Annotated in this window: 51 protein-coding genes, 2 tRNA genes and 3 pseudogenes (1 of these 56 cut by a window edge); 17 read left to right on the plus strand and 39 right to left on the minus strand. The window is 71.6% G+C overall.

Annotated features, from left to right (window positions below; all coding sequences use genetic code 11):
* Positions 1-29 precede the first annotated feature (29 nt).
* Together ABZZ20_RS17510 and ABZZ20_RS17515 are read right to left on the minus strand one after the other, a co-directional pair.
* Complete coding sequence (locus ABZZ20_RS17510; protein ID WP_356870308.1) at positions 30-590, minus strand: ALF repeat-containing protein; 561 nt, start codon at positions 588-590, stop codon at positions 30-32.
* A 236-nt stretch (positions 591-826) separates the two neighbouring features.
* Positions 827-2,611, minus strand: coding sequence for an EAL domain-containing protein (locus ABZZ20_RS17515; protein ID WP_356870310.1), 1,785 nt, complete (start codon positions 2,609-2,611; stop codon positions 827-829).
* A 429-nt stretch (positions 2,612-3,040) separates the two neighbouring features.
* Here ABZZ20_RS17515 and ABZZ20_RS17520 point away from each other — a divergent pair, with 429 nt between their 5' ends.
* Positions 3,041-4,276 (plus strand): M6 family metalloprotease domain-containing protein, encoded by a 1,236-nt coding sequence (locus tag ABZZ20_RS17520; RefSeq protein ID WP_356870312.1) that lies wholly within the window; start codon positions 3,041-3,043, stop codon positions 4,274-4,276.
* A 99-nt stretch (positions 4,277-4,375) separates the two neighbouring features.
* Here the strand turns inward: ABZZ20_RS17520 and ABZZ20_RS17525 are convergent.
* The 7 genes and pseudogenes from ABZZ20_RS17525 to ABZZ20_RS17555 form a co-directional block, all read right to left on the minus strand.
* Positions 4,376-4,449, minus strand: a tRNA-Lys gene (locus tag ABZZ20_RS17525).
* Positions 4,440-5,019, minus strand: a pseudogene (locus ABZZ20_RS17530) (bifunctional DNA primase/polymerase). Before ABZZ20_RS17530 ends, ABZZ20_RS17525 begins: the two are co-directional and overlap by 10 nt.
* A gap of 250 nt (positions 5,020-5,269) precedes the next feature.
* On the minus strand, positions 5,270-5,620 hold the full coding sequence (locus ABZZ20_RS17535) for a hypothetical protein (protein ID WP_356870314.1): 351 nt from the start codon (positions 5,618-5,620) through the stop codon (positions 5,270-5,272).
* A 164-nt stretch (positions 5,621-5,784) separates the two neighbouring features.
* Positions 5,785-7,119 (minus strand): AAA domain-containing protein, encoded by a 1,335-nt coding sequence (locus tag ABZZ20_RS17540; protein ID WP_356870316.1) that lies wholly within the window; start codon positions 7,117-7,119, stop codon positions 5,785-5,787.
* Complete coding sequence (locus ABZZ20_RS17545) at positions 7,116-8,684, minus strand: hypothetical protein (protein WP_356870318.1); 1,569 nt, start codon at positions 8,682-8,684, stop codon at positions 7,116-7,118. Before ABZZ20_RS17545 ends, ABZZ20_RS17540 begins: the two co-directional genes overlap by 4 nt.
* A complete protein-coding gene (locus ABZZ20_RS17550; RefSeq protein WP_356870320.1) occupies positions 8,672-9,805 on the minus strand; it encodes a hypothetical protein in 1,134 nt (377 codons plus the stop codon). Before ABZZ20_RS17550 ends, ABZZ20_RS17545 begins: the two co-directional genes overlap by 13 nt.
* Complete coding sequence (locus ABZZ20_RS17555; protein ID WP_356870322.1) at positions 9,744-10,580, minus strand: phosphatase PAP2 family protein; 837 nt, start codon at positions 10,578-10,580, stop codon at positions 9,744-9,746. Before ABZZ20_RS17555 ends, ABZZ20_RS17550 begins: the two co-directional genes overlap by 62 nt.
* 117 nt (positions 10,581-10,697) lie before the next feature.
* Here ABZZ20_RS17555 and ABZZ20_RS17560 point away from each other — a divergent pair, with 117 nt between their 5' ends.
* Positions 10,698-11,294: a histidine phosphatase family protein gene (locus tag ABZZ20_RS17560; RefSeq protein ID WP_356870324.1), complete on the plus strand. Its 597-nt coding sequence runs from the start codon at positions 10,698-10,700 to the stop codon at positions 11,292-11,294.
* 208 nt (positions 11,295-11,502) lie between these two features.
* On the opposite strand, the gene ABZZ20_RS17565 is transcribed toward ABZZ20_RS17560, so the two are convergent.
* A complete protein-coding gene (locus ABZZ20_RS17565) occupies positions 11,503-12,798 on the minus strand; it encodes a tetratricopeptide repeat protein (protein WP_356870326.1) in 1,296 nt (431 codons plus the stop codon).
* A gap of 292 nt (positions 12,799-13,090) precedes the next feature.
* Here ABZZ20_RS17565 and ABZZ20_RS17570 point away from each other — a divergent pair, with 292 nt between their 5' ends.
* The 3 genes from ABZZ20_RS17570 (at position 13,091) to ABZZ20_RS17580 (ending at position 14,750) form a co-directional block, all read left to right on the plus strand.
* Positions 13,091-13,522: a hypothetical protein gene (locus ABZZ20_RS17570; RefSeq protein WP_356870328.1), complete on the plus strand. Its 432-nt coding sequence runs from the start codon at positions 13,091-13,093 to the stop codon at positions 13,520-13,522.
* 17 nt (positions 13,523-13,539) lie between these two features.
* A complete protein-coding gene (locus tag ABZZ20_RS17575) occupies positions 13,540-14,415 on the plus strand; it encodes a fused MFS/spermidine synthase (RefSeq protein ID WP_356870330.1) in 876 nt (291 codons plus the stop codon).
* A 131-nt stretch (positions 14,416-14,546) separates the two neighbouring features.
* Complete coding sequence (locus ABZZ20_RS17580; RefSeq protein WP_356870332.1) at positions 14,547-14,750, plus strand: cold-shock protein; 204 nt, start codon at positions 14,547-14,549, stop codon at positions 14,748-14,750.
* Between the two features lie 167 nt (positions 14,751-14,917).
* Here ABZZ20_RS17580 and ABZZ20_RS17585 read toward each other — a convergent pair whose 3' ends face one another.
* Positions 14,918-15,451 carry a hypothetical protein gene (locus tag ABZZ20_RS17585; RefSeq protein ID WP_356870334.1) on the minus strand — a complete coding sequence of 178 codons (534 nt, stop codon included), beginning with the start codon at positions 15,449-15,451 and terminating at the stop codon, positions 14,918-14,920.
* A gap of 79 nt (positions 15,452-15,530) precedes the next feature.
* Between ABZZ20_RS17585 and ABZZ20_RS17590 the strand changes: the two genes are divergently transcribed.
* From ABZZ20_RS17590 to ABZZ20_RS17605, 4 genes are all read left to right on the plus strand, one after another.
* A complete protein-coding gene (locus ABZZ20_RS17590; protein WP_356870336.1) occupies positions 15,531-16,217 on the plus strand; it encodes a response regulator transcription factor in 687 nt (228 codons plus the stop codon).
* A gap of 7 nt (positions 16,218-16,224) precedes the next feature.
* Positions 16,225-17,604, plus strand: coding sequence for a HAMP domain-containing sensor histidine kinase (locus tag ABZZ20_RS17595; RefSeq protein ID WP_356870338.1), 1,380 nt, complete (start codon positions 16,225-16,227; stop codon positions 17,602-17,604).
* Between the two features lie 144 nt (positions 17,605-17,748).
* On the plus strand, positions 17,749-18,423 hold the full coding sequence (locus ABZZ20_RS17600) for an NAD(P)-binding domain-containing protein (RefSeq protein WP_356870340.1): 675 nt from the start codon (positions 17,749-17,751) through the stop codon (positions 18,421-18,423).
* A gap of 193 nt (positions 18,424-18,616) precedes the next feature.
* A complete protein-coding gene (locus ABZZ20_RS17605; protein WP_356870342.1) occupies positions 18,617-18,919 on the plus strand; it encodes a hypothetical protein in 303 nt (100 codons plus the stop codon).
* Between the two features lie 467 nt (positions 18,920-19,386).
* On the opposite strand, the gene ABZZ20_RS17610 is transcribed toward ABZZ20_RS17605, so the two are convergent.
* Entirely contained in the window at positions 19,387-19,890 is a 504-nt protein-coding gene (locus tag ABZZ20_RS17610) for a MarR family transcriptional regulator (protein ID WP_356870344.1), read from the minus strand.
* 116 nt (positions 19,891-20,006) lie between these two features.
* On the opposite strand from ABZZ20_RS17610, the gene ABZZ20_RS17615 reads away from it, so the two are divergent.
* Positions 20,007-20,900: an NAD(P)H-binding protein gene (locus tag ABZZ20_RS17615; RefSeq protein WP_356870346.1), complete on the plus strand. Its 894-nt coding sequence runs from the start codon at positions 20,007-20,009 to the stop codon at positions 20,898-20,900.
* 146 nt (positions 20,901-21,046) lie between these two features.
* On the opposite strand, the pseudogene ABZZ20_RS17620 reads toward ABZZ20_RS17615, so the two are convergent.
* The 4 genes and pseudogenes from ABZZ20_RS17620 to ABZZ20_RS17635 all read right to left on the minus strand — a co-directional run bounded on the left by ABZZ20_RS17620 (position 21,047) and on the right by ABZZ20_RS17635 (position 25,546).
* Positions 21,047-22,416, minus strand: a pseudogene (locus ABZZ20_RS17620) (GH1 family beta-glucosidase).
* A complete protein-coding gene (locus tag ABZZ20_RS17625) occupies positions 22,413-23,237 on the minus strand; it encodes a carbohydrate ABC transporter permease (protein WP_356870348.1) in 825 nt (274 codons plus the stop codon). Before ABZZ20_RS17625 ends, ABZZ20_RS17620 begins: the two are co-directional and overlap by 4 nt.
* Complete coding sequence (locus tag ABZZ20_RS17630) at positions 23,234-24,241, minus strand: sugar ABC transporter permease (RefSeq protein ID WP_356870350.1); 1,008 nt, start codon at positions 24,239-24,241, stop codon at positions 23,234-23,236. The genes ABZZ20_RS17625 and ABZZ20_RS17630 overlap by 4 nt, the downstream gene beginning before the upstream one ends.
* Positions 24,225-25,546, minus strand: a pseudogene (locus ABZZ20_RS17635) (ABC transporter substrate-binding protein). Before ABZZ20_RS17635 ends, ABZZ20_RS17630 begins: the two are co-directional and overlap by 17 nt.
* A gap of 102 nt (positions 25,547-25,648) precedes the next feature.
* Here ABZZ20_RS17635 and ABZZ20_RS17640 point away from each other — a divergent pair.
* Positions 25,649-26,728: a LacI family DNA-binding transcriptional regulator gene (locus ABZZ20_RS17640; protein WP_356870352.1), complete on the plus strand. Its 1,080-nt coding sequence runs from the start codon at positions 25,649-25,651 to the stop codon at positions 26,726-26,728.
* A 119-nt stretch (positions 26,729-26,847) separates the two neighbouring features.
* Here the strand turns inward: ABZZ20_RS17640 and ABZZ20_RS17645 are convergent.
* The 4 genes from ABZZ20_RS17645 to ABZZ20_RS17660 form a co-directional block, all read right to left on the minus strand.
* Positions 26,848-26,920, minus strand: a tRNA-His gene (locus ABZZ20_RS17645).
* A 106-nt stretch (positions 26,921-27,026) separates the two neighbouring features.
* Positions 27,027-27,629, minus strand: coding sequence for an oligoribonuclease (gene orn, locus ABZZ20_RS17650; protein ID WP_356870354.1), 603 nt, complete (start codon positions 27,627-27,629; stop codon positions 27,027-27,029).
* Between the two features lie 92 nt (positions 27,630-27,721).
* Positions 27,722-28,894: a helix-turn-helix domain-containing protein gene (locus tag ABZZ20_RS17655; protein ID WP_356870356.1), complete on the minus strand. Its 1,173-nt coding sequence runs from the start codon at positions 28,892-28,894 to the stop codon at positions 27,722-27,724.
* Between the two features lie 374 nt (positions 28,895-29,268).
* Positions 29,269-29,703, minus strand: coding sequence for a hypothetical protein (locus tag ABZZ20_RS17660; RefSeq protein ID WP_356870358.1), 435 nt, complete (start codon positions 29,701-29,703; stop codon positions 29,269-29,271).
* A 339-nt stretch (positions 29,704-30,042) separates the two neighbouring features.
* On the opposite strand from ABZZ20_RS17660, the gene ABZZ20_RS17665 reads away from it, so the two are divergent.
* Entirely contained in the window at positions 30,043-30,573 is a 531-nt protein-coding gene (locus ABZZ20_RS17665) for a universal stress protein (protein ID WP_356870360.1), read from the plus strand.
* 99 nt (positions 30,574-30,672) lie between these two features.
* On the plus strand, positions 30,673-31,239 hold the full coding sequence (locus ABZZ20_RS17670; protein WP_356870362.1) for a GPR1/FUN34/YaaH family transporter: 567 nt from the start codon (positions 30,673-30,675) through the stop codon (positions 31,237-31,239).
* A 110-nt stretch (positions 31,240-31,349) separates the two neighbouring features.
* Here ABZZ20_RS17670 and glmS read toward each other — a convergent pair whose 3' ends face one another.
* From glmS to ABZZ20_RS17685, 3 genes are all read right to left on the minus strand, one after another.
* Positions 31,350-33,167 (minus strand): glutamine--fructose-6-phosphate transaminase (isomerizing), encoded by a 1,818-nt coding sequence (gene glmS, locus ABZZ20_RS17675; RefSeq protein WP_356870364.1) that lies wholly within the window; start codon positions 33,165-33,167, stop codon positions 31,350-31,352.
* A 61-nt stretch (positions 33,168-33,228) separates the two neighbouring features.
* Positions 33,229-33,504 carry a hypothetical protein gene (locus ABZZ20_RS17680; RefSeq protein WP_030008735.1) on the minus strand — a complete coding sequence of 92 codons (276 nt, stop codon included), beginning with the start codon at positions 33,502-33,504 and terminating at the stop codon, positions 33,229-33,231.
* Between the two features lie 109 nt (positions 33,505-33,613).
* A complete protein-coding gene (locus ABZZ20_RS17685; protein ID WP_356870365.1) occupies positions 33,614-34,510 on the minus strand; it encodes a DUF4429 domain-containing protein in 897 nt (298 codons plus the stop codon).
* A gap of 53 nt (positions 34,511-34,563) precedes the next feature.
* Here ABZZ20_RS17685 and ABZZ20_RS17690 point away from each other — a divergent pair, with 53 nt between their 5' ends.
* Positions 34,564-36,147 carry a beta-N-acetylhexosaminidase gene (locus tag ABZZ20_RS17690; RefSeq protein WP_356870366.1) on the plus strand — a complete coding sequence of 528 codons (1,584 nt, stop codon included), beginning with the start codon at positions 34,564-34,566 and terminating at the stop codon, positions 36,145-36,147.
* A gap of 265 nt (positions 36,148-36,412) precedes the next feature.
* Here the strand turns inward: ABZZ20_RS17690 and ABZZ20_RS17695 are convergent, their stop codons facing one another.
* The 12 genes from ABZZ20_RS17695 to ABZZ20_RS17750 all read right to left on the minus strand — a co-directional run bounded on the left by ABZZ20_RS17695 (position 36,413) and on the right by ABZZ20_RS17750 (position 50,346).
* Entirely contained in the window at positions 36,413-36,610 is a 198-nt protein-coding gene (locus ABZZ20_RS17695) for a DUF397 domain-containing protein (RefSeq protein WP_356870368.1), read from the minus strand.
* Positions 36,607-36,945, minus strand: a complete 339-nt coding sequence (locus ABZZ20_RS17700) for a Scr1 family TA system antitoxin-like transcriptional regulator (RefSeq protein WP_356870370.1) — start codon at positions 36,943-36,945, stop codon at positions 36,607-36,609. Before ABZZ20_RS17700 ends, ABZZ20_RS17695 begins: the two co-directional genes overlap by 4 nt.
* A gap of 65 nt (positions 36,946-37,010) precedes the next feature.
* On the minus strand, positions 37,011-38,792 hold the full coding sequence (locus tag ABZZ20_RS17705) for an IucA/IucC family siderophore biosynthesis protein (protein WP_356870372.1): 1,782 nt from the start codon (positions 38,790-38,792) through the stop codon (positions 37,011-37,013).
* Complete coding sequence (locus tag ABZZ20_RS17710) at positions 38,789-39,379, minus strand: GNAT family N-acetyltransferase (RefSeq protein ID WP_356870374.1); 591 nt, start codon at positions 39,377-39,379, stop codon at positions 38,789-38,791. The genes ABZZ20_RS17705 and ABZZ20_RS17710 overlap by 4 nt, the downstream gene beginning before the upstream one ends.
* A complete protein-coding gene (locus ABZZ20_RS17715) occupies positions 39,376-40,695 on the minus strand; it encodes a SidA/IucD/PvdA family monooxygenase (RefSeq protein ID WP_356870376.1) in 1,320 nt (439 codons plus the stop codon). The genes ABZZ20_RS17710 and ABZZ20_RS17715 overlap by 4 nt, the downstream gene beginning before the upstream one ends.
* Positions 40,679-42,169, minus strand: a complete 1,491-nt coding sequence (locus ABZZ20_RS17720; RefSeq protein ID WP_356870378.1) for an aspartate aminotransferase family protein — start codon at positions 42,167-42,169, stop codon at positions 40,679-40,681. Before ABZZ20_RS17720 ends, ABZZ20_RS17715 begins: the two co-directional genes overlap by 17 nt.
* A gap of 141 nt (positions 42,170-42,310) precedes the next feature.
* On the minus strand, positions 42,311-43,240 hold the full coding sequence (locus tag ABZZ20_RS17725; protein ID WP_356870380.1) for a siderophore-interacting protein: 930 nt from the start codon (positions 43,238-43,240) through the stop codon (positions 42,311-42,313).
* 52 nt (positions 43,241-43,292) lie between these two features.
* Positions 43,293-44,339, minus strand: a complete 1,047-nt coding sequence (locus tag ABZZ20_RS17730; RefSeq protein ID WP_356870382.1) for an ABC transporter substrate-binding protein — start codon at positions 44,337-44,339, stop codon at positions 43,293-43,295.
* A 140-nt stretch (positions 44,340-44,479) separates the two neighbouring features.
* Entirely contained in the window at positions 44,480-45,640 is a 1,161-nt protein-coding gene (locus ABZZ20_RS17735) for an acyl-CoA dehydrogenase family protein (protein ID WP_356870384.1), read from the minus strand.
* A gap of 8 nt (positions 45,641-45,648) precedes the next feature.
* Positions 45,649-46,569: a hydroxymethylglutaryl-CoA lyase gene (locus tag ABZZ20_RS17740; RefSeq protein WP_356870484.1), complete on the minus strand. Its 921-nt coding sequence runs from the start codon at positions 46,567-46,569 to the stop codon at positions 45,649-45,651.
* A gap of 11 nt (positions 46,570-46,580) precedes the next feature.
* On the minus strand, positions 46,581-48,698 hold the full coding sequence (locus tag ABZZ20_RS17745) for a biotin carboxylase N-terminal domain-containing protein (protein ID WP_356870386.1): 2,118 nt from the start codon (positions 48,696-48,698) through the stop codon (positions 46,581-46,583).
* Between the two features lie 16 nt (positions 48,699-48,714).
* On the minus strand, positions 48,715-50,346 hold the full coding sequence (locus ABZZ20_RS17750; protein WP_356870388.1) for a carboxyl transferase domain-containing protein: 1,632 nt from the start codon (positions 50,344-50,346) through the stop codon (positions 48,715-48,717).
* A 99-nt stretch (positions 50,347-50,445) separates the two neighbouring features.
* Between ABZZ20_RS17750 and ABZZ20_RS17755 the strand changes: the two genes are divergently transcribed.
* Both ABZZ20_RS17755 and ABZZ20_RS17760 read left to right on the plus strand, forming a co-directional pair.
* A complete protein-coding gene (locus ABZZ20_RS17755; RefSeq protein ID WP_356870390.1) occupies positions 50,446-51,024 on the plus strand; it encodes a TetR/AcrR family transcriptional regulator in 579 nt (192 codons plus the stop codon).
* Between the two features lie 56 nt (positions 51,025-51,080).
* Positions 51,081-51,887: a phosphatase gene (locus ABZZ20_RS17760; RefSeq protein WP_356870392.1), complete on the plus strand. Its 807-nt coding sequence runs from the start codon at positions 51,081-51,083 to the stop codon at positions 51,885-51,887.
* Between the two features lie 114 nt (positions 51,888-52,001).
* On the opposite strand, the gene ABZZ20_RS17765 is transcribed toward ABZZ20_RS17760, so the two are convergent.
* Complete coding sequence (locus ABZZ20_RS17765; protein ID WP_356870394.1) at positions 52,002-52,841, minus strand: SDR family NAD(P)-dependent oxidoreductase; 840 nt, start codon at positions 52,839-52,841, stop codon at positions 52,002-52,004.
* Between the two features lie 95 nt (positions 52,842-52,936).
* Here ABZZ20_RS17765 and ABZZ20_RS17770 point away from each other — a divergent pair, with 95 nt between their 5' ends.
* Positions 52,937-53,404 (plus strand): MarR family transcriptional regulator, encoded by a 468-nt coding sequence (locus tag ABZZ20_RS17770; RefSeq protein ID WP_356870396.1) that lies wholly within the window; start codon positions 52,937-52,939, stop codon positions 53,402-53,404.
* A gap of 56 nt (positions 53,405-53,460) precedes the next feature.
* On the opposite strand, the gene ABZZ20_RS17775 is transcribed toward ABZZ20_RS17770, so the two are convergent.
* From ABZZ20_RS17775 to ABZZ20_RS17785, 3 genes are all read right to left on the minus strand, one after another.
* Positions 53,461-53,949, minus strand: coding sequence for a hypothetical protein (locus ABZZ20_RS17775; protein WP_356870398.1), 489 nt, complete (start codon positions 53,947-53,949; stop codon positions 53,461-53,463).
* 80 nt (positions 53,950-54,029) lie between these two features.
* A complete protein-coding gene (gene tesB / locus ABZZ20_RS17780; RefSeq protein ID WP_356870400.1) occupies positions 54,030-54,908 on the minus strand; it encodes an acyl-CoA thioesterase II in 879 nt (292 codons plus the stop codon).
* A gap of 19 nt (positions 54,909-54,927) precedes the next feature.
* Positions 54,928-55,459: the final stretch of an acyl-CoA dehydrogenase family protein gene (locus ABZZ20_RS17785; protein ID WP_356870402.1), read on the minus strand. 626 nt of this gene lie beyond the right edge of the window; only the last 532 of its 1,158 coding nucleotides appear in the window; its start codon lies beyond the right edge, outside the window; it ends in the stop codon at positions 54,928-54,930.

Below are 55,459 nucleotides of genomic sequence, written 5' to 3' on the forward strand. Positions count from 1 at the left end.
GCCCCCTCGGCGGGGGCTGCCGCGACCGGTCAGACCTGGTACTGGCCGACCGTCAGGAAGTACCGGAGCTCCTCCGGGGTGCCGTTCAGCGCCTTCTCCGCCGCCACGCGCAGCGCGTCGCTGATGCCCGGGCGGGCCAGGATCCGTACGACGGACACGCGGTCGTCCTCGGCCTGGGCGAGACGCAGGCCCGTCTTCAGGAACGCGGTCCGGTCGGCGGCGGTGCCGCTGAGCGCCTTGTTGGCCTCCCGCTTCACGGCCTTGCCGCTGGCGGGGTCGGCGAGGAGCTTGACGATGGCGAAGGCGTTGTCCTCGTCCTGAGCGAGCGCGAGGCCGGTGGTCAGAAAGGCAACGCGGTCGGCAGGGGTGCCGTCCAGGGCCTTGTTGGCCTCCCGCTTCACGGCCTTCCCGGAGGCGGGGTCGGCCAGCAGCTTGGCGATGGCGACGGCGTTGTCCGCGTCCGAGCCCACGACCGCGGCCACGGTGACCGGCGCGGCGGCCGTGCCGGCGGCGAAGGACGGCGTGGAGAGCAGCAGGACCGGGGCCAGCGCGGTCGCGGTCAGGACGAGCGCAGCTCGGGTCGGATTCATGGTTCCCCCTTGGTCGAACGGATCGCTCACCGGGTCGCGGCGGCGAAAAAGATCGTTTCAGAGTAATCCGGTTGTCCGATCCCGAACGGGCGATTTTCGGCCACTGGCGATCACCCTCGATCACCGCCGTCATTGCGGCTATCGGAGGGCCGTCAGGGGCCGCCCGGCACGTTGACCACCCGTCCGATGGGGCCGCGGACGAGGGGCAGCCCGCCCCGCGGCCCGCCCGGGTTCCTTCACGCCAGGGGGTGCGCGGCGGGCCCGTCGGCGGCCACCTGCGCCTGCGCCTGGTGGCCGATCATCTCGGCGATCAGTTCCGGGGCCACCGCGCGTGAGTACAGCCAGCCCTGGCCCGTGTCGCAGCCGACGCGACGCAGCCGGGCTGCCTGTCCGGCGGTCTCCACGCACTCCGCGGTCACCGTCAGGCCCAGCCGGTGCGCGAGCTGCACCAGGGCCTCGACGATGGTCTCGTCGGCCGGGTTCGGGTGGGTGCCCTCCTCGTAGCGGAAGCCCCGTACGAAGGAGCCGTCCAGCTTCAGCACGGACACCGGCAGTCGGCTGAGGTAGGCCAGGTTGGAGTACCCGGTGCCGAAGTCGTCGATGGCGATCCGCACGCCCATGTCGCTCAGCGCCTGAAGGGCCTGCAACGGCCGCCCCGCCGAGCCCATCACGGCCGATTCGGTCAGCTCCAACTGGAGCAGCTGCGGTGCCAGTCCCGTCTCGGCCAGGATCTCCGCTACATCGCCCACGAGGTCCGAGTCCCACACCTGCCGCACGGCGACGTTGACGGACACGAAGACCGGCGCGTCGCTGGGCTGCTCGATCTGCCAGCGCCGGGCCTGCCGGCAGGCGGTCCGCAGCACCCAGCGGCCCAACTGGACGATGGATCCGTCCTCTTCCGCGATTCCGATGAACCGATTCGGCGTCAGCGTGCCGAACTGCGGGTGGTTCCAGCGGACCAGGGCCTCCACCCCGCGCACCGCCCCGCTCTCCAGGTCCACGAGCGGTTGGTACTCCAGCTGGAACTCGCCCCGCTCCACCGCCGGCCGCAGCGTCGAGCTGAGCGCCTGGCGCGTCATGCGGTGTGCGTTGCGCTCCGGGTCGAAGAGCGTCCAGCGGGCCTTGCCGTCCGCCTTCGCCCAGTACAGGGTCGTGTCCGCGGCCTGCATCAGTCCGGTCGCCGAGGTGCCGTCCGTCGGCCGCTCCACGACGCCGATCGACGCCGACACCGACAGTCGCTGTCCGGCCAGGTCGAACGGCTCCTGCACGGCCGCCAGTACGCTGCGCGCCAGGTCCACGAGCTGTTCGGTGCCGGTGGAGTCCTCGACCAGCAGGGCGAACTCGTCGCCGCCGAGCCGTGCGACCAGGTGCCCGCCGGTGCGCCCGTACCCGGACTGGTCGGCGCACTGGGTCAACCGGGCCGCGACGGCGGTCAGCAGGCGGTCGCCGACCCGGTGGCCGAGGGTGTCGTTGACCGCCTTGAACCCGTCCAGGTCCAGGTAGCACAGGCCGATCCGGCCGGTGCCGCCATGCTCGTAGGAGGAGGCCTCCAGGGCGGCGGAAAGCCGCTCGAAGAACAGCGCCCGGTTGGGCAGTCGGGTCACCGGGTCGTGCATCTGGAGGTGCCGCAGCCGGGCCTGGAGGTCGCGGCGGTCGCTGATGTCGGCGACGGACAGCAGTACGTTCCGGGTTCCGGGCACGGGGCCGAGGGTGACCTCGGTCCACAGGGAGTGCCCGTCGGGGTGTTTGAGGCGTCGGGTGCAGCGCAATCGGGCCTGACGGCCGCGCAGCACTTCCTGGTAGGCCTGCCAGGTACGGGCTTCGGCGCCCAGGTCGACCAGGTCGGCCGCGCACTGCTCGACGAGGGCGTGCGGCTCCGTACCGAGGAGCCCGGCCAGGGCGGTGTTGGCCGCGACGACGTAGCCGCCGCGGTCGACGACCGCCATGGCGAGGTGGGCCGCGTTGAAGGCGGCCCGGTAGTCGCGCAGTTCGGACTCGGTGCGGGGCGGCGTCGTCGGCACGGCCGGCACTGCTTGGTGACGTTCCGTAATGACCGATGGGTTGCGGTCGGCCGCCGAACCGGTTCCCTCTGAGGTTCCGCTCACCGTTGGCTCCCGCAGTGCTCGTGAGTGTCCGTGCAGGAAAGTGTGCCGATCATAGAGGCACCGTACGGCCCTATCCAGCGGCGTCGCCGTGTGGGGCACGGGACTTCGGTGTGCTGACGTCTAGGCGCCCCGACCCCGGGCGATCGTTTCTGCGCAGCTCTGAGCGCGGGAAGTCGCCTCCTGATCTTGGGTGATCGGTCGTGACGTTCTGTAGGCATGTGGGTGACCCCCCGGGTCACCGGCTTGCCGTGGCGCTCACTCGTGTGGGGCAGCGGAACAGGGCATAAGTAAGACAATCGCCTCAAGGTGGTACGAGATGGCACGAATCCACCACCGGAGGTCGATGTGCGGCGACAGCAGACACCCGGGGGAGTGGACCGCTCCCGCATGAGGAGTGCGGCGGCTGCGCTCACCTCCCTGGCAGCACTCGCCGCCATGTCGCTCGTCGCGGGTCCCGCGGTCGCCGACTCCGGGGCCGGGCCGTGCGCCCTGACCCGTACCTCGGCGCACCACTCCCTCGGTCTGGACACCTGGAACCGCGCCTACCCCAGACCGGCGCAGACCCTCGACGCGGTCATTGTCTTCCTGTCCTTCCCGGACCACCGGACCACCCTGACGACCAAGGAGCTGACCGGTGACTACTTCCCGGCTACCAGCGACTTCTTCGAGCGGGCCTCGTACGGGAGGTTCCGCCTGGTCCCGCATCCGCAGAAGCAGTGGATCCGGATGCCCAAGCCGTCCACGGCGTACGGGATACGGCGTGACTGGGCGGCCCGGGACCGGGCGGCCTACCTGCGGGACGCGGTCGCCGCAGCTGACCGGCAGGTGGACTTCGGCAAGTACGACGTCGTGTACTTCGTCGCCGACCCGGACGCGCCCGGAGTGGACTCGGACGCCACCAAGGTCGTCAACTTCGACCAGCCGATCAGGGCCGACGGGGCCGACCTGCGGCGGATCGTGACGGTCTTCGAGCGGCACCCGCCGGACCGGAACGTGCTGGCGCACGAGACCGGGCACATCTTCGACCTGCCCGACCTCTACCACCGGCCGACGGACGGCAAGGGCGACTGGGACACCTACGTCGGGGACTGGGACGTCATGGGCAGCCAGTTCGGGATGGCGCCCGACCTGTTCGCCTGGCACAAGTGGAAGCTGGGCTGGCTGGACGCGACCCAGGTCGACTGTGTGCAGTCGGGCTCCTCGATGCACACCCTGCAGCCGCTGGCGCAGGTCCCGGTGCCGGGCGCCACGGGCGGGACCCGGCTCGCAGTGATCCGTACGGGCCCCGGCAGCGCGATCGCCGTCGAGGCGCGCGGCTCTGCGGGCAACGACGGCGACACCTGCACGGAGGGGGTCCTGGTTTACCGGGTGCGCAACGAGGCGGCCTCGGGCGGCGGCCCGATCGAGGTGTTCGACGGGCACCCGGGCACGGAGGCGTGCTGGGACCGCTCGGTGTACCCGCCGCTGGCGGACGCGCCACTGGAAGTGGGGCAGGCGTTCACGGTGCCGGGGGAACGGATCAGGATCGAGGTGGCGGACCGGACCCCGTCGGGCGCGTACACGGTCAAGATCACGACCTAGCGCTCGCGCGCGGCCCTGCCGACGGCGGAGGCGCGCCGGGGGCGCGAGGGTGACACGACGAAGAAGGCCCCCACTCGCGTGGGGGCCTTCTTCCGTCTGTGCGCCGCCAGGGACTCGAACCCCGGACCCGCTGATTAAGAGTCAGCTGCTCTAACCAACTGAGCTAGCGGCGCTTGCTGACGAGGAAGACATTAGCAGGGAGATGGCTGGAAGGAAAAATCGATATCCGCAGCTCGGGCGGCGCGGACGTACGCCCACAGGAGGGCTTCCGGTCCGGGGAGCCAAGGGGTGCGGCTGGCGGGGGCCACGAGCCAGCGCGACGGCCCGGGCGTGGTGGCGAGCGGCGGGACGGTGACCGCGTCGCCGGGGCCGTGGCACAGGGGTGCGGCGAAGGAACCGCCCCACTCCTCCCAGGCCAGCAGCGCGGGGAGCCGGTGGGCGGTCCCCGTGGCGGCGAAGAGCAACATCCGCCCGCGGTGCACGGCGACGGGCCCGGAGCCGGGGCCCTCGGCCCGGAGCAGGTCGAGCATGCGGCGCCCGAGCACGAGTGGCACGTTGACGACGTCGAAGGCGGTCCCGCAGGGCAACACGGCGGGAGCGGCGGCCCGTGCTTCCCAGAGCGCGAGGGTGCGGTGCGGGTGTGCGGACGCTGAGGCGAGCCAGGCGGCGCCCTGCGGGGTGACGTGGGTGGCGGTGCGTGCGTCGTGGGTGGGGCAGGCGGATGCCGTCGTCAGCGTCGTCATGCGAATGGTCTACCGGCCGTAGCGATCCGGTTTCCGGGAGTTACGGAAAACCGGGACAGGTGGGGGGACGGTGGGATATGTTGCGCCCCGCATATGCCAGCCGGGTTGACCGCCGCGCCCGCCGGGGCCGGACCTGCACGCCTGCCCGCCCTTGTCCCCTGCCCGCCCGTGTCCCCTGCCCGCCCTTGTGCCCGCCCTCGTCCGACGGCCGGTGGTGCCCCGGGGCCGCGGAGGGGCTGGCTCCGCGCAGCTAAGATCTGTCCGGGCCGGCTTCGCGCTGGAGGGATTCGCCGAACTCGATCATCTTGCGCGCGTAGTCCTCGGTCCACTCGGCCTCCGCGGCGATCGCCGCCGGCGGCAGCCGGTCGAAGCGCCGCGGATCGGCCAGCTGCGCGGCGGCCAGTGCCTGGAACTCCACGGCCCGCTCCTGCGCCGCCCGGAAGGCGAGCGTCAGCTCAGTGGCGCGGGCCAGCAGCTCACGCGGGTCCTCGATCGACTCCAGGTCGAAGAAGTGCTCCGGGTCCGTGGCGGCCTCCGAGGGCTCGAAGAGCAGCGGCGCGGGCCGCAGCTTCCGCTCGGTCGTCCGCTCGGGCTCTGCCATGCGTGTCCTCCTGCTGCGCGTTCGGGATCCTTCCGGGCCACCCTCCATTGTCCAACGTCGCGCAAGAGCGCCGCCCACGGGCCGCAGCCGGCCGCTGCGCGGGCCGCGGAGGTTCGGCCCCGGCTCGCGCGGTCGCGTACGGCCGTGGAGCCGGGCCCGCTGCATCAGGGCCTCCAGACCACCCGGTGCTCCGCCAGGTGCGCCAGCACCGAATGGTTCGCCTCCCAGCCGTCGGGGAACTTCATCGTCACCCCCAACTGGACCGGCTCGGTCGACGGATGGTCGTCCAGCAGCTCCGCAATGCCCGCGCGGGCCACGACCACGCACGCGTGCCGGTGCCGCGAGGCCAACACGCACAGGCGGCCCGTCTCCAGGTGGAAGGCCGTGGCGTCCGGACGGCCCGACAGGGGGTGCAGCACCACCGTCAGGTCGTACTCCCGGCCCTGCAGCCGGTTCGCGGTGTCCACCGTCACTCCGGTGACACCCAGTTCCGCGAGCGCGGCGCGGACCGCCGCCGCCTGATCGCGGTGCGCGGTACCGACCGCGATCCGGTCGGCGGTCAGCGGGGCCGGCCCCTGCGACCGCTCGTCCGCCGTCACCGCCCCCCGGTCCAGCGCCCGGCGGACCACCAGGGCCACCGCCCGGACCGCCTCCGGATCGGTGCGCGGGGTGTGCCGGGCGGGCAGCTCCAGCAGCCCCCAACCGGACGCGGCGGCCTCGTCCAGCACCCGGTCCGGGCCCGAGCCGTCGCCCGCGATCCCGTACGACAGCCGCCGCTCGCCCGGGCCCGTACCGCTGCGGAACTGCGTGTACGGGTAGAACGCCCGCGAGACCAGCGGCGCGGCTGTCGCCGGGAGCCGCCAGGACACCGGCAGCCGGTGCTGCGGCAGTTGCGGGTTGTGCGCCAGCAGGGTGCTCACCGCGGAGGCCGAGGGGTCGTAGGACAGGCCGGCCCACTGCTCGGCCCCGACCACGCTGAACGGGTCCAACTGCCCCGGGTCGCCCACGAACAGGGCCCGCTCGAACAGTCCGGCGACGGCCAGCAGCGCATCGGAGCGCATCTGGTACGCCTCGTCGACGATGGCGTGCTCCCAGGGTTCCGTGTCCTTCACGTACGCCCACTTCGCCGCCGTCGAGAGGGTGATCGGCAGCTCGGCGAGATCCGCCGGCTTGGCCGAGAGGCTCACCGAGGGCAGCTCGCGCAGCGCCGGGTCGTAGGCGTCGCCTTCGCTGCTGTGCAGCCGGCCGACCTTCAGCTCCGGATCCTCGCCCGCCAGCCGCAGCACCAGGTCGTCGACCTGGGCGTTGGTCTGCGCGACCACCATCAGCCGGCGTCCGGCCGAGGCCAGCTCTCGGGCGGCCCGGACCACGAGCGTCGACTTGCCGGCCCCGGGTGGCGAGTCGACGACCACGCCGCGCTCGGTCCCGTGCAGGGTGTCGCGAAGGATGGCGGCGGTCGCCTCGGCGGCGGCCTCGCCCGGATTGAATGCGGGGCTCACAGGATGTCCTCGTCGGTCACGGCGTCGGGCAGCAGCGTGGTGTCGGTCGCGGATCCCGGCGGCCCGCCGTGTGTCCACGGGGTCCGGTCCGGCTCCGGCAGCTTCGGGCCGCCGCGCGCGTCGTGCTCGAACAGCGTCCAGCAGACCCGGTCGCCCTTCTCCGGCACCGAGCCCGCGTCCGGCTCCCGGCCGCGGCCCATCTTGTCCAGCAGCCGCAGCACCAGCCGCCCGTCCTCGTCGTACCGCACGAACTGTGCGGCCTGCGGACGTCCGTCGAGCGAACGGAACACCTTGCCCCCGCCGCCCTCCGCGAGCTGCGGGCGGTCCTCCGTCGCCACCGTGACCAGCGGGCGCGGACTCGGCCGCTTCGACTCCGTCCATTCCATCACCACCTCGGTGACCTCGCCCGCGAAGGCCTCGCCCGACAGTCGGCGGCCCGCCATCACCAGCGGGTCGTCCAGCGCCTCCTGGGCGTCGAGCCGCACCTGTTCGGTCTCCCGCGTCGCCAGCTTCCGGGCGGCCGTCACCGCGTCGTCATGGCGCGGCTGCGGGGGCTCGCCCGCCCTGATCCGGTCCCGGTGGCCGGTGTACGACCAGCGGTCGCGGGTCCAACGCTCCTCGGTCCGCTCCCCGGGCGGCAGCGCGCGCAGCAGCTCCAGCGACTGCCACACCGCCCGCCAGGTGGGCCGCATCTGCTCCGCGACGAGCTCCCGGACCGCCGCTTCGGCGCGCTCCAGGGCCGGCCGGTCGCCCGCGGTGCGCGCCGCGTCGTAGCGGGCCATCGCCGGGGCCAGCAGCTTGTTGTCGAAGGTCGGGTCGGTGGCCGGTCCGGCGGGCGGGACCAGCAGCTGCCCGTGGTGGTCGCGGCCCAGCTCGGCCCGCAGGGCCGCCTCCGGGCCCGATTCCCCCTCCGATGGCGCTATCCACGCCAGCAGGGCGCCCAGGTGCTGGTCCTCCAGGTTGCTCTGGCCGCTCGCCCAGTGCCGCCCCAGCAGTTCCGTCGCGGACAGCAGCATCGAGGCCCCCGGGACCCGGGCGCGCTCGCCGAGGTGCGTGAACCAGCGCCCCAGCAGCGGTACCCGCGTGGGCGCCGGATACGGATTCTCCGGGTCCTCCTCGGCCGTCCGCCGGAAGCGCATCGACCGCCCCAGCAGTCGTACATACTCGATGCCCGCCCGGCTCGGCACGATCACCTGCGGCGCGTCGAGGCACAGCTCGGCGGCGACCTTGCTCTTCGCGCCGGTTTCCGGGTCGGTCTCGGTCCGCTCCACGTACTCGACGTCGTCCGCGTACCCGTCCAGGTACGGCAGAACCACGTCCGCCAGCTCCGCCAGGAACTCCCAGCGCAGGTTCCGGTCGCGCGGCTGCGGCACCACCAGCAGCCGCGGCCGTTCGGGATGCGTGCCGACCAGCGCGCCCAGCGGGGCCCCGGCCTCGCCCGCCGTCGTCAGCGGTACGAAGACCAACGGGCGCTCGCTCAGGTGACGGTGCCGTACGGTCGCCAGCGGCCGGGCCCGGCCCGCGCGGACGGCCTCCAGCCGGGCCAGGGTGCTCAGGAGGGACATGCGCTCGCCTCCAGGGCCTCGGCGCGCAGCCGGGCCGCGTGGTGCAGCGCGGCCGAGGTCGGATCGTCGGGGTCCCCGCCGCCGGCCGCGGCGGCCAGGGCCTTCCCGATGGTGGTGAGCGCGCCCAGCTCTCCGCGTACGGAACGGCCGAGCGCGGTCACCTCGTCGGCGGTGCGGGCCCGCTCCCGGCAGTGGAAGGCCAGCTCGCAGGCGGCCAGGCATTCGGGGGCGTAGGCGGCGGAGATGGCCGAGACCGCTTCGGTCAACTCCTCGGCGGGCCGCGCCGGGTCGAAGCTGAGCCCCTCCGGCAGGGCCGCGGCCAGGTCCTCGACCCGGGTCAGCCGGCCCAGTTGGCGCCGGGTCACGGAGTGCTCGCGGCGGACGTCGACGGGGGCGGCGGCGGGCAGGTTGGAGAAGTCCTTGGGGCAGACGAGCAGGACCGTGTGCCCGACCACGGCGGAGGCCAGCTTCTCGGCAGTCGTCTCCAGGGCCAGGACGTACACGGCGGCCTGCCGGGCGGCGGCTCCCACCTTCGCCGGGTCGGCGGAGCCGTCGATCAGCGGGAACGACTTGATCTCCACGACGGTCCAGCGGCCGTCGGGGTGCACCACGACGGCGTCCGGCTCCAGATAGGCGGGGGTGCCCGCCACTTCCAGCGCCAGCATCGGGTGGTCCAGCAGGGTCCAGGCCCCGGCGGCGGTGGCCTCGCGCAGGGCGAGCGCGGTGCGCGCGGCGCGGCCCTCGGGTCCGGCGGCGGTCAGATCGGGAACGCGGGCGCCCGCGCCGGGCGGTTCGGCTCCGGTGCCCAGGTGCTGGTGGACCAGCCGCAGCAGGGCGGCTCCGCCGTCGTCCTTGACCCTGGCCTCGAAGGAGTTCCCGCGGACGATGGCGAACTGCGACTGGCCGAAGGCGGCGGGCGAGCCGAGGGCCGCGGCCAGGGCGGTCTTGTCCACGCCGGCGCCGTCGAGGAGGGCGCGTCGGCCGCAGCCGGGATTGGCGGCGAGCGCCGCCAGCGCGCGGGCGTCGAGCGGACGGGGCGGCACGGCGGGGCCGCGCAGGTCAGCGAGCCGCTGCCGCAGTGTCGTCTTCGGGGGCGGGCCGCTGGGCGGGTAGGAGCTCACGGGCGGAAGTGTCCCATCCGCCACTGACAATCGTGGTCGTACCGCGGAAACGGGATGTTCGGGCCGCCGCGCGGTGGGTGAGCGCGTACCCGATCCCCATCACGGCGACCCCGGCGACCGCGTCGAGGAAGTAGTGGTTGGCCGTGCCCATGACCACGAGTGCGGTGACGGCGGGATAGATGATGCCGAGGGCCCGCAGGAGCGGCCGGCGCCCGCACCGCCACAACAGGATTCCGCACCACAGGGCCCAACCGACGTGCAGGCTCGGCATGGCCGCGTACTGGTTGGTCAGGCCCCCGAGCCCGCGCGGGGCGCTGGCCTGCGCGCCCCACCAGCCGTACGAGCTGTACTGGGCCATCGTGTCGGTGAACCCGTACGAGGCGTCCAGCAGCCGCGGCGGGCATGTGGGCATCAAGGCGAAGCCGACGAGGCCGAGGAGGGTGGAGAGCACCAGCCAGCTGCGGGCGGTGCGGTAGGCGTGCGGTCGGCGGAGGTAGAGCCAGACCAGCACGGCCGGGGTGACGAGGTAGTGCAGGGAGGCGTAGACGAAGTCGGCGGGTATGCCGAGGAGTCCGTGGTGGGCGAACAGCCCGTTGAGCGGCCGTTCGAAGTCGATCCCCCACCGTTCCTCGGCCCGCAGGATCGTGAGTCCGTGGTCGACGGCGAGGTGTACGTCGCCCCGGGCGAGGAGTCTGCCACCGGTGTACGCGCCGTAGACGAGCCCCAGGAGCAGCAGTTCGGCCCACCACCGGGTGGGCTTCTGCCGATCAGTCATACGGTGTAGGACGCTTGTGCGACGGGGTGGGTTGCCTGGTGTTCACGTGATGGATGATGGATGGACGATGGAACCGCCTGAAACGGCATGAATCATTACGGACCGGGAGAATTTCCTATGGCCCCCCGCATCCTCCTGGCCCGCCACGGCCAGACGGCGTGGTCCCAGCTCGGCAAGCACACCGGGCGCACCGACGTGCCCATGCTGGAGGAGGGCAGGCGGGGCGCGAAGCTCCTCGGCGAACGACTGGCCGGCGCCCCCTGGAACGGCCTGCCCGGCGTGGAGGTCCGCACCAGCCCGCTCGTACGGGCGAGCGAGAGCTGCGACCTGGCGGGCTTCGGCGCCCGGGCGGAGCCGTGGGACGCGCTGATGGAATGGGACTACGGCGACTACGAGGGCATGACCCCCGCCGAGATCCAGGCGGTCCGCCCCGGCTGGCTGATCTGGCGCGACGGCGTCCCGGGCGGCGAGTCCGTCGCCGACGTCGCGGCCCGCGCGGACGAGGTGGTCGCCTGGGCCCGCTCGGCGGAGCGCGACGTCCTGGTCTTCGCCCACGGCCACGTCCTGCGTACCCTGGCCGCCCGCTGGCTCGGCTTCGAAGCCTCCTTCGGCGCGCGCATCCGGCTGGAGCCCACCTCCCTCTCGGTTCTGGGCTGGGCGTACGGGGCCCCCGCGCTGGAGCGGTGGAACGACACGGGCCACCTGGAGGCCTGAGCCCAGGCGGGCTACCGCGAAGCAGGGTGCGGGGGATGTCGGGCCGCCCGACGGCCCGACCGTGTCCGGCCCCGCCCGAATGGGACCGGTTTGCGGTGGGTCCGCCGGGGTCCGCCAGGGTCCGCCGGGGTCCGCCCGCGCAGAGCGTTCGGCTCGGGGGCCGTCGGTGCGGCGGCGGGGGGCGCGTACTGCCTCCCGACCCGGCGGGTCAGGTCGCCGCGTGCCGGGTGAGGAACGCGCCCACCCGGGGACTGCGCTGGTGGGGTACCAGGGCGCGCGCCGTCGCCGCGATCATGGACTGGACCCGGGTGGACTGGACCTCGGTGAGCAGGTCCAGGACCCGCCCGCCGGCCCAGGCGGCCTCGTCCGGGGCGCCCGCGCGGGCCAGGTCGTCGGCCAGCTCGGCGGTGTAGAGGGCCACGTTCCGGGCGAAGTGCGGATCCTGGAGGTCCGCCGCCCGACGGGCGTGCCGGGCGGCGCGGGCGTATTCCCCGAGGGTCGCCCAGCAGCGCGACTCCAGGGACTCCAACTCGGCCTCGCCGAAAAAGGACATCCACTCCGGGTCCGCGCCCGACTTGCCGCGGGCGAACTCCGTGTGCGCCCGGGCCAGCGCCTCCTCGCAGGACCTGCGGTCGGCCAGGCCCGCCCAGCCGCCCGCCTCTCGCAGGGCGAGCAGCGAGAGCAGCCGGGGGGAACCGAGGGAGCGGGCGGCGCGGCGGCCCGCCTGGGCCGCCCGTACCGACTCGCGCGGCCGGCCGCAGTCCCGGGCCAGGAAGGCCATGTTGCTGAAGGCGTGAGCCTCCAGGCCCGCGTCCCCCGAGACCCGGGCCGTCGCCAGGGCCTCCGCGTAGTGCGATCGGGCGTCGTCGAAGCGACCGGAGTCGTGCGCCAACCAGCCCACCGAGACGGCCAGTTCACCCGCCCCGGCGTGCAGCCGGTCCTCGGTGGACTGCCGGCTGGCTCCCGCGTCCAGCAACGCGTAGGCCGTGCGCAGGGGTTCGGTGGCCTTGCGGTACAGGGCATCGGCCCCGTGCCGGTCGTCCAGCAGCCGGATCTGGCGCACGGCCTCCTCCACCGCAGCCGCTTCGGACGCGCCGGCGCGGGAGGGCGGCCGGCGGCTGTCGCCGAGCAGGGTGAGACCGATCGTCGCGGCCGCCACGGTCGCGGAGCCGCCCGCCATGAACGCGCGACGCAGCACGTCGCTCTCCTTGTGGGTGAAGGGGGCGGTGCGCTGCGCCGAGCGGCCGCGGACCGCCTCGCGCGGGGAGAAGCCCAGGTCGGCCAGGGTCCGGCCGGGGAACATGTGCAGGAAGACCCGCTCGTAGGCGTAGTTGGGGCAGCGGATTTCGCCGGACTCGACCCGGCCGATGTAGCGGGCGTCGCAGGAAACCGATTCTCCGATCTCCTTCGCGGCCCGGCGCACCAGGGCGGCGAATTCGGCCGGGGAGTGCTGACCGCGAAGCCGCCGGAACGTCTGGTTGGGTGAGTGGGGGGACGCCGCCATGGACGTGGCCTCTCTGGCAAGGGACGCACCGCCGGTCCCGCGCCTCCGTCTCTTCGACGACGGGGAGCTGGGCCCGGCGCGCACGAACGTACCGCCAGGGGCGGTCCTCGCACACGGTGTTTGGCTACAAAAGGGATATCTCACCCGCGATCCGCCATGAACTGCCATCCTTTGCGGCGTCTTGCCGCCGCACCCGTTGACGTTTCTGCGCGTTGAACCCACGTGGGGTGCGAGGTGACTCCCACCCCGCTCGCACGCGGATCGAGGAGGGGTTCCCTTGGTGGAGGGCGGCATGGAGAGCACTGGAACGAGCACCGCGCCCGCGTCGCAGGGCGCGACCACCGTTCCGGTCGAGGCGCCAGCCCCGGTCGAGGCGCCCGACCTGGTGACCGTGCCCACGCGGCAGGGCCTGGAGGCCGTGGACATCATCCGCCGCGCCACCAGCCTGGCCGGCGGGGTCGGCCCGGTGCTGCACGACGGGTCCGGCGACACCCTCGGCTTCCTCGTTCCGCCCGGAACGGCGGACGCTTGGGACCTACCGGGCAGCGCCTGTACGCAGACCAATGGACGCGGCATGCGCTTCGGCGACGTGTCGCCCACCGCCGGCGACAGCGGCTGGCTGCTCCCTCCGGAGGCCGTCGGCCCGGTCACCGACCCGGAGGTGCTGCGCGCGGCGCTCGGAGAGGCGGCCCGGCTGATCGAGGCGGCGGACAACTGCCGCTGACCGGTCACAATGGGTTCGTGGCAAGCAAGGGCAAAGGCAGCAGGCAGCGCGGACGCGGCACCTCCGAGGCGGTCGTCGGGCAGGTGGACGGCGGCACGGCGGAGCTGGCCCCGGACCGCGAACGCGCGGGCGCCTGGACCCTGCTGATCGACGGGGCCCCGCAGTCCCACGTGGACCTGGACGATCCGGGGTACCTGGACTTCCCGTACCAGCGGCGGATCGGCCACCTGATCGACCTCGTCGCGCCCGCCCGGCAGCCCCTGAACGTGGTGCACCTGGGCGGCGGCGCGTTCACCCTCGCGCGCTACACGGCCGCCGCCCGCCCCCGCTCGACCCAGCAGGTCGTGGAGATCGACGCCGCTCTGGTGGCCTTCGTACGGGAACACCTGCCGCTGGACCCGCAGGCGCGGGTCCGGGTGCGGGCCGTGGACGCGCGGGCGGGCCTGGCCAAGGTCCCGGACGGCTGGGCGGATTTGGTGATCGCGGACGTGTTCAGCGGCGCGCGCACCCCGGCACACCTGACCAGCGCCGAGTTTCTTGACGACGTACGCCGCGCCCTGGCGCCCGGCGGGTGGTACGTGGCCAATCTCGCGGACGGTCCGCCACTGGCGCACCTGAAGGGACAGATCGCGACGGCCGCGTCCCGGTTCGCGCACCTGGCGCTGGCCGCTGACCCGGTGGTGTGGCGGGGGAAACGATTCGGCAATGCGGTGTTGGTCGCCGCGGACGGGGAGCTCCCGGTCGCCGAGTTCACCCGCCGCGTCGCGAGCGACCCGCATCCCGGCCGCGTCGAGCACGGCCGGGCCCTCGCCGACTTCGCGGGCGGCGCAGCCGCGGTCGCGGACGCCTCGGCGGTGGCCTCGCCGGAACCTCCGCCTTCGGTCTTCCACTGAGCGTCCACCCCCGGTCGCGGCGCGCCCTCGTTCGGATGACCTTGCGGGTTGAACCACCGGCGCACGGGTACCACTTCGTTTCGGACGTCCCGTTCGGGGCGTCCGGACACCAGCAGCGGAAAGACGAAGCGATGCCCACAGGTACGGTCAAGTGGTTCAACTCGGAGAAGGGGTACGGCTTCATCTCGCCGGAGGACGGAAGCGCTGACCTGTTCGTCCACTACAGCGAGATCCAGTCGAACGGCTTCAGGGCGCTCGACGAGAACCAGAGGGTCGAGTACGAGGTCGGCCAGGGCGCGAAGGGGCCGCAGGCGACGAGCGTGCGCTCCTTCTGACGGCGGACCACCCCTGAGGGGACAACCCTCGGCGGACTGCCCGTGGCGGACTGCCCGTGGGGGACTATCTGCGGGGGACTGCTCTCGGCGGGAGTCCCTCTCGGCGGGACTACCTGTCGGGACTATCTGCCGTGGGGCCATCTGCCGTGGGGCCATCGGCCGGCGGGCTACCCCTCGTACGTCTCGATCATCGGCGGATGGCCGTTCCACGTGCAGAACACGGAGACCTCGCGACCGTCGCGGGTGAAGGTCACCCGGATCCAGTACGGCTGCTTCCACACCTGCATGCGCCAGCCGGCCGACGGGGTAGCGGAGACCAATTCCGCCGACGAGGTTCCGAGGTCGAAGACCACCCGGCCGCCCGCGACCGTGTAGCCCTTCACCTTGCCCGGATCCCCGCCGTCCCCCTGCCCCTCGTGGGGGCTCGGGCTCGGCGGGGCCGACTTCTGCGCGGGCTGGGCAGCAGGGGGAGTGGTAGGGGGCGACGCCGAGGGGGTGGGAGACGGCGCTTCCGAGGCCCCTTCGGACGGTGACGCCGCGCGGTGCGTCGAGGAGGACAGCGGCTGCGTGGTCAACGGCACCGCCAGCGGCGGATCGTAGGCGGTCCCGGACATGACCGTGTGCACGCCCCACCACGACAGCGTCACCGCCGCCCCGGTCGCCAGCGTCCAGGCGAAAGCATGAACAAGTCCTCGGTGCATCAGGTGCCATACTGCACCACCCGCCCCAGAGTCCGCCCGACACCCCGCACGGTCCCCCGAATGGACTACGGTGCGGCCCATGGCAAGTGTGCTCGTGGTCGAGGACGACCAGTTCGTACGTTCCGCCCTGATCCGGCACCTGACCGAGGCCTCGCATACCGTGCGGAGCGTCGGTACGGCCCTGGAGGCGCTGCGCGAGGTCGCCCACCACCGGTTCGACGTGGTCATCCTCGACCTCGGACTGCCGGACCTGGACGGGTCGGAGGCGCTCAAGATGCTGCGCGGCATCACCGACGTCCCGGTGATCATCGCCACAGCGCGCGACGATGAGGCCGAGATCGTCCGGCTGCTCAACGACGGCGCCGACGACTACCTGATCAAGCCGTTCTCCGTGGAGCACCTTTCCGCCCGGATGGCAGCCGTCCTGCGCCGCGCCCGCGCCGCCGGGGCCGAGCCGCCCTCGCGCGTCCTGCGGGTGGGCGGGCTGGCCATCGACCCGCTGCGCCGGCAGGCGGAGCTGGACGGGGCGGTCCTGGACCTGACCCGCAGGGAGTTCGACCTGCTCGCCTTCCTCGCCGAACGGCCCGGGGTGGTCGTGGCCCGGCGCGAGCTGCTCGCCGAGGTCTGGCAGCAGTCGTACGGGGACGACCAGACCATCGACGTCCACCTGTCCTGGCTGCGCCGCAAATTGGGTGAAACCGCAGCTAACCCCCGCTATCTGCACACCCTGCGGGGGGTTGGCGTCAAGCTGGAGCCGCCCCGGTGAGCACGCGATGAGATGGGCGCTGGTCAAGGTGTGCCTCGCGGTCACGGCCATGGTGGTCGTGGCCTTCGCCGTGCCGCTCGGGCTGGTCGTCCAGGAGATGGCCAGTGACCGGGCCTTCTCCAACGCCGAGCGGCAGGCCGCCACCATCGGACCGACCCTGTCCATCACCACCGACCCCGTGCAACTGCGCAAGGCGGTGGAGTCCACGCAGATGGGCGCGGCCCGCAGGATGGCCGTCCACGTGCCCGCGATCGGCGACGCCGCGCCGGTCGAGATCGGCACCGGCCGGGCCGGTGCGCACGCCGTGGAGGAGACCCGGCGGATGGGCCGCGCGATGACCGCCTCGCTGGCGGGCGGCGGTTCGGCGCTGCTCCAGCCGACCGCCCTCGGGTCGGGGGACATCGCCGTCGTGGAGATCTTCGTACCGGAGAGCGAGGTCAGCAACGGCGTCGCGACCGCCTGGGTGGTCCTCGCGGGCGTCGGCCTGGCGCTGGTCGTGGGCTCGGTGGCCGTCGCCGACCGGCTCGGCGCCCGACTCGTGCGACCCGCCGAGCGGCTCGCGGACGCCGCACACCAACTGGGAGAAGGCCGGCTGGGGACGCGGGTGCCGGAGGAAGGTCCGAAGGAACTGCGCTCGGCAGCCGTCGCGTTCAACTCGATGGCGGACCAGGTGGTGGACCTCCTCGCCAACGAACGGGAGCTGGCCGCCGACCTCTCGCACCGGCTGCGGACGCCACTGACGGTGCTCCGGCTCAACACGGCCTCGCTCGGCGACGGGCCGGCCGCGGAACAGACCCGGGCCGCGGTCGAACAACTGGAACGGGAGGTCGACACGATCATCCGTACCGCCCGCGAACAGCGCGCCCCCGCTGCCACCGCGGGCGGGGCGGGCTGCGACGCCTCGGAGGTGATCCGCGACCGGATGGCCTTCTGGTCGGCGCTGGCGGAGGACGAGGGCCGCGAGGTGCGCCTCGCGGGCGTGGACCGTACGGTACGCATCCCGGTGGCCCGACCGGAGCTCGCCGCCGCCCTCGACGCCCTGCTCGGCAACGTGTTCCGGCACACCCCGGAGGGCACGCCGTTCGCGGTGGACGTCCACGACGCGGGGGACGCGGTCATCGTGCTCGTCTCGGACGCCGGCGCCGGGATCGCCGACCCGGACGCGGCCCTGCGCCGCGGCAACGACGGCGGACGGGATGGCTCGACGGGCCTCGGCCTCGACATCGTGCGCCGGGTCGCGGAATCGACGGGCGGCGACGTACGGATCGGCCGCTCCATGCTCGGCGGTACCGAGGTCAGGGTGTGGATCGCCCTTGACGGCCGGGCCCGCGGCGGCTCGGGCGCGGTACGGACGCGACGGCGCCGCAAGCGCCGAGGCAGCAGCTGACGCCCGGACCGGTGCCTCCCCGATGGTCGCGCGCAACGTGAGGAAATCCGCGACGGTGTCGGGAGCTTCGCCCCGGAACACGGGCGGGCGGCATACCGTACGGGGTGGTTGGTTGTCCTTCCCCCGAACGGAACGGAACTGGTCATGCGCTACGCAGTCCTCGGCACCGGGATCGTCGGCCGCACCGTGGCCGCCCGCCTCGTCTCAGTGGGCCACGAGGTGGTCATCGGCACCCGGGACCCCGAGGCCACCCGCGCCCGTGCCGAGTACGCCGAATGGCAGGTGGCCCACCCGCAGGTGGGCTTGGCCGCCTTCCCGGAGGCCGCGCGGCAGGGCGACGCGCTGGTCAACGCCACCGGCGGGCAGGTCAGCGTCGCCGCCCTGACGGAGGCGGACGCCGAGCACCTGGACGGCAAGGTCCTCATCGACATCGCCAACCCGCTCGACATGTCGCGGGGGTTCCCGCCCACCCTCGACCCGGTGAACGACGACAGCCTGGGCGAACTGCTCCAGCGGACGTTCCCGCGGCTGCGGGTGGTCAAGACGCTGAACACGATGAACTGCCAGATCATGGTGGACCCGGCCAGGGTGGCCGGTGACCACAACGTGTTCCTGTCGGGCGAGGACGCCGACGCCAAGAAGTCCGTGCGGGAGCTGTTGTACTCCTTCGGCTGGCCGGAGGCGAGCGTCCTGGACCTCGGCGGCATCGAGACCGCCCGCGGCACCGAGATGCTCCTGCCCATCTGGCTCCGCCTGATGGGCGCCCTCGGCCACGTGGACTTCAACTTCCACATCCAGGGCGCGACGCCGGGACGCTAGCGCGGCGGGCCGGACGCCCCGTCCTGGAGGACGGGGCGTCTGAGTGTCCGAGTGTCCAGGCGTCTGGGAGTCCGGGGTCCGGTGGCCGGGGTCCGGTGGTCGTGCTGGAGGGGGCGGTCGTCCCGGATGGACGGCGAGATGTTGCCGGCCCCCGGCGGCCGGCCGAGTGTGGGCCTGACGGAAGGAGCCACGCATGAGAGTCATGCTCAGGGCCCACATGGACACCCAGGCCGGCAACGAGGCCATCAAGAACGGCGGCCTGCCCCGGACCATGAAGGAGCTCATGGAGAAGGTCAAGCCGGAGGCCGCCTACTTCGGCCTCTCCGAGGGGGTCCGCTCCTGCTGGATCGTCTTCGACCTCCAGAACAGCGAGGACCTGCCGCCCTTGGTCGAGGACCTGTTCTCGCAGCTACACGCCGAGATCGAGGTCCAGCCGGTGATGAACGCCGACGATCTGGAGAAGGGCCTGGCCGCGTTGAAGTCCGCGCGCCCCTGAGCACCCCCGGCCCGGCGGCCGTCCACACCCCCCGCAGACGGCCGCCCCTCCACCAAGCAAACCCCGAAAACCACCCCCGGCCCCTGGCCCCGGGGGCCCGCTTCCCTGGCCCCCGGCCACCGGCCTCTGGCCACCGGCCCACGGTCCGGAGCCCCGGCGCCCGATGACCGCGCGCCTGACGGTCCCGTGTTGCGTGGCCCGGGATCGGGCCGCCGCCCGCCCCCTCGAACAGCCCGAACGAGGGGCGGTACCACCGGGTGCGAGCACTCTGCGGAAGCCGCCGGGGCGGATCGCGGCACGGGTAACTTCCGTCCGCACACCGCCCCGTCCGCTCCTCCGGCGCACCGTGGCCCGTAGGGCGTAGCGGTGGAACACCCGCTCGGGCAGACCCTGTTCGACGGCCGGACGTCAGCCCGGAGGCAGTCCGGACGCCGGCCGGCGGCAGCCCGGCGGCCAGCCCCCGGACGTCAGTCGCCGGCGTTCAGGCGCTGGGCCTGCGTGCGGCCGACCTCGGCGGCGCGGTGCAGGTAGTCGGCGATGACGGCGAGTTCGGAGTCGGAGTAGCTCTCCAGGACGGCGCCGAAGGCCCGGCCCGGGGTGTCCCAGGCCTCGCCGATCTGCTTGCGGGCCTCGGGGGCGAGGGAGACCAGGGAGCGACGGCGGTCGTGGGGGTCGGCGTGCCGCTCGACGATGCCGGCCTTGACGAGGCGGTCGACGAGGCGGGTGGCGGAGCCGGAGGTCAGTCCGGTGAGACGGGCGATGTCGCCGGTGCTGACGGGTTCGGGCTCCATGTCGAGGAGGGCCACGCACTGCATGTCGGTGGGGTGCAGGCCGACATGGTCCGCCATGGCCTGGGCGAAGAGCGAGTAGTCGGCATAGTGCCGCTGGCTCTCGGTGACGATGCGAGCGAGCAGCTCGGCGCGGCTCCACTCCTCGCGCGCATCACTCGAACGAGGGGAATCGGTTGACATCGGCCTCTCCATGCCTCAGTTTTATCTGTGTGGCACAGAGACTTCATCGTGCAGAATCTGTGTCACGTATTCATCCTAGCGTGAACCATGCTCCGAGAACACGAACAGGACCCGTCATGTCGATCCTCGTCACCGGTGCCCGCGGCGCCGTCGCCCGCGGTCTCGCCTCCCTCCTCGCGGCCCACGACATCCCGCACCGCCTCGCCTCCCGCGAGCCGGATACACCAGACATGCCCGATGCGGCGGACGCGCCGGACAGGCCTGACGCCCCAGACGACGCCCCAGACATCGTGCACTGCGACCTCACCGACCCCTCGACCTTCCCCGGTGCCCTGGCCGGTGTCCGGTCCGTCTTCCTCTACGCCGAGGCCGCCGCCATCGGCACCTTCGTCAAGGAGGCCGTCACCGCCGGAGTCGAGCACGTCGTGCTCCTGTCCTCCTCCTCGGTGCTCAGCCCCAACGCCGCCGACAGTCCACTGTCCGCCTCCCACCTCGCCGTCGAGGAGGCCCTGCTGGCCTCCCCGCTGCGCACCACCCTGCTGCGCCCCGGCTCCTTCGCGAGCAACGCACTGGGCTGGGCCTGGTCGTTGAAGTCCGGGCGTCCGGTCCACCTGCCCTACCCGGGCTCCTACAGCGATCCGATCCATGAAGCGGACATCGCCGAAGCGGCCTTCGCCGTCCTCACGAACCCCGCCCTCGCCGGCCGCACCTACCACCTGACCGGTCCGCACGCGCTGACGTTCGCGACCCAATTGGCGATACTCGGCCACGTACTCGGCACCCCCGTGCCCTTCGAGTCGGTCACCGCCGAGCAATGGAAGTCCGAGGTCGCCGGGTACATACCCGGCCCCTACGCCGACGCGCTACTCGACTACTGGGCGGCCACCGACGGTCTCCCGGTGGAGATCACCGACACCGTCGAGCACCTCACCGGCCACCCGGCCCGCTCCTTCGAAAGCTGGGCCGAAGGCCGCGTGGACGCCTTCCGCGCAGAAGGCGTCCACGCGTAGCCGGCGCCCGGGAGGGCGACCGGTCCGTCACGAGCACGGGCTACGGCCTCGCGGCTGCGCCGGAGCAATGGGGAGCAGTGGGGGAGCCGTGGGAGAACACCGAATCCTGGGACGGGTTCCGCGGCGATCTCGTCCGATGGACCGGCTCAGCCCGGATCGAGCACTCCACTCCGGGCCAGGCGGGCGTACCAGTGGGCGCTGGAGCGGGGCGTGCGCGTCTGGGTCGCGTAGTCCACGTGGACGATGCCGAAGCGCTTGCTGTAGCCGTAGGACCACTCGAAGTTGTCCATCAGGGACCAGAGGAAGTAGCCCCCGACCGGGGCCCCGTCCTCCATCGCGCGGTGCACCGCCGCAAGGTGGGCCTTCAGATAGGCGATGCGCGCAGGATCGTGCAGCTCCGGTGCGTACGCGGCGCCGTTCTCGGTCACCAGCAGGGGCAGGCCCGGGGCCTCGCGTGTGAAACGAAGCAGCAGGTCGTACAGGCCGGTCGGGTCGATCGACCAGTTCATGTCGGTCCGCTCGCCCGGCGGCTGGTGGAAGGCCACCGAGTCCGCTGCGGGCCAGGGGGAGTGTTTGCTGCTGCCGTGGCCGTCGGCTCGTGGACCGGCCGTCGGGCCGGAGACGGCCGAGACCACCGCCGGGGTGTAGTAGTTCACGCCGAGGAAGCCCAGCGGCCGGTGGATCAGCGCCTCGTCGCCGGGGCGTACGAAGGACCAGTCGGTGACGGTGCGGGTGTCCTCCAACAGGTCATCGGGATAAGCCCCGTGCAGCAGCGGCCCGGTGAAGATCCGGTTCGCCAGGGCGTCGATGCGCCGCTGCGCGTCCAGGTCGGCCGCAGAGCCGGTCAGCGGCCGGATCGCGCTGGGGTTGAGTGCGATGCCGACCCGCGCCGACGAGGGGAGTGCGGCCGAGGCCAGGCCGTGGGCCAGGTTGAGGTGGTGCGCGGCGCGCAGGGCGTCTGCCGGGGAGGTGCGGCCGGGGGCGTGGACCCCGGAGCCGTAGCCCAGGAAGGCGCTGCACCAGGGCTCGTTGAGCGTGGTCCACAGCTCCACCCGATCCCCCAGCACCCGCCCGACCTCGGCGGCGTACGAGGCGAAGGCGTAGGCCGTCTCCCGTTCGGGCCAGCCGCCCCCGCTGTGGAGCCGTCGTAGGATCCGCTCTCCAACTCCTGCGGCAGGTCCCAGTGGTACAGGGTCGGGCAGGGGCGGATCCCGTGCGCCAACAACTCGTCCACGAGCGCGTCGTAGAAGCCGATCCCGCCGGAGCGCACCCGCGGCCAGGACACCGAAAAACGGTACGCACCCAGTCCCAGCTCCGCCATCAGCCCTACGTCCTGACGCCACAGCCGGTGGTGGTCCACGGCCACGTCCCCCGTGTCACCGGCGTGCACCTTGCCCGGCGTACGGCAGAAGGTGTCCCAGATGGACGGGCCGCGCAGGTCGGCGCCGCCCTCGATCTGGTACGCCGCCGTGGCCGCACCCCACAGGAATCCCTCGGGGAAAAGCACTTCGGTCATCCCTTCACCGCTCCCTGCATGATGCCGCCCACGATCTGGCGGCCGAAGACGAGGAACACCAGCAGCAGCGGGAGCGTGCCCAGCAGCGCGCCCGCCATGATCACCGACTGGTCGGGGATGTAGCCCCGGCCCAGACCCGTCAGGGCCACCTGCACCGTCGGGTTGCCGTTCTGGGTCAGCGCGACGATCGGCCAGAAGAAGTCGTTCCAGGCCATCACGAAGGTCAACATCCCCAGCACCGCCATTGCGGGCCTGGCCGCCGGGAACACCACGTGCCACACGGTCCGCAGCGAACTCGCTCCGTCCGTCCGGGCCGCCTCCAGCAGCTCTGTCGGCAGCGCCTGCGCCAAGTACTGCCGCATGAAGAACACCCCGAAGGCCGAGACCAGGCCCGGCAGGATCACTGCCTGGAGCCGGTCCGTCCAGGACAGCTCGGCGATCAGCATGTACAGCGGGACCACGCTCAGCTGCGGCGGGATCAGCATCGTCCCGACCACGGCCGCCAGTAGCGGCCGGCGCCCGCGGAAGCGGAGCTTGGCGAAGGCGAAGCCCGCCAGGGTGGAGAACACCACCGTGCCGGCCGCGACCGTGCCCGCCACGACCGCGGTGTTCAGCAGGGCCGTCCCCATGTGGGCGTCGCTCCACGCGACCTGGAGGTTGTGCCCCAGATTCCCGCCGAACCAGAACGGCGGCGGGGTCTGGGCGAGCCGCGTGTTGTTCCGCGACGCCGCGATCGCCGTCCACACCAGCGGGAACAGCGAGCCCAGCGTGAAGATCCCGAGGACCGCGTACGTCACCTTGCCCGCGCGCATCGAAGTCATCTCCGGGCCTCCGCTCCGCGTAGCAGCCGGGCTGCGCCCGCGATCAGCAGCAGGATCAGGAACATCGCCCAGGCGATCGCCGAAGCCCGCCCGAGGTGCAGGTTCACCCACCCCTGCTCGTACAGGTACAGGCCCAGCGTCTGGAACTGGTGGTCCGAGCCGCCCGTGGCGCCCGCCCCGCCGTTGAACAGCAGCGGCTCGCCGAAGAGCTGGGTCGCCCCGATCGTCGAGACCACACAGGTGAAGAAGATCGTCGGCCGCAGGGAGGGCACCGTCACATGGCGGAACTGCTGCCACCGCGAGGCCCCGTCCAGCGCCGCAGACTCGTACAGCTCTCCGGGCACGGCCTGCATCGCGGCCAGGTAGATCAGGGCGTTGTAACCGGTCCAGCGCCAGACCACGATCGTGGAGACCGCCAACTGCGAGGCGAACGGACCGTTCTGCCAGTCCACCGCCCCGAACCCGAGCGACTGCAACGCCCAGTTGACCATCCCGTAGTCCCGGCCGAAGAGCAGCACGAAGACGAGCGTGGCCGCCGCCACGGAGGTCGCGTACGGGGTGAGCACCGCGACCCGGAAGAAGGCGGCGCCCCGCATCCTGAAGTGGAGCAGATGGGCCAGGCCGAGCGCGATCAGCAGCTGCGGAACGGTCGACAGCAGACCGATGGTGACGGTGTTGCGCAGCGCGTTCCAGAAGAACGCGTCGTCCCACAGCCGGGTGAAGTTCCGCAGCCCCACCCAGGTCATGGTGTCCGGATCGGTCAGCTCCACCTGGTGCAGCGCCGCCCAGCCCGTGTACAGCAGGGGGAACAGCCCGAAGGCGGCGAAGAAGAGGAAGAAGGGCGCCACGAAGGCGTACGGGCTCCAGCGCAGGTCCCACCGGTAACGGCGCGAGCGCCACGCCTGGCCCCGGCCGCCCCCCTCTTCCGCCCGCCTCGGCCGGACGGAAGAGGGGGACAGGGCAGCGGTGTCGTCGGTCACCGTGGCCTCACTGCTCCAAGGCATTGTCGATCGCCTTCACCGCGGCCTCCCAGCCCTCTTGCGGTGTGCGGCCCTTCTGGTCGACCTGGAGCATCCCGATGTCCGCCAGGTTCTGTGCGATCACCAGGTCCTTCGGACCGACCACCGTCACCGGGACCCCTTCGGCCGCCCGCGCGAAGATCTCCCCGATCGGCGCCCCGCCGAAGTACGCGTGCTGCGCCTGCGCCACCACCGGCAGCTTGTACGCGGCGCTCGCACTCGGGAAGCTCCCCCGCTTCTCGAACAGCCGGGCCTGCTGCGCCGGAGCCGTCAGCCAGGCCGCCAGCTTCGCCGCCTCCTCGGCGTGCTTGCCCGCCTTCGGTACGACCAGGAACGAGCCGCCCCAGTTGCTCGGCTTTGGAGCCTGCGCCACGTCCCACTTGTCCTTGCCGGCGGGGCCCGCCTTGTCCTGGATGTAGCCGAGCATCCAGGCCGGGCAGGAGACGGTGGCGAACGTGCCGTTGGCGAAGCCCTGGTCCCAGGTGGGGGTGAACTGCTGGAGCTTCGCGCTCAGTCCCTCGGTGGCGAACTGCGCGGCCAGGTCGAAGGCCCCGCGCACCGCCGGGTTGCTCTTGTAGACCACCTTGCCCTGGTCGTCGTAGAACCGCTGCGCGCTGCCGCTGGTGACCGCGGCCATCACACCGGACGCCGAGTCGACGAAGGCCTTCCCCTCGCCCGCCTTCGCCCGGTAGGCCTTGCCTACCTCCAGGTACTTGTTCCAGTCGCCCGCCCACAGCGCACCGACCGCCGCCCGGTCGGTCGGCAGCCCGGCCGCCGCGAAGAGGTCCTTGCGGTAGCAGATGCCCTGCGGGCCGATGTCGGTCCCGACCCGAGGCCGACCGTCGCTCCGTTCCTGGCCGTGCCCTGTGCCCACTTCCACGGCAGGTACGCCGCCTTGTCCACCCCCGGCGCCTTGCCCAGGTTGACCAGCTTGTCCGCCTGGGTCGCGGTGACCTCGGCGATGTTGTTGACCTCGACGGCCTGGATGTCGTCGAGCCCGCTGCCGGTGCCCAGGTGGGTGAGGAGCTGCGGGTAGTAGTTCTCGTTCCGCTCGATGGAGGTCTGCTCGATCCGGATGCCGGGATGCTGCGCCGTGTACTCCTCGTACAGGCCCGCCTCCTGGAGCCCGAAGGCTCCGAAGACGCCGATGGTGAGTGTGGTTTTCGCGGGGTCTCCCGCCGTTCCGCCCCGTTGTGCGCTTTCGGTCGGGTCCTGTGCGCATCCGGCGAGCAGCAGTGCTGCTGCGCCGATCGCGCCGATCGCCGTGGCAAGGGTTCTTCGGGCTCGCATCTGGATCCTCCCTGAAGGATGAAACGTGCCGTGCGTCGTGTGACACAGTGTGGGAGCGCTCCCACAGCCGTCAAGAGGTAGATTCGGAGCCGGGAGGAAGCCATGAGCGGGCACGGGCGATGGGGGTCCCCCCGGACGGAGTCCGGCGGGGGTGTCCCCGGCGGTAGTCGGGGGAGAGGGGGACGGCCGACCCTGGAGGAGGTCGCGGAGCGCGCCGGGGTCGGGCGCGGCACGGTCTCCCGGGTGATCAACGGGTCCTCCAAGGTCAGCGCGCACACCAGGGCCGCCGTCGAGGCCGCCGTGGCCGAACTCGGGTACGTGCCCAACCGCGCCGCCCGGGCCCTGGCCGCCAACCGGGCCGATGCCGTCGCCCTGGTCGTCCCCGAGCCCGAGGCCCGTTTCTTCGCCGAGCCGTACTTCTCCGACGTGGTCCGCGGGGTCGGCACCGAGCTCGCCGAGACGGACGTCCAACTCGTCCTCACCCTCGCCGGCAGTGACCGCGAGCGCCGCCGCCTCGCCCAGTTCCTGGCCTCGCACCGCGTGGACGGCGTGCTCCTCGTCTCCGTCCACGCCGGCGACCCCCTGCCCGAGTTGCTGGCCGAGCTCGGCATCCCCGCCGTGATCAGCGGCCGGCGCTCGGCCTTCGAAACGCTGCCCAGCGTGGACTCCGACAACCTGGCGGGCGCCGCCGAGGCGGTGCGCCACCTCCTCGGCCGGGGCCGGCGCGAGATAGCCACCATCACCGGTTCGCTGGACGTGTACGGGGCGCAGTGCCGGCTCGACGGCTACCGGCAGGCCTTGACGGCCGCCGGGATTCCCGTCGACGAGATGCTGATCTCGGACGGCGACTTCACCGAGGACGGCGGCCGGCGGGCCATGCGCGAGCTGCTGGAGCGTCGTCCCTCCCTCGATGCGGTCTTCGCTGCCTCCGACGTGATGGCGGCGGGTGCCTGCCGCGAGCTGCGTGCGGCGGGCCGCCGGATACCCGAGGACGTGGCGCTGGTCGGCTTCGACGACTCGGTACTGGCCCGGCACATGGATCCGCCGCTGACGAGCGTCCGCCAGCCGATCGAGGAGATGGGCCGGACCATGGCGCGGGTGCTGCTGGAGCGGATCGCGGGGGAGACGGGGGAGGTGGCCGTGGTGCTGCCGACCGAGCTGGTGGTGCGGGAGTCCTCGTGAGCCCCGTACCGCTCGCAGCCCGGTGCACCCCGTACGCCCACAGCCCCTGCGTCCCGGGCCTCGGCACGGACAACGCAGAGGGCCCCGGTCCGCTTTCGCGGACCGGGGCCCTCTCGCAGGGTGAGTGACGGGACTTGAACCCGCGGCCACCTGGACCACAACCAGGTGCTCTACCAGCTGAGCTACACCCACCATGTCCGGTCGGAAAACCGACCGGCCGAAGAAAAGGGTACAGGGTCCGGGAGGGTGCTCGCTCCCCCCTTTTCCCCGACCCGTCTCCGGGGGTTCCTGCCGGGTCCTATTCGGCGGGCACGGTGTGCTTGGCGGCGATGGACCGCGCGGTGTCCGAGTCGGGTCCGGGCGGCGGCACGAAGACCGCCTCCCGGTAGTAGCGCAGCTCGGCGATGGACTCCTTGATGTCCGCGAGCGCCCGGTGGTTGCCGTTCTTCGGCGGGCTGTTGAAGTACGCCCGCGGGTACCAGCGGCGAGCCAGCTCCTTGACCGAGGACACGTCCACGATCCGGTAGTGCAGGTGGCTCTCCAGCGCCGGCATGTCCCGCAGCAGGAAGCCGCGGTCGGTGCCGACCGAGTTTCCGCACAGCGGAGCCTTGCGGGGCTCCTTCACGTGTTTCCGTACGTAGGCCAGGACCTGAGCCTCGGCATCGGCGAGGGTGACCCCGTCGGCCAGCTCGTCCAGCAGTCCCGAGGCGGTGTGCATCTCGCGCACCACGTCGGGCATGGTCTCCAGGGCAGCGTCCGGCGGGCGGATCACGATGTCCACGCCCTCGCCGAGCACGTTGAGCTCCGAGTCGGTGACCAGCGCGGCCACCTCGATAAGTGCGTCGTCCGTCAACGAGAGCCCGGTCATCTCGCAGTCGATCCACACCATGCGATCGTTCATGTGGCCCAGCTTATGCGGATTACACGGAAGGTCCCCCGCTCGGTGACGACCGATGTGGGGGACCTTCCGTCAGGCAGTGCCCGGGGCGGGGCCTACGCGTGCTCGCGCAGGACCCGGTTCGGGGCGTACAGCTCCGTCACCGTCGGGCCGGCCGCGGCCAGGGCCGCCGCCGCCCGCTGGGGCTGCGGAGTGCGCTGGTGCGGAACCGGACCCGTGGAGATCTCGGCCGCCTGCGCCACGTCGGCCTGCGGTCGACGCGCCCGGTAGGCGGAGCGGTAGGCGGCCGGGGAGGACCCCAGCTGCCGCCGGAAGTGCCCGCGCAGCGCGACCGGCGAGCGGAACCCGCAGCGACCGGCGACCTCGTCGACCGAGTAGTCGGAGGTCTCCAGCAGCCGCTGTGCCTGGAGCACCCGTTGGGTGATCAGCCACTGCAGCGGGGCGCTTCCGGTCAGCGAGCGGAACCGTCGGTCGAACGTGCGCCGGCTCATGTACGCGCGGGCGGCGAGGGTCTCCACGTCGAACTGCTCGTGGAGGTGCTCCAGGGCCCAGGCGACGACCTCGGCCAGCGGGTCGGCGCCGATCTCCTCCGGCAGCGACCGGTCGAGATAGCGCTCCTGGCCGCCCGTGCGGCGCGGCGGGACGACGAGCCTGCGGGCCAGTGCCCCAGCCGCCTCGCTGCCGTGGTCCGTACGCACGATGTGCAGGCACAGGTCGATTCCGGCCGCGGTGCCCGCGGACGTGAGCACGTCGCCGTCGTCGACGAAGAGCTCGCGCGGATCGACATGGACGGACGGGTACCGCTTGGCCAGCGTCGGCGCGTACATCCAGTGCGTCGTCGCGGGGCGGCCGTCGAGCAGGCCGGCAGCGGCGAGCACGAAGGCTCCCGTGCACAGTCCGACGATCCGGGCCCCCTCCTCGTGCGCCAGACGCAGTGCGTCGAGGGCCTCCGGAGGCGGCGGTGAAGTGATGGAGCGCCAGGCGGGAACGACGACCGTGCCCGCCCGGGCGATCGCCTCCAACCCGTAAGGCGCGGTGAGCTCGAGTCCGCCGGTGGTCCGCAGCGGACCGTCCTCCCCGGCACAGACGAGCAGTCGATAGCGTGGAACTCCCGCGTCCTGCCGGTCGATGCCGAACACGGAAAGTGGAATGGAGCTCTCGAAGATCGGTCCGCCGCTGAAAAGCAGCACCGCGACGATCTCTCTGCGGCGACGCCCCGCGAGTTTCCTGCCGGCGTCCGCGATGACGGCGGTGGAATCCTGGCTCATGGCTAAGCCCCCCTTGGGTGTCGCGACTCCTTGGTCTGGTCGCACCTGCACGTTTCCCCTCGGCCTTGCACGTGGATCCCCCGCCGTAAAAACATGATCGAATCTACTGCGTCCCGTGGTGTCGGCGTGACAAGTTCAGCACGCAGCGCTATGTCGACTTGGCAACTTGGCGAAAAGCATTCGATCAGGAAGCGTTCCACTCCGCTACCGGAGTGGGAAGCTCGTTGTCCGGCCATGGCCAGTACCCGTATGGTCTCGGAGCCCCCCTGGCGCCGTCGTCGCTGGTGGTAGGGGGATTGAGGGGGCATTCCGACAAGACCGGCACCCTGCCGGGAAGTTGGCTGAAAACGTGCGGGTGTGGGTGTGCGAATCAGTCAGTCCTCAGGGGAGGCTCCACCGGAGCTCCAGCAGCCGCGGTGCGCGCCGCCCGCGGAGCCGTTCCGGCCGCGCGCACGCCGGCGGCGACGGCCCGGCGGCAGCCGGTGCGCCGCGACGACCGCGGCGGCGCGTTCGGCCCTCTCGGAGTAGCGCAGCATCGCCCGGCACACCGCGGTGACCGCGACCAGGCCGAGCGTGGCGACGGCGGCCCCGCCGAAGGAGGTTCCGTACACGACGAGCACGACGGGAACGAGCAGGCAGCTGAAGGCGGCCCACCGTACGACGTCACCCGCAGGGTCGTCATGGGGACGCCTCGCGGATTGCACGGACGGGTGAAGTGGGGCGGGGGTGAAACGGGGGGTCGCCTCGACGTACGAGACGGATTGCGTCGGCTGAGCGGGCTGGACGGGGTGTACCGGATGGCCGGGCACGGCGTGCTCCCTGCGGGCTCTTCCTGGACGGTCGGACGCCTGTCCAACGGTGCGCGGCGGGGCTCGGTCACTGCGCGCACGGGTGGCGCACGCGGTGGCTCGTCACTGGCTGTAGGGGGCAGCGGCCATTGCCAAGGAGCCCTCGCTCCGGCATGCTCCCTGGGACGCTCTCCAGCGAGGGCATGCCCTGTGCAGGACAGGAGTGTCGCCGTACCCTGGTGGGTATGGGCTCGGGAAGATGCTTCCCGGACAGAGCTCCGTCACCCTGAGTCGCTTTTTCGCCCCTTGTCGCCCCGTTGCCTTGTCCCTTCCCCCGAGGACCTCTTCGCCGAGACATCCATGGCCGGTCACGAATTCCCCGAACCCGCGGACCGCAAGCGCAAACCGCTCGCCGACCACACGTCGAGCGACCTGCGTGCGGCGGAGCAGACGCGCCACCCCTGCGACCCGGCCTTCCGGCACGGCGTCGTGGTGGGTTTCGACGGCTCGACGTCCAGTGAGCGCGCCCTCGCGTACGCGATCGGGATGGCCCGCCGGTCCGGATCCGGCCTGATCCTCGTGCACGTGGCCAATCGGCTGCCCACCACCGTGTGGGCGGGCTGCGAGCCGCCCGTCTTCGTGGACGTGCCGGACCACCGCACCGAGGTGCTGGGGCTGGAACTCGCCTGCGCGGACTATTTGGCCGAAGTGCCGTGGATCCTGGTAGAGCGGGGCGGGGACATCTGCCACGAGCTGGAGGAGGTCGGCCGGGAGTATTCGGCGGATGCCATCGTGGTCGGCTCCACGCACGGGATCGTGGGTCGGATCTTCGGATCGGTGGCCGGCCGCCTGGCCAAGCGCGCACAGCGACCGGTTGTTGTCATTCCGTAACCCACTGTATGTCGGTTGTGCGGTTGTGAACCCCCATGTAAAGGGTAGATAAGTGCTGCTGGGACGCAGCAAACAACTGCAGATCGAAGGGAGCCCGCCGTGGACAATGGTGTCTCTGCGGGAAGCACGGCCTCGACTTCGACCCTCGGGAACATAGCCCTGGGTCTCACCCTTCTCGCATTCGGTATCGGCCACACCGGCGTCGTCAACGGCGTGTCCGCGGCCAACTCCGTGTCGCTCGCGATGTACGTCGGCGGAGCAGCCCTCTTCCTCCTCGGCCTCCTGGAGTACCGGGGCGGCAACGGCTTCAACGGCACCGCGTTCGCGGGCCTGGGCGTCTTCTGGTTCACCTGGGCCAAGGGTGCGGGCGCGTCGGTCTCCGACCAGGCCGCCGGAACGTTTCTGGTCCTCTTCGCGATGCTCGCACTGACCCTCACCCTCGCGGCCGCGAGCGGTGTGTTCGGCCAGGGCGTGTACGCGCTGCTGACCCTCTCCCTGCTCCTGCTGGCCGTTGCCTCGTTCGCGGACAGCGGCGGGCTGGCCAAGGCCGGCGGTTGGGTCGCCGCCGTGTCCGGCCTGCTGGCCTGGTACGGGGCCACCGCGGCACTGGCGCACTGGCCGATGGCGCTCGGCAAGGCCGGGCGCGGCGCGGTCGCCGCGAGCTGAGCACGACACGACGTCGGCCTCCGTGCGCAGGGCGCACGGAGGCCGACGTCGTGGTGCGGTGTTGCCCGCTCGGGCGGTGCCGATGCGGTCGACGCCCGCTCCGTCGATGCCTACTCGACGGTGACGGACTTCGCCAGGTTGCGCGGCTTGTCGATGTCCCGGCCCAGGGCCAGGGCCGTGTGGTAGGCCAGCAGCTGGAGCGGGATGCCCATCAGGATCGGGTCCAGCTCGTCCTCGTTCTTGGGCACGAGGATGGTGTGGTCGGCCTTCTCCTGCTCGCGGTGGGCCACCGCCAGGATCCGGCCGCTGCGGGCCTTGATCTCCTCCAGCGCCGCGCGGTTCTTCTCCAGCAGGTCGTCGTCCGGGACGATGGCGACCGTCGGCATCGCCGGCTCGATGAGCGCGAGCGGGCCGTGCTTGAGCTCCGAGGCGGGGTAGGCCTCGGCGTGGATGTAGGAGATCTCCTTCAGCTTCAGGGAGGCCTCCAGGGCCACCGGGTAGCCGCGGACCCGGCCGATGAACATCATCGACTTGGCCTCGGCGTACTCGGCCGCGAGCTTCTTGATGTCCTCTTCGCCTTCGAGGATCTCCTGGATCTGGGCGGGCAGCTTGCGCAGGCCCTCGATGATCCGCTTGCCGTCGGTGACCGACAGGTCCCGGATGCGGCCCAGGTGCACGGCGAGCAGCGCGAAGGCCACGACCGTGTTGGTGAAGCACTTGGTGGACACCACGCAGACCTCGGGGCCGGCGTGCACGTAGACGCCGCCGTCGGCCTCGCGGGCGATCGCCGAGCCGACCACGTTGACCACGCCGAGGACGCGGGCGCCCTTGCGCTTGAGCTCCTGCACGGCGGCCAGCACGTCGTACGTCTCGCCGGACTGGGAGACCGCGATGTAGAGGGTGTCGGGGTCCACGACCGGGTTGCGGTAGCGGAACTCGGAAGCCGGCTCGGCGTCCGCGGGGATGCGGGCCATGCTCTCGATGAGGCCGGCGCCGATCAGACCCGCGTGGTACGAGGTGCCGCAGCCCAGGATCTTGACCCGGCGGATGCCCCGCGCCTCGCGCGGGTCCAGGTTCAGGCCGCCCAGGTGCACGGTGTTGAACCGGTCGTCGATCCGGCCGCGCAGCACGCGGTCGACCGCGTCGGGCTGCTCGGCGATCTCCTTGTGCATGTAGGTGTCGTGGCCACCCATGTCGTACGAGGCGGCCTCCCACTCCACGGTCTCCGGCGTCGCCGTGGTGGTGGCACCGCTGGTGGTGTAGGTGCGGAAGTCATCGGCCTTGAGAGTGGCCATCTCGCCGTCGTCGAGCGTGACGACCTGGCGGGTGTGGGCGACGAGCGCGGCGACGTCCGAGGCGACGAACATCTCCTTCTCGCCGATGCCGAGGACGACCGGGGAGCCGTTGCGGGCCACGACGATGCGGTCGGCGAAGTCGGCGTGCATGACGGCGATGCCGTAGGTGCCCTCGATCGCCTTGACGGCCTCGCGGACCTTCTCCTCCAGGGTCTCGGCCTGGGAGCGGGCGACGAGGTGGACGATGACCTCGGTGTCGGTCTCCGAGAGGAAGACGACACCCTCGGACTCCAGCTTGGCGCGGAGCTCGGCGGCGTTGTCGACGATGCCGTTGTGGACGACCGCGACCTTGTTGTCGGCGTCGAGGTGCGGGTGGGAGTTGAGGTCGCTCGGCGCGCCGTGGGTGGCCCAGCGGGTGTGGGCGATACCGGTGCTGCCGGCGAAGCGCTTGGGAACCCGGGCCTCCAGGTCGCGGACGCGACCCTTGGCCTTGACCACCTTCAGGGCCGTGGACTTCGGGCTGTTGACGACGATGCCCGCGGAGTCGTATCCGCGGTACTCCAGTCGCTGCAGGCCTTCCAGCAGCAGCGGTGCCACGTCACGCTTGCCGATGTAACCCACGATTCCGCACATAAAGTCTTGCCCCTCCTGAAGTTCGGTTGCTCTTGCCGCTCTGGTGCCTGCGCCGTGTTGCTCAGCCGTAGACGATGCGGCGCAACTGTCGGAGCGACAGCTCCGGCGGCGCCACGGCGCGGTGCGGCAGCTCGGCCGCGATCCGTTCGAAGATCTCCGCGTTCACCGCGCCACCGGACTGCAGTTCGCGGTGGCGGCGGCGCACGAATTCCTCGGTCGTCTCGTCGAAGTACGCGAGCACGTCGAGTACCACCCGGGCGGCCTCGCCGCGCTGGAGCGCGGTGCTGCGCACCAGGTGGTCGACGAGATCGTCATGAGACGGGCGGCGGTCGAGCACCCGTAGATACTGACGGTCCTCGGCCGGGAACGCAAAGATTCTGCCCGAAATCGGGCAGGATCCCTCTGGTCCAGACCAGAGGAATGCGCAAATCCGGTCTCTGAAACCACTAGAAACGCCGCAAAACGGCCTGCTTCGCCGCGGCGAACTCCTCGGCCGTGAGGATGCCCGCCTGGTGCAGATCGCCGAGCTCGCGCAGCCGGCGCAGCAGGGCGTCGTGGTCCTCGGGCGCCGCCGGCTCGGTGGCCGCGGCCGAGAGCTCCGGTACGGGCGCCGGGGCGAGGACCGGGGCGGACTCGGCCGGAGCCGTGGGGTGCGGCATCCGCACCGCCACGGCCGCCGCGGCCAGCGCCATCAGCGGGTCCTTCTTGAAGCCGAACAGTTCCACCGTGTACGGGTCGTACTTGGGCACCGGAGCCGTCGGCGCACCCGCCAGGGTGAACCGGATCCAGCCGTTGTCCAGACCCTTCGACGGGGACCACTCCACCGCCCGCAGGTCCGCGACCCGGAACTGGCGCGGCCCGCCGGAGCGTTTCGCCTCCTCCGTCGTCCAGTTCCAGTCCAGCCACACCCGGTCCCCGTCGAAGGCCACCGTCCCGTCACCCGCCCCCACCGTGATCGGCACGGCCGGCCCCGGCAGCAGGTACGCGTCCACCGGGCCGGGGTCCACCTGGTCCAGCAGGAGCGCATTGCGCACCTCGTCCACGAAGTACTCCGCCACCCCGGCCCGGTCCGACTCCACGCTCAACCGGTACGGGTCGGAAGCCTCCGGCAGCCGCCCGCCGGTCACCTGGAGCAACGGACAGGCGCCGTCACGCAGCTTCAGCCGCAGTCGCCCCGTCTTGCGCCCCGGCTCGTAGCTGATCCCCGCCAGGGCCCGCAGCGGTACGAGCACCTCGCCGAGGGTCTGGCGCAGCAGACCCACCCCCTTGTCGCGGCCCGGCACGATGCGCACCGCGTCCCCGTCGAACGTCCACGTACCGTCCTTCTGGATGATTTCCGCCATCCTGCGATTCTCGCACCGCCCCCTGCACGGCAGTTGACCCCTATACCTGGGCCATGAGAGTCCTGCGACGCACGCTCGGCACCCTCCTCGTCCTCGGCGCGGTCGTCTCCTGCGCCACCCCCCGCGGCGGCGACGCCAGACCCGGGGACGTACCGCCCCCCGCCACCGCCCCCACCCCCTACGCACGTCTCCTGCCCGCCCCGGCCTCCGCCCGCGCGGCCGGCCCCGGCTACCCGGTCGGTGCCGGCACGGTCATCCGTGCCGGCCGACCCGGTGACGAGGACGTCCGCCGCGTCGGAGAGCTCCTCGCGGAGCAGCTGCGCGGCCCCACCGGGCTGCCGCTGCCCGTGGTGGACGCCGCGGAGGGCGACGGCATCCTGCTACGGATCGACGACCACGCCGAGGGGGTCGGCGCCGAGGGCTACCGGCTGGACTCCGGTCCCCGCGGCGTCACCCTGACCGCCCGCACCCCGGCCGGCCTGTTCCACGCCGGGCAGACGCTGCGCCAGTTGCTGCCGGTGTCCGGGCCGGGGACGGTGCCCGGCGGCCAGATCACCGACGCGCCCCGGTTCGCGTACCGGGGGGCCATGCTCGACGTCGCCCGCCACTTCTTCACGGTGGACCAGGTGAAGCGGTACGTCGACCAGCTCGCCGAGTACAAGGTCAACACGCTGCACCTGCACCTGACCGACGACCAGGGCTGGCGGATCGCGATCGACTCCTGGCCGCGGCTGGCGCAGTACGGCGGCGGCAGCGAGGTCGGCGGCGGGCCGGGCGGCCACTGGACCAAGGACCAGTACCGGGACCTGGTGGCGTACGCCGGCGACCGGTACGTGGACGTGGTCCCGGAGATCGACATGCCCGGGCACGTGAACGCGGCCCAGGCCTCCTACGCGGAGCTGAACTGCGACGGGAAGGCGCGGGACCGCTACACGGGGATCAAGGTCGGCTTCAGTTCCCTCTGCGTCGGCAAGGAGCGGACGTACGAGTTCATCGACGAGGTGCTCGGGGAGCTGGCGGAGCTGACGCCGGGTCGCTACCTGCACATCGGCGGCGACGAGGCCCACTCGACGCCGGCGGCGGACTACGCGGCGTTCATGGACCGCGCCCAACAGGTGGTGGCCCGCCACGGCAAGACGGTGGTGGCCTGGCACCAGCTCGCGTCGGCCCGCCCGGCGCCGGGGGCGGTGCTCCAGTACTGGGGCCACGACAAGACCGCCGCGGCCGAGAAGGCGGCGGTGACCGCGGCGGCGAAGGCGGGCCACCCACTGATCCTGTCGCCGGCGGACCGGCTCTACCTGGACATGAAGTACGACCAGACGACCAAGCCGGGCCTGGCCTGGGCCGGCTACGTCCCGGTGCGCAGGGCGTACGACTGGAACCCGGGGGCGTACCTGGCCGGAGTCCAGGAATCCTCGGTCCTGGGTGTGGAGGCCCCGCTCTGGACGGAGACCATCGCCACCCGGCCCGACCTGGAGTTCATGGCCTTCCCGCGGGTCCTGGGCCTGGCGGAACTCGGCTGGAGCCAGGGCCCGCGGAACTGGACGGAGTACCGCGCCCGCCTGGCGGCCCAGGCCCCCCGCCTGGACGCCCAGGACATCACCTACTACCGCGCCCCGGACGTCCCCTGGGGGTAGCCGCCGCGCCCGCCACACCCGGAGGTGAATTCGGCGCCGGTCATCGCTCTTTGCCAGATGCCTCGGACCGGGAGGTCCTGATGAGCACCCACAGCTCGGACGATCCGGTCTTCCCGCTCCGACGGCCGAGCCTGTCGGTGGACGAACTGATCGCGGCCGAGAACGCCGAGCCGATCCGAGCCGATCGCTCGCTGATCTCAACGCGATGTCTGCGGACATCTTCGGCACCCCGTAGCTGGGGCCAGCCGCACCTGCGTGCACGGGGTCAGGCGAGCGCTGACTCCTTCAGGTCGAGGATGAAGGCCACCCAGGCGGACGCTGTGCACCGGAGCCCGGGTCGGCCGGCGTCCTTGCTGTCCCGCACAGCACGCCCGCCGTCCGCCGTCTCCGCCACTTCGACGCAGTCGCCCCGCTGGCCGGAGTAGGAGGACTTGCGGTACGCGCTGACGATCTCTGCGGTCATGGTCTCTCTCCCGTGATGTGCGCGTTCTTGAGCAACTGCCGGATGCGGTCTGCCGTCTCCTCGGGAGACAGCGCTGTGGAGCGTAGCCGGTCGAAGACGTGCACGTAGAGGGCAAGATCGTCCGGCGCTTCGATCACCGAAGTGTTCGCCAGGTTCTCCAAGGCGACGGCCTCTACAGTCGGTTCGTCACCGAAGGAGAAGCTGACGAACGGCCCGGCGACACCTGCCGCCCTGCTTGCCGAAGCAGGCAGCATCTGAACCGTCACGTTGTAGCGTTCCCCGGCCTCCAGCAGTCGACTTGTCCGCGAAGAGGGCGGACAGGGCTTCGCGGACACGCCTTCGGGCGGTGGGGACGGGCAGGGGGTCGAGGGACCGTATCGACCGCCTGCCCGTCCCCGGTTCACCGTCGTGCGAAGGGCGCGACGGGGTTCTTGAGGGTGCCGATCAGCTGGAGGGCCGCCGCCGGGTCGGCGAGGTCGACCATCTGCTTGTTGTTGCGCAGCTGGAGGCGGTTGAGGCAGGACAGCTGGAACTCGTCCGCGAAGAGGTCGTAGCGGGCGAAGCGGTCGGCGAGGGCCGGCATCGAGTCCTGGTAGGCGTGGCCGCAGTCCGCGACCGCCTGCCAGAAGGTGTCCTCCTCGCAGATGCCCTCCGTGGCGAGGATCGAGCCCAGGAAGCGGAAGAAGCAGTCGAAGACGTCCGTGAAGATCGACAGCAGTTTCATGTCCTCCGGGATGTCCGCCCGGACCCGCTCGACGGCCGGCGGCAGGACCGCGTCCGGGTCCATGACCACGATCTCCTCGGCGATGTCCTTGAAGATCGCCCGCTTCACCACGCCGTTCTCGATGACGAGGATCGTGTTCTCTCCGTGCGGCATGTACGCGAGGTCGTACTGGTAGAAGCAGTGCAGGAGGGGGACGAGGTAGGCCCGGAGGTAGTGGTGGAGCCACTCGGCCGGGGTCAGCCCCGATTCCTCGATCAGGGCGCCGACGAAGGACGTGCCCTCCGCGTCCACATGGAGGAGGGACGCCATCGTGGCCAGGCGCTCCTCACCCCGGATCGCATTCACCGGGGACTCGCGCCACAGGGCCGCCAGCATCTTGCGGTACGGCGAGTAGCGGTCGGTGGCGCGCTCGTACTGGCGGTGGTGGTAGCCGATGGCCGCCCGCTCGCGAATGATCGAGAAGTCCACCGACCGCAGGACCTCGTCGCCCTCGATCAGTCGGTGCAGCCAGTCGTTGATCGCCGGGGTGGCCTCCATGTAGGCGGCCGACAGGCCCCGCATGAAGCCCATGTTCAGGACCGAGATGGCCGTCTTGACGTAGTGCTTGGTGGGGGTGGTGGTGTTGAAGAACGTGCGGATCGACTGTTGCGCGAGGTACGCGTCCTCGCCCTCGCCCAGCAGGACCAGGCGACGGTTGGCTATCTCGGCGGCGAAGGTGACCGTCGTCTTGTTCCACCACTGCCAGGGGTGGACGGGCAGCAGGTGGTAGTCCGCCAGGTCCAGGCCCATGGACCGCATTTTCGCCGCGAAGAGTTCCAGCGTCGCGTCGCCCAGCTCCGCGCGCACGAACGCGTCGTGGTCCAGGCCGGCGCCCGCCGTGAAGGTGGAGACGTCCTTGCGGGCCGCGACCCACACCAGGTGGACCGGACTGGCGGTCTCCGGCGCGTACGAGAGGTACTCGTGCACGCCGAAACCGAGGCGGCCGTTGTTGGCCACGAAGCAGGGGTGGCCCTCGGTCATGCCCGTCTCGATGTCCTGGAACGAGGCCTTCGCCAGGACGGCGGCCGGGACCTGCGGCTTCGTGTACTTGAAGCCGGAGCCCGCCAGGGTCGAGGAGATCTCCTCCAGGTAGACCGGCAGGACCTCCGGGCTCAGACCCAGCGCCTCGCGCATCTCGATGTGGAAGTCGAGGGCGTCCAACGGGAGCTCGGCGCCGTCCCGGCGGCGGGTGATCGAGGCCTCGTCCACCGCCCAGTGGTCCAGGGCGTGCAGGGTGGCCGTGAAGCGGTACTCGACCGAGGCGTCGTCGCTCAGGACCGAGTACGTCGAGTCGCCGAGCGGCCTCGGCGCCAGGAGGCGTTCGTGCGAGAACTCGGCCAGAGCCTTGCGGACCAGAGCGCGGTTCGCACGGGCCCACAGGTCGGGGGAGAGGTGCGCGATCGCGTCGGCGAGGCTCATATCGAGGCTCCCGTCACGATGCCGGTGGCCGTCTCGAACTGCGCACGCGTGCAGAAACTCAGCAGGGCTTCCTTCTCCGGCTTCCGGACCGGGCCGTCGGCGACGAAGCCGACCGCCTCGTTCAGGGCGTGCACCGCCGTGTTCTCCACGTCCGGCTCCACCACGACCCGCTCGGTCGCCGGGTCGGCGAACAGCGCGGCCATCACCGTGGTGATCACGGCGCGGGTGAACCCGTGCAGCGGCCGGTCGCTCGGTGCGACGAGGAAGTGCATGCCCACGTCGCCCGGCAGGGCCTCATACAGGCCGACCAGTTCGAGCTCGCTCGGGTCGTACTTCTCCATCAGGAAGGCCGGGCGGCCCTCGTGGAGGCCGATGAAGGCGTCGTGGTGCTCCGCAGCGGCGATCTTCATGTACTCGCGCTCGACGTCCGGCAGCGAGGCGTCCTGCATCATCCAGAACGCGGCCTTGGGGTGGGTGACCCAGCCGTGGAGCAGCTCCGCGTCGGCGAAGGGGTCCAGCGGGCGGATGGCGAAGCTGCCGAGGACGGCGTCCGTGCGCGTGTACAGGGGATTCGTGGTGGTGCTCATGCGTGCATGCCTTCCGGGGCCGCGAACTGCTGGAACGCGATGGACTTCTCGACCTTGTAGTGCTCGCGGCCGAGGATCTCGCCCACGATGTACGCGTTGCGGTAGGCGGCCATGCCCAGGTCGGGCGAGGTGATGGAGTGGTTGTGGACCGTGCCGTTCTGCAGGAAGACCTCGCGGCCGGTCACGTCGATGCTGTAGTTGCGGGCCGCGTCGGGGCGACCGTGACCGTCGAAGTTGAGGCGGTCGCGGATGGGGGAGAGGAACTCCGGGAGGGTGTACCTGTAACCCGTCGCGAGGACCAGGCCCTCGGTGGTGAGGGTGAAGTCGCGTTCCTGCTCCTCCTGGCGCAGGCCCAGGGCGTACGTGCCCGTGGTGGTGTCGTACACCGCCGAGTTCAGCGCGGTGTTGGTCAGCAGGGTGGTCGGGACCGGGCCCGGCGAGGTGACCTTCTTCTGGTAGAGCAGGTCGAAGATGGCGTTGATCAGCTCGCCGTCGATGCCCTTGAAGAGGTTCTTCTGCTGGCTTTCGAGCCGGTAGCGGGTTTCCTCGGGGAGCGCGTGGAAGTAGTCCACGTACTCCGGGGAGGTCATCTCCAGCGTCAGCTTCGTGTATTCCAGCGGGAAGAACCGAGGGGACCTGGTCACCCAGTTGAGCTGGTAGCCGTACGCGTCGATCTCGGACAGGAGGTCGTAGTAGATCTCCGCGGCGCTCTGGCCGGAGCCGATGAGCGTGATCGACTTCTTCTGCTGGAGCTCCGCCTTGTTCTGCACGTAGGCCGAGTTGTGCGTGAAGTCGCCGCCCAGCCCGGCGCAGGCCGGCGGGACGAACGGCGGGGTGCCGGTGCCCAGGACCAGGCGGCGGGCGAGGTGGATCTCGCCGCGGTCGGTGTGGACCTCGTAGAGTCCGGTCCGCTCGTCGTACCCGACCTTGGTGACGGAGGTGGAGAACCGCACGTTGTCGAGGCGGTCGGCGGCCCAGCGGCAGTAGTCGTTGTACTCGGTCCGCAGCGGGTAGAAGTTCTCCCTGATGTAGAAGGAGAACAGCCGGTCCTTTTCCTTCAGGTAGTTCAGGAAGGAGAACGGCGAGGTCGGGTCGGCCAGCGTGACCAGGTCCGACATGAACGGCGTCTGCAGGTGCGCACCGTCCAGGAACATGCCGGCGTGCCACTCGAAGTGCGGCTTCGTCTCGATGAAGAGGCCGTCGAGCTCGCCGATCGGTGCGGTCAGGCAGGCGAGTCCCAGGTTGAAGGGACCGAGGCCGATACCGATGAAATCGTGGGGCCGACGGGGGGCACGGGGCTCACGAGACGACTGCAAGGGATTCTCCCAGGTACTGCTCGGCGTGGGACGCGAGGAGGTCGAGGACGGCCGCGATGTCGGCCGTCGTGGTCTGCGGGTTGAGGAGGGTGAACTTCAGGTACTGGGCACCGTCGACCTTGGTGCCGGCGACGACGGCCTCACCGGAGGCGAACAGTGCGTTGCGGGCGTGCAGGTTGGCCTCGTCGAGGAGGTCGGCGCGCACCTCGCCGGCATCCGGGGCGGGGACGTAGCGGAAGACGAGGGTGGAGATCTGCGGGCGGACGACGACCTCGAAGCGGGGGTCGGCGTCGATGAGGTCCCAGCCCGCCGCGGCCAGGTCGATGACCTCGTCGAAGAGCGAGCCGAGGCCGTCGGCCCCCATGGTGCGCAGGGTCATCCAGAGCTTGAGCGCGTCGAAGCGGCGGGTGGTCTGGATGGACTTGTCGACCTGGTTCGGAATCCGCTCCTGCGCCATGCGGCGCGGATTGAGGTAGTCCGCGTGGTACGTGGCGTGCTTCAGGGTGTCGCGGTCGCGGACCAGGACGGCGCTGGAACTGACGGGCTGGAAGAAGGACTTGTGGTAGTCGACAGTGACCGAGTCGGCCAGTTCGATGCCGTCGAGCAGGTGCCGGTGGGTCGGGGAGACCAGCAGTCCGCAGCCGTACGCGGCATCCACGTGCATCCACGCGCAGTGCTCGGCGGCCAGCCGGGCGATCTCGGGGAGCGGGTCGATGGACCCGAAGTCGGTGGTGCCGGCCGTGGCGACGACGGCCATCGGGAACAGGCCCTCCTGGGTGCAGCTCTCCAGTTCCAGGGCGAGCACGGCGGTGTCCATGCGGCGGTTGCGGTCGACCGGGACGGTGATGACGGCCTCGTAGCCGAGGCCGAGCATGGCGGCCGATTTCTGAACGCTGAAGTGGCTGGCCTCGGACGTGAAGATGCGCAGCTTGGGCAGGACCTCGGACTTGGGGAGCTCGTGCTCGCTGTTCTTGATCACCGTGCGGCAGGCCTCGTCGCGGGCCAGCAGGAGTGCGTGGAAGTTGGACTGGCTTCCGCCGGAGGTGAAGACGCCGTCCGCGCCCGGGCCGAGGCCGATGCGTCCGGCGGTCCAGTCGATCAGGCGGCGCTCGATGAGCGTGCCGCCGATGGACTGGTCCCAGGTGTCCAGGGAGGAGTTGACGGCCGAGAGGACGGCTTCGCCGAGTACGGCGGGGATGACGACCGGGCAGTTGAGGTGGCCCAGGTAGCGCGGGTGGTGGAAGTACACCGCGTCGCGCAGGTAGACCTCTTCCAGTTCGTCGAGGACGGCGGCGGGGTCTTCGAGCGGCCGGTCCAGGTCGATCGCGTCGATGACCGGGGCGAGTTCGTCGACGGAGATGCCCGTGTGGGGCCGTTGCGTGGTCGCGAGTTTGGCGGCGACGCGCTCGACGCCTTCGGTGAGGGAACGCCGGTAGAGGTCAGCGGTCGTCTCATTCAGTAGATGCGAGCGCATCAACGTTCCTCCGGCAGGGGGAGAGGGGGGTGGGGAGATGTTGCTTAGGTTAGCCTAACCTAACTGATGGGCCAAATGGCGATGGGCCCCGGCCGGAAGCCGGGGCCCATCGTTGAACGAGGCCTAGGGGAGCGGGAGTTGCTACAGCGCGGACGCGGGGTCCTCGCTGGCTGCCTTGCCCGCGTACGCCTCGGCGAGGAGTTCCTCCTCGCTCGCGCCGAGGCGCCAGTAACCGGTGAAGCGCACCGCGCGCCGATCGATGAATCGTTCCTGCACGACGTGCCGACGAACGGCCCGGATCGTGCCGGCCTCGCCCGCGAGCCAGACGTACGGGGCTTCGGCGCTCGGCAGTTCGGCCGCCCGGAGCACGTCCAACACCCGCTCGGTGCGTTCCTTGCCCGCGCCCCGAGCCCGCACGATCCAGGTGAGGTCCACGTCGGCGGGGGTGGACAGGGGCAGTCGGTCATCTGCGTGCGGGACCTCGAAGAAGGCCGTGACGCGCGTGCCGGAGGCGAGCCGTTCCAGGATCGCGGCGGCTGCGGGGAGCGCGGTCTCGTCCGCGTACATCAACAGGGCGTCGGTGGCGGCCGGCGGCCGGAAGCGCACCGACTTGTTCTCGGCGACGGCCGGGCCGATGGCCATGATCCGGCGGCCGGTCACGGCCCGCCCGGCCCAGTACGAAGCGGGCGAAGCGTCCCCGTGCAGAACGAAGTCGATGTCGATCTCGCAGCCGCCCCCGGACGTGCGGCGCTGTTCGCGCACGGTGTACGAGCGCATCACCGGCCGCTCCTCGTCCGGCACGGCCCGCCAGGCCGCGAACCAGGTGGCCTCGTCCGTGGACGGGAGTACGGTGTGCTCCCGGTGGGCGGGCGGCAGGAAGAGCGAGAGGCTCTGGTCGTAGCCGCCCGAACGGAAGCCCGCGAGGGACTCGCCGCCGAACGTGACCCGCAGGAAGGAGTGTCCGAGCCGGCGGGTGCGGAGCACTTCGAGTGCGAAGAACCGGAAGGGCGTGACGGCCGGGATGGCGTCGGCCGCGGTGCCGGACGGGGCTTCGGGTGCGGTGGCGGTCATGCGGAAGGTCTCCCTGGGAGTGGAAGCGGCGTCGGATCCGGGGTGCCGGGGGTCAGCTGACCTTCTTGGCGTTCTGGATGGACTTCGCGAGGTCCTCCAGGACCTGGGCGCACTTGTCGTACGAGTAGATCGGCTCGGTGACGCGCGGGGCGACCTGGCCGGCCTTGACGGCGGGCAGTTCGGCCCAGGTCGGCTTGGCCTTCAGCTCCTCCGGCTGCAGCGTGCCGGTGCGGTTGTCGAGGAGCACCAGGTCGGCCTTGTACTTGCCGGCGTTCTCCCAGCTGAGGCTCTCGAAGAAGCCGCCGGCGTCCAGCTTGTCCTTCTCCGGGGCGACGAACTCGACGCCGAGGGTCTCGAAGTACTTCAGGTCGGCCGAGGTCTTCGGCGTGGAGACGTAGAACAGGTCGGCGGAGCCGGAACCGACGAGCACCTTGATGCCCGGGTTGGCCTTGGTGGCCTCGCGGACCTTGGCGGCGGCGGCCTCGAACCGGGCCTTGGCGTCGGCGGTCTGCTGGGTGTTCAGGTCGGCGCCCAGAGCCTTGGCGAGGTCGGCGGTGCGCTCCAGCGCCTTGTCGAGCGAGGCGTCGCCGCCCACGCCGATCGCGGCGGCCGGGGCCAGCTTCAGGATCTTTTCCTTGGAGGCCTCCGGGACGAACCAGTAGCTGCCGTCCCAGGTGTTGGTGGCCAGCAGGTCGGGCTGGAGGGCCGCGTACTTCTCGACGTTGAACTCGTCGTAGACGTTGCCGAGGATCTCGACCTTGGAGATGTCCATGGAGCCGGCCATCCTGTCGGCCTTGCCGTCGGCGGTCTTGGTCGGGCCGAAGACGCCCTTGACCTGGATGCCGTAGTCGTAGAGCGCGGCAGCGGTGCCCGTGTAGGCCACGATGTTCTTCGGCTTGGCCTTGAGGCTGAGGTCCTTGCCGAGGTCGTCCTTGAAGCTCCAAGCACCCGAGGCCGCGGCGCCCTTGTCCTGGCCGCCCGCCCCGCCCTTCGCCGCGTCGGAGCCGCCGCAAGCGGTGAGGACCGCGACGAGGCCGAGGGCACCGCCGGCGGCGACGAGGCTGCGGCGGGAAAGGGAGGAGGTACGGGACTTGGGCATGTCGATGTCCGCTTTCGTGCGTGCCGGGCGGCCACGGGGCCGTTCAAAGGAAGGTTAGCCTAACCTTGGCTGAAAGCGGTAAGGGGGCCCTAACTTACTGGGCCCCCGGTACTGCGCCGCACCCCGCGGCCGACTGCGCCCTAGGCGGAGAAGCCCAGTTCGCGGGCGATGAGCATGCGCTGCACCTCGCTGGTGCCCTCGCCGATCTCCAGGATCTTGGAGTCCCGCCACATGCGGGCCACGGGGTACTCGTTCATGAACCCGTAGCCGCCGTGGATCTGGGTGGCCTCACGCGCGTTGTCGACGGCGACCGTGGAGGAGTACAGCTTCGCGATCGCCGCCTCCTTCTTGAACGGTTCCCCGGCCACGAGGCGGGAGGCCGCGTCGCGCCAGCCGATCCGCGCCATGTGGGCCCGCATCTCCATGTCCGCCAGCTTGAACTGGATGGCCTGGTTGTCACCGATGGGACGACCGAAGGCCTTGCGCTCCTTCGCGTACTTCACCGACTCGTCCACACAGCCCTGCGCGAGACCGGTGGCGAGCGCCGAGATCGCGATGCGGCCCTCGTCCAGGATGCGCAGGAACTGGGCGTAGCCGCGGCCCTCCTCGCCGACCAGGTTGGCCAGCGGCACCCGTACGTCGTCGAAGGCGAGCTCGCGGGTGTCCGAGGAGTTCCAGCCGACCTTGGAGTACGGGGCGGCCACCGTGAAGCCGGGAGTGCCGGACGGGACGATGATCGAGGAGATCTCCGGACGGCCGTCGGCCTTGCGCCCGGTGACGGCCGTGACGGTGACCAGACCGGTGATGTCCGTACCGGAGTTGGTGATGAAGCACTTGGAGCCGTTGATCACCCACTCGTCGCCGTCCTTGACGGCGGTGGTGCGGGTGCCGCCGGCGTCGGAGCCGCCGTCCGGCTCGGTCAGACCGAAGGCGCCCAGCACCTCGCCCGAGCACATCTTCGGCAGCCACTGCTGCTTCTGCTCCTCGGTGCCGAACAGGTAGATCGGCATGGCGCCGAGGGAGACCCCCGCCTCCAGCGTGATGGCGACCGAGGAGTCGACGCGGGCCAGCTCCTCCAGGGCGATGCCGAGGGCGAGGTAGTCGCCGCCCATGCCGCCGTACTCCTCGGGGAAGGGCAGGCCGAACAGGCCCATGCGGCCCATCTCGCGGACGATCTCGTACGGGAACTCGTGCCGCTCGTACAGGTCGCCGATCTTGGGCGCGACGACGTCGTGCGCGAACTCCTCGACGGTGCGGCGGAGTTCCTCGTGCTCGGGGGTGAGCCGGTGGTCGAGGGACATGATCTTCTTTACTCCTTGTGGGAGAGTGCGCGGACGGTACGGGAAGGGCTGGGGCGTCCCAGCTGTTCGGCCATCCACACGCTCGTGGCAGTGAGGGCGGCCAGGTCGACGCCGGTCTCGATGCCGAGTCCGTCGAGCATCCACACCAGGTCCTCGGTGGCGAGGTTGCCGGTGGCGCTCTTGGCGTACGGGCATCCGCCGAGGCCGCCCGCGGAGGCGTCGACGGTGGTCACCCCGTGCTGGAGCGCGGCGAGGGTGTTGGACAGGGCCTGGCCGTAGGTGTCGTGGAAGTGCACGCCGATGCGGTCGGTCGCGACGCCCTCCTCGTTGAGCTGGCTCAGGAGGCTCTGGACGTGTCCCGGGGTGGCGACGCCGATGGTGTCGCCGAGGCTGAGCTCGTCACAGCCGAGGTCGAGCAGGGCCTTGGCCACGCGGACCACCTGGTGCACCGGGACCGGACCCTCCCAGGGGTCGCCGAAGCACATGGAGAGGTAGCCGCGGACGTGCGCCCCGCCCTCCTTGGCGCGGGCCACCACCGGCTCGAACATGGCGAGGGACTCGGCGACGGTCCGGTTGAGGTTGCGGGAGGCGAAGGTCTCGGTCGCCGAGCCGAAGACCGCGATGCGGTCGGCGCCCAGGGCCAGGGCACGGTCGAGGCCCCGCTCGTTGGGCACGAGGACGGGGAGGTGGACCCCGGCCAGGTCCCGCAGCTGCGGGAACAGCTCCTCGGCGTCCGCCAGCTGGGGCACCCACTTGGGGTGCACGAAGCTGGTGGCCTCGACGGTGGTCAGCCCGGCGGCGGCCAGCCGACGGATGAACTCGGCCTTGACCGGGGTCGGTACGGCCGTCTTCTCGTTCTGCAGCCCGTCGCGGGCGCCGACCTCGTGGATGCGGACGCGGGCCGGCAGCTCGGGGGCCGGGACGGTCATGGGCAGTCCGTTCACTTCTCCTCCTCGGCGTCCTCGTCGGGGGTGACGACGGCCAGGACCTGGTCCATGGCGACGGTGGTGCCCGGGGAGACGTCCAGTTCGGTGACCGTGCCGGCGTGCGGGGCGGAGATGACGTGCTCCATCTTCATGGCCTCGACGACGAGCAGGCTCTGACCGGCGGCGACGTGGTCACCGACGGCGACCTTGACGACGGTGACGGTGCCGGGCATCGGAGCGGCGAGGGTGTCGGCCCCCGCGTGGCCCGCACCGGAGAGCGCCGCGGCGACGGGGTCGTGGTCCTGGACGTGCCAGCTGTCGCCGTCGCGGCCGAACCACGTCCCTTCGGGGGAACGGGCATGGCTGAAGGTGTGGGTCACCCCGTCCAGCTCGACGGTGACGCGGTCGCCGGTCCGGGCCACGATCCGGCCGCGGGTCGGTGCGCTGGGGCTCTGCCCGAGGCCCTGCGCCTCAACCGCCGGCGGGGCTTGATCGTCCCCGGTGCCGGTGCCGGTGCCGGTGCCGGTGCCGGTGCCGGTGCCGGTGCCGGTGCCGGTGAGCAGGAGCTCCGTCTCGGTGCCCGAGGGGCGGGTGCGGATGGCGATGGGGTCCTGGCCCGGGAGGCGGAAGTGGTGGACCGTCCAGGCGGGGGTGCCCCCGAGGCGCCACCCATCGGCCGCCCCGAACGGGTCGATCCAGGCGCCCGAGCCGTGGTGGGGGAGGGCCGTCCGGGCCAGCAGTGCAGCGGTGGCGTACACCTCCGCAGGCACCCCCTCCGGGAGGAGGGTCGGCAGGTCGCGCTCGACCAGCCCCGTGTCCAGGTCGCCGGAGACGACATCCGGATGTGCCAACAGCCTCCGCAGGAAGCCTGCGTTGGTCTGGACGCCCAGGATCACGGTGTCTGCCAACGCACCCCGCAGGACACGCAACGCCGCCGCGCGGTCAGGGCCGTACGCGATCACCTTCGACAGCATCGGGTCGTACGTCGACCCCGTGTCGACCCCCGCCACCAGGCCGGAGTCCGTACGTACGGAAGCCCCGGTCGGCTCCGAGAGGGCCAGCACCGTCCCGCCGGACGGCAGGAAGCCCCGCGCCGGGTCCTCGGCGCAGACGCGCGCCTCGATGGCGTGCCCGGTCAACACGACGTCCGCCTGGCCGAAGCCCAGCTCCGCGCCGGACGCGACCCGCAGCTGCTGCTCCACCAGGTCGAGCCCCGTGATCAGCTCCGTCACCGGGTGTTCCACCTGGAGGCGGGTGTTCATCTCCATGAAGTAGTACGAGGACGGGTCGCCGCCCGGAACGATGAACTCCACGGTGCCCGCACCGACGTACCCGCAGGACCGGGCCGCCTCCACCGCCGCCGCGCCCATCGAGGCCCGCAGCTCCGGCGTCAGCAGGACCGAGGGGGCTTCCTCGATGACCTTCTGGTGGCGCCGCTGGAGGGAGCACTCGCGCTCGCCCAGGTGCACCACGTTCCCGTGCGAGTCCGCCAGCACCTGGATCTCGATGTGCCGGGGCCGGTCCACCCACCGCTCCACGAGCAGGGTGTCGTCGCCGAACGACGACCGCGCCTCGCGCCGCGCCGCCGCGATCTCGTCCGCCAGCTGCCCGGCGTCCCGCACCAGCCGCATGCCCTTGCCACCGCCGCCCGCCGAGGGCTTCAGCAGCACCGGCATGCCGATCTCCTCGGCTGCCGCGACCAGCTCGGCGTCCGACAGGCCGCTGCCCGAGGAGCCGGGTACGACCGGCACCCCGGCCGCCTTCACCGTCTCCTTGGCGCGGATCTTGTCGCCCATCAGGGAGATCGCCGAGGCCGGCGGCCCGATGAAGGCCAGGCCGGCCTCCGCGCAGGCCGCTGCGAAGGCCGCGTTCTCCGCGAGGAAGCCGTAGCCCGGGTGGACGGCCTCGGCCCCCGTGCGGCGGGCGGCGTCGAGCAGCCGCTCCACCGACAGGTAGCTCTCGGCGGCTGCCGCCGGGCCGATCCGGACGGCCGTGTCGGCCTCCCGTACGTGCCGCGCGTCCGCGTCCGCATCGCTGAAGACGGCCACGGACCGCACCCCGAGCGCCCGCAGCGTGCGGATGACTCGGACCGCGATCTCGCCCCGGTTGGCTACAAGGACAGTGCTGAACATCAGTGAGGTCCTCACGTCACATACGGAAGATGCCGAAGCCCGGCTGAGTTTGATCCTGCTGGCCCAGCGGGGCGTTCGCGCACGCGGTCAGGGCCAGTCCCAGCACCTGCCGGGTCTCCATCGGGTCGATGACCCCGTCGTCCCACAGCCGCGCCGTGGCGTAGTAGGCGTTGCCCTGTTCCTCGTACTGCGCGCGGACCGGGGCCTTGAAGGCCTCCTCCTCGTCGAGCGGCCACTCCTGTCCGGCGCCCTCGATCTGGTCCCGCTTGACCGTCGCGAGGACGGACGCGGCCTGCTCGCCGCCCATCACCGAGATCTTGGCGTTGGGCCACATCCACAGGAACCGGGGCGAGTACGCCCGCCCGCACATCGAGTAGTTGCCCGCGCCGTAGGAGCCGCCGACGACCACGGTCAGCTTCGGGACCCGGGTGCAGGCCACGGCCGTGACCATCTTGGCGCCGTGCTTGGCGATGCCGCCGGCCTCGTAGTCGCGGCCGACCATGAACCCCGAGATGTTCTGGAGGAAGAGGAGCGGGATCCCGCGCTGGTCGCACAGCTCGATGAAGTGCGCGCCCTTCTGGGCGGATTCGGAGAACAGGATGCCGTTGTTGGCGATGATCCCGACCGGGTGGCCGTGGATCCGGGCGAAGCCGGTGACCAGCGTCTGGCCGAACTCGGCCTTGAACTCCTGGAAGCGGGAGCCGTCCACGATCCGGGCGATGATCTCGCGGGCGTCGTAGGGGGTGCGGGAGTCCACGGGGACCGCGCCGTACAGCCCGTACGGATCGACCTTCGGCTCCTCGGGAGCCTCCACCGACCAGGGCAGGGCCCCACGCTCGGGCAGGGTCGCCACGATGTTCCGTACGATCCGCAGCGCGTGCGCGTCGTCTTCCGCGAGGTGGTCGGTCACACCCGAGACCCGCGAGTGGACCTCGCCGCCGCCGAGCTCCTCGGCCGTGACGACCTCGCCGGTGGCAGCCTTCACCAGCGGCGGTCCGCCGAGGAAGATCGTGCCCTGGCCGCGGACGATGACGGCCTCGTCGCTCATCGCCGGGACGTACGCGCCGCCGGCCGTGCAGGAACCCAGGACTGCGGCGATCTGCGGGATGCCGGCGCCCGACATGCGGGCCTGGTTGTAGAAGATGCGGCCGAAGTGCTCGCGGTCGGGGAAGACCTCGTCCTGCATGGGGAGGAAGGCGCCGCCGGAATCGACCAGGTACAGGCAGGGGAGACGGTTCTCCAGAGCCACTTCCTGGGCGCGCAGGTGCTTCTTGACGGTCATCGGGTAGTACGTGCCGCCCTTGACGGTGGCGTCGTTCGCGACGATCACGCACTCGCGGCCACTGACCCGGCCGATGCCGGCGATGACGCCCGCAGCCGGGGCGGCGCCCCCGTACATGCCCTCGGCGGCCAGCGGGGCCAGCTCCAGGAAGGGGGACCCGGGGTCCAGGAGGGCGTCCACGCGGTCGCGGGGGAGTAGCTTCCCGCGCGCGACGTGGCGGGCGCGGGCCTTCTCACCGCCGCCGAGCCGGGCCGCGTCGAGCCGGGCCCGCAGGCCCTCGGTGAGCTCGCGGTGGGCGGCCTCGTTGGTCCGCCAGGCCTCGGACGCCGGGTCCGCGGCGCTCGTCAGCACTGGTGCCTGCTGCATCGGTCGAGCTCCCTTGCTCGGTGCACGCTGTTAATGAGCGTTAACGCATATGCCGCCTAGGTTAACGACCGCTAACGGCCCTGTCTAGAATGGATTCCCATGAGCACCAGAGCGGCCGCCCCGACCCGTCGCGAGCAGATCCTCAGTGAGGCCGCCCGCCTCTTCGCCGAGCGCGGGTTCCACGGCGTCGGCGTGGACGAGATAGGGGCCGCGGTGGGCATCAGCGGCCCCGGCCTGTACCGCCACTTCGCGGGCAAGGACGCCATGCTCGCCGAACTGCTGGTCGGGATCAGCGAGCGGCTCCTGACGGGCGGCCGTCACCGGGTGGCCGAGGCCGCGGGCGACCCGGACGCGGTACTGGCCTCCCTCATCGACGGACACATCGACTTCGCCCTCGACGACCGGGCGCTGATCACCCTGCACGACCGGGAGCTGGACCGGCTGCGGGAGGCCGACCGCAAGCTCGTACGCCAGCTCCAGCGCCAGTACGTCGAGCTGTGGGTGGAGGTCGTCCGGGAGCTGCACCCGGAGGTGGTCGAGGCGCAGGTGCGGGTGTCCGTCCACGCGGTCTTCGGGCTGCTGAACTCCACCCCGCACCTGGCGGCGCTCGGGCGGGAGGCGACGGAGGCACTGCTGCGGCGCCTGGCGCACGGGGCGTTCGGGGCACTGTCGGGGTGAGGCGACGCGTCCGAGGGTCGGGATGGAACCGACGACTCCGGCCGGGCAGCGGCAGAATGGGCCGCATGCCGAAGCCGATAGAGACGCCCGTACCCAGCCGCGCCGAACTCGTGGACCACCTGGTCCGCACGCGGATCGCGGGGCAGGTCGCGACCCCGCGCGAGAACAACCTCTCCCACTACCGCAAGCTCGCCAACGGCGACCGGCACTACTGGCTGGGTCTGGAACTGGGTGACCGCTGGGCCGACGAGCAGGACGTGCTCGCCGTGATGGCGGAGCGCTGCGGAGTCGTCGACGACGCCGCGTACCGCTACGGCCAGGACACCATCGACCCGGAGCTGACCGTGGCCGGCCTGGACCGGATGGCGGCGCGGCTGCGGAAGGCGGCGCTGGACCGGCAGAGCGTCCTGCTGGCCACGGGGCATCCGGGCGGCCTGCTGGACGTCCACCGGGCGACGGCGACCGCATTGCGGGCGGCGGGCTGCGAGATCGTGGTGATCCCCTCCGGCCTGATGGCGGACGAGGGCTCGGTGTGGCAGTTCGCGGACGTCGCGGTGCTGGAGCGGGGGGCGACCCTGTGGCACACCCATTCTCCGGAGCCGATGGCGGCGATCCTCGACGGCCTGGCGGCGGCGAACCGTCCGCAGCCCGATCTGGTCGTGGCGGACCACGGTTGGGCGGGCTGCGCGGCGCAGCGGGGTCTCGATGCCGTCGGGTACGCGGACTGCAACGACCCGGCCCTGTTCCTCGGCGAGGCCGAGGGCACCCTCCAGGTGGCGGTCCCCCTGGACGACCACGTCCGCGACCCGCGCTTCTACGACCCGATGGTGGCGTACCTGCTGGCGGCTGCAGACCTCCTGTGACCGCCCTCCGCCCCCGGTTCCCGCCGCTGCTGCGGGGGTTGAGGGGCGGAACCCGCGATCGCGGGCCGGGCGGGACGAGGACGCCAGGGCCCCAGCGGGTCCGGGTAAGTCCGCTTAACGGAGCCAGCCGCCCGTCATGGCCTGCACCGCCGAGCCGTCGGTGTCGGCGAGCTTCGCGGCGACGAACTCCCGGGCCCAGTCCGAGGTCTGGATGCGGAAGGGCATCCGCTCGGCCTCCAGCAGAGTGATCACCGGGGCCGCCGCCTCCGCCGCGGTCTGAGCGCTGCCGAAGGACTTCAGCGTGCGGTCGACGTAGGCCTTCAGCGCGGGGGCGTACGGGCCCGCCGCGGTGAGCAGCGCCGGGATGTCGATGTCCTGGCTGGTGATGAACTCGCTGGACACGGCGCCGGGTTCCACGACGGCCACCTGTACGCCGGTCGTGGCGGCGACCGGCGCGAGGGATTCCATGAAGCCCTCGACGGCGAACTTGGCCGCGCAGTACGCCTCGTTGAACGGCTGGCCGATCACGCCGCCGACGCTGGTGACCGTGATGACCCGACCGCCGGAGGCGCGCAGGTGGGGGAGGGCTGCCCGAGTGAGCTCGACGACGCCGAAGTAGTTGACCTCCATGGCGGCCCGTACCGGCTCCATGCCGTTCTGTTCGACGGTGCCCACGAACCCGGCGCCCGCGTTGTTGACGACCGCGTCGAGTCGCCCGTGCTCGGCGACGACCTCGGCCACGCAGTCGGCCACCGAGTCGGCGTCGGTCACGTCCAGCCGCTTGACCTGAACGCGGTCGGCGACGCCCGCCTCCCGCGCGGCCGTCAGCAGCGCCTCGGCGCGCCCGGTGTCCCGCATGGTCGCGACGGTGTGCCAGCCCGCCCGGGCGGCGGCCACCGCTGCGGCGAGGCCGATGCCCGAGGACGTACCGGTGATGAGGACGGTCTTGGTCATGGCGGTCTCCTGCGTAGAAGGTTTGTGCGTGTGCACACACATTATATGTGTGTGTGCGTGCACGCAACTCTGGCGCGCCCCGGTACCCTGCTCCCATGGCGCACAACGACCTCACCCTGGGCGATCTCACCCCCCGCGACCACGCCTTCTACGGCCTCGTCTGGGCCGGCTCCACCCTCAGCGCCCGGGTCGACCAGGCCCTCGCGCGCCGCCACGACCTGCCGCTTTCCTGGTTCGAGGTCATGCTGTGGCTGCACGGTCAGCGGGAGCCGGTCGCTGCGTCCGACCTGGGGGCCAAGACCCTGCTCAGCCGCAGCCAGGTCTCCCGGGTCGCCGACTCGCTCCAGGCCCGCGGCCTGGTCGAGCGGATACCGTCCCCGACGGACGCCCGCTCCGTCCGGATCGCCCTCACCGATGCCGGTCGGCGAGCCTTCGCCGACGCCGACGCCACCCGTCGCGAGGTCCTCGCCGAGGTCTTCGACGACCTGCTCGACGACACGGACATCGCCTCTCTGGAAGCCATCTGGGCCAAGCTCAAGTCCCGCCCGAAGGACCGGGGGTAGCGGCAGGGCCGACGCTTGCGGATGCCCGGGGCCCGAGGTGGTGGTCGGTCCGCTGCTCAGGCCGCGGGGTCGGCGACACCCGACGGGTGCGCCGGTCGGCCCCCGAGGGCCCTGCGCCGCAGGCGGGGTGCGAACGGCGCCGCGAGCGCGCACGCCGCGGCGGCGGCGACGGCCGCCACGACGGCCGGGTTCACCCAGTCGGGGATCAGCTGCCGCCCGCCCGGATCTCCGGGGTGGTCGGCGCAGTGGACGGAGAGCGGGAACGACGATTCCCAGACGACCGTCTTCTCCCGCTCGCCCCAATGGGCGGAGCCGCACACCTCGTCGGGGTCGAGGACGTAGACGCCGTAGGACAGGCCCCAGATGTAGAGCGAGCCGGCCACGCACAGCGCGAGGAGGGCGGCGAGCGCGAAGGTGCCGGCGCCGAGCAGATCCGGGGCGGAGCGCCGCCGCAACGTGACCACCAGGTGGACGGCGAGCCGGCCGAGGACCAGGACGCCCGCGAAGGGGGAGACCAGGGCGGAGACGAAAAGCAAAGCGATCATGCTTGCAGGCGACGCCCGGCCCGTCCCGTCAGTTCCGCACTGTGGTCGAGCGCACGCTGGCGCACGCCGTACCCCGGGGATCAGGCGCGCGGGACGCGCACCACGCCCTCCTGGATGACGGTGACGGCCAGCCGCCCGTCCTGCGTCCAGATCCGCGCCTGTCCGAGGCCGCGCCCGGCCGCCGCCGACGGGGACTCCTGGTCGTACAGCAGCCACTCGTCCGCGCGGAACGGCCGGTGGAACCACATCGCGTGGTCCAGCGAGGCGCCGACCACGTCGCCGACCGCCCATCCGCCCCGGCCGTGCGCGAGCAGCACCGAGTCGAGCAGGGTCATGTCCGAGACGTATGTGGCCAGGCACGTGTGCAGCAGCGCGTCGTCGCTCTCCAGCTTGCCGGCCGTACGGAACCACACCTGCGAGCGCGGCTCCACCGGCTCGCCGATGCTGCCCCAGGGCGGGACCGTCGCGTACCGCAGGTCCACCGCGGCGCGCGCGTCGATCAGCCGCTCCACGGTGTCGGGGTCACGGAAGATCTCCCGGTAGGCCGGCAGGGATTCGGCGGCCGTAGGCAGGGTCTCCGGGTCGGGTGCCGAGGGCATGGCGACCTGGTGGTCGAGGCCCTCCTCGTAGGTCTGGAAGGATGCGGAGAGGTGGAAGATCGGCTGGCCGTGCTGGACGGCGACGACCCGGCGGGTGGTGAAGGACCGCCCGTCGCGGATCCGGTCGACCGCGTAGACGATGGGCGCTCCCGGGTCGCCGGCCCGCAGGAAGTACGAGTGCAACGAGTGCGCGGTGCGGTCCTCGGGCACGGTACGGCCGGCCGCGACCAGCGCTTGGGCCGCGACCTGACCGCCGAAGACGCGCGGTACCAGCGCCGAACGGCTGGTACCGCGGAAGATGTTCTCCTCGATCTGCTCCAGGTCGAGCAGTTCGAGGAGCGTCGCCAGTGCCTCGTTCATGGAACTGAGACTAGATCTCTTACAGACCCATCGACTTGGCGATGATGGACTTCATGACCTCGCTGGTGCCGCCGTAGATGCGGTTCACGCGGTTGTCGGCGTACAGGCGCGCTATCGGGTACTCGTTCATGTAGCCGTAGCCGCCGTGCAGCTGGAGGCACCTGTCGATGACGCGGTGCGCGACCTCGGTGCAGAACAGCTTCGCGGACGCGGCCTCGGCCGCGGTCAGCTCACCGGCGTCGAGGGCCTCCAGGGCGCGGTCGGCGACGGCCTCGGCGGCGTCCACCTCGGCCTGGCAGGAGGCCAGCTCGAACTTGGTGTTCTGGAAGTGCGCGACCGGCTTGCCGAAGACGGTGCGCTCCTGCACGTACTGCTGGGCGAACCGGACGGCGGCCTTGGCCTGGGCGTACGCGCCGAACGCGATGCCCCAGCGCTCCGAGGGCAGGTTCGCGCCGAGGTAGTAGAAGCCCTTGTTCTCCTCGCCGAGCAGGTCCTCGACCGGAACCTTGACGTCGACGAACGCCAGCTCGGCGGTGTCGGAGGTGCGCAGG

It is taken from the genome of Streptomyces sp. NPDC006430 (genome assembly GCF_040612395.1).
In the GTDB taxonomy this organism is placed as follows: domain Bacteria; phylum Actinomycetota; class Actinomycetes; order Streptomycetales; family Streptomycetaceae; genus Streptomyces.

Coding starts and splice junctions, on each gene's coding strand:
- ABZZ20_RS17510 (WP_356870308.1), bottom strand. CDS start 590: ATGAATCCGACCCGAGCTGCGCTCGTCCTGACCGCGACCGCGCTGGCC.
- ABZZ20_RS17535 (WP_356870314.1), bottom strand. CDS start 5,620: ATGGCAGAGCCCGAGCGGACGACCGAGCGGAAGCTGCGGCCCGCGCCG.
- ABZZ20_RS17545 (WP_356870318.1), bottom strand. CDS start 8,684: ATGTCCCTCCTGAGCACCCTGGCCCGGCTGGAGGCCGTCCGCGCGGGC.
- ABZZ20_RS17555 (WP_356870322.1), bottom strand. CDS start 10,580: ATGACTGATCGGCAGAAGCCCACCCGGTGGTGGGCCGAACTGCTGCTC.
- ABZZ20_RS17560 (WP_356870324.1), top strand. CDS start 10,698: ATGGCCCCCCGCATCCTCCTGGCCCGCCACGGCCAGACGGCGTGGTCC.
- ABZZ20_RS17565 (WP_356870326.1), bottom strand. CDS start 12,798: ATGGCGGCGTCCCCCCACTCACCCAACCAGACGTTCCGGCGGCTTCGC.
- ABZZ20_RS17570 (WP_356870328.1), top strand. CDS start 13,091: ATGGAGAGCACTGGAACGAGCACCGCGCCCGCGTCGCAGGGCGCGACC.
- ABZZ20_RS17580 (WP_356870332.1), top strand. CDS start 14,547: ATGCCCACAGGTACGGTCAAGTGGTTCAACTCGGAGAAGGGGTACGGC.
- ABZZ20_RS17585 (WP_356870334.1), bottom strand. CDS start 15,451: ATGCACCGAGGACTTGTTCATGCTTTCGCCTGGACGCTGGCGACCGGG.
- ABZZ20_RS17590 (WP_356870336.1), top strand. CDS start 15,531: ATGGCAAGTGTGCTCGTGGTCGAGGACGACCAGTTCGTACGTTCCGCC.
- ABZZ20_RS17595 (WP_356870338.1), top strand. CDS start 16,225: ATGAGATGGGCGCTGGTCAAGGTGTGCCTCGCGGTCACGGCCATGGTG.
- ABZZ20_RS17600 (WP_356870340.1), top strand. CDS start 17,749: ATGCGCTACGCAGTCCTCGGCACCGGGATCGTCGGCCGCACCGTGGCC.
- ABZZ20_RS17605 (WP_356870342.1), top strand. CDS start 18,617: ATGAGAGTCATGCTCAGGGCCCACATGGACACCCAGGCCGGCAACGAG.
- ABZZ20_RS17610 (WP_356870344.1), bottom strand. CDS start 19,890: ATGTCAACCGATTCCCCTCGTTCGAGTGATGCGCGCGAGGAGTGGAGC.
- ABZZ20_RS17615 (WP_356870346.1), top strand. CDS start 20,007: ATGTCGATCCTCGTCACCGGTGCCCGCGGCGCCGTCGCCCGCGGTCTC.
- ABZZ20_RS17625 (WP_356870348.1), bottom strand. CDS start 23,237: ATGACTTCGATGCGCGCGGGCAAGGTGACGTACGCGGTCCTCGGGATC.
- ABZZ20_RS17630 (WP_356870350.1), bottom strand. CDS start 24,241: ATGCCTTGGAGCAGTGAGGCCACGGTGACCGACGACACCGCTGCCCTG.
- ABZZ20_RS17640 (WP_356870352.1), top strand. CDS start 25,649: ATGAGCGGGCACGGGCGATGGGGGTCCCCCCGGACGGAGTCCGGCGGG.
- orn (WP_356870354.1), bottom strand. CDS start 27,629: ATGAACGATCGCATGGTGTGGATCGACTGCGAGATGACCGGGCTCTCG.
- ABZZ20_RS17655 (WP_356870356.1), bottom strand. CDS start 28,894: ATGAGCCAGGATTCCACCGCCGTCATCGCGGACGCCGGCAGGAAACTC.
- ABZZ20_RS17665 (WP_356870360.1), top strand. CDS start 30,043: ATGGCCGGTCACGAATTCCCCGAACCCGCGGACCGCAAGCGCAAACCG.
- glmS (WP_356870364.1), bottom strand. CDS start 33,167: ATGTGCGGAATCGTGGGTTACATCGGCAAGCGTGACGTGGCACCGCTG.
- ABZZ20_RS17685 (WP_356870365.1), bottom strand. CDS start 34,510: ATGGCGGAAATCATCCAGAAGGACGGTACGTGGACGTTCGACGGGGAC.
- ABZZ20_RS17690 (WP_356870366.1), top strand. CDS start 34,564: ATGAGAGTCCTGCGACGCACGCTCGGCACCCTCCTCGTCCTCGGCGCG.
- ABZZ20_RS17695 (WP_356870368.1), bottom strand. CDS start 36,610: ATGACCGCAGAGATCGTCAGCGCGTACCGCAAGTCCTCCTACTCCGGC.
- ABZZ20_RS17705 (WP_356870372.1), bottom strand. CDS start 38,792: ATGAGCCTCGCCGACGCGATCGCGCACCTCTCCCCCGACCTGTGGGCC.
- ABZZ20_RS17710 (WP_356870374.1), bottom strand. CDS start 39,379: ATGAGCACCACCACGAATCCCCTGTACACGCGCACGGACGCCGTCCTC.
- ABZZ20_RS17720 (WP_356870378.1), bottom strand. CDS start 42,169: ATGCGCTCGCATCTACTGAATGAGACGACCGCTGACCTCTACCGGCGT.
- ABZZ20_RS17725 (WP_356870380.1), bottom strand. CDS start 43,240: ATGACCGCCACCGCACCCGAAGCCCCGTCCGGCACCGCGGCCGACGCC.
- ABZZ20_RS17730 (WP_356870382.1), bottom strand. CDS start 44,339: ATGCCCAAGTCCCGTACCTCCTCCCTTTCCCGCCGCAGCCTCGTCGCC.
- ABZZ20_RS17735 (WP_356870384.1), bottom strand. CDS start 45,640: ATGTCCCTCGACCACCGGCTCACCCCCGAGCACGAGGAACTCCGCCGC.
- ABZZ20_RS17740 (WP_356870484.1), bottom strand. CDS start 46,569: ATGACCGTCCCGGCCCCCGAGCTGCCGGCCCGCGTCCGCATCCACGAG.
- ABZZ20_RS17745 (WP_356870386.1), bottom strand. CDS start 48,698: ATGTTCAGCACTGTCCTTGTAGCCAACCGGGGCGAGATCGCGGTCCGA.
- ABZZ20_RS17750 (WP_356870388.1), bottom strand. CDS start 50,346: ATGCAGCAGGCACCAGTGCTGACGAGCGCCGCGGACCCGGCGTCCGAG.
- ABZZ20_RS17755 (WP_356870390.1), top strand. CDS start 50,446: ATGAGCACCAGAGCGGCCGCCCCGACCCGTCGCGAGCAGATCCTCAGT.
- ABZZ20_RS17760 (WP_356870392.1), top strand. CDS start 51,081: ATGGGCCGCATGCCGAAGCCGATAGAGACGCCCGTACCCAGCCGCGCC.
- ABZZ20_RS17765 (WP_356870394.1), bottom strand. CDS start 52,841: ATGACCAAGACCGTCCTCATCACCGGTACGTCCTCGGGCATCGGCCTC.
- ABZZ20_RS17770 (WP_356870396.1), top strand. CDS start 52,937: ATGGCGCACAACGACCTCACCCTGGGCGATCTCACCCCCCGCGACCAC.
- ABZZ20_RS17775 (WP_356870398.1), bottom strand. CDS start 53,949: ATGATCGCTTTGCTTTTCGTCTCCGCCCTGGTCTCCCCCTTCGCGGGC.
- tesB (WP_356870400.1), bottom strand. CDS start 54,908: ATGAACGAGGCACTGGCGACGCTCCTCGAACTGCTCGACCTGGAGCAG.